This window comes from Kitasatospora sp. NPDC056446, from assembly GCF_042796115.1.
In the GTDB taxonomy this organism is placed as follows: domain Bacteria; phylum Actinomycetota; class Actinomycetes; order Streptomycetales; family Streptomycetaceae; genus Kitasatospora.
Genome location: NZ_JBHTRF010000004.1, coordinates 1 through 54,475, shown reverse-complemented (window position 1 = coordinate 54,475; position 54,475 = coordinate 1). Strand labels below are relative to the sequence as shown.

Genomic DNA, 54,475 nt, shown 5'->3' with positions numbered 1-54,475 from the left:
GGTCACCCGGGCCGCCGAGGTGATCGCCGAACTGGAGGATCCGATCTACCAAGCGCTGTCGGGGTTCTTCCACACTCACGTGCTCATGGCCGCCGGCAGCCCCGCCCAAGCCCTGGCGCGGGCTGGACAGGCCGCGGACGAGGTCGAGCGGCACCTGATGAGCCCAGCCGCACACGCGCTGTTGGGCGAGCTGCACCTGATCCAGGCAACCTGCCTGAGTCTGGATGTCCGCCGCTCGGGTGCCGAGCGAACCTGCGAGGTCAACCAGCACCTCGCTGAGGCCGCCAACCTGGCGTCTCGCACTGGTGAGACCAAGGCCTGGCATCTGAACTTCGGCCCCACCAACGTCGGTATCCACCAGGTCAGTTTGAATACCGACCTCGGCCTGCACGGAAAGGCCGTAGCGGCAGGGGCCGGCGTCCATCCGCAGACCCTGGCCGCCCCGGGCAGGGAGGCCGCCTTCCGCGCGGACCTGGGGCGGTCGCTGGCGCACCTACGCGGCCGGGACACCGAGGCGGTCGCCTCGCTGCTGGCGGCCGAACATGTCGCGCCCCAGCGCATTCACGCCAACGTGCTCGTCCGCGAGACCGTCTCCGGCCTGCTGGACCGTCAGTTGCCCTCGCACGCCGCCCGGGACCTCCGAGGGATGGCCCATCGCATGGGCCTGCAGCTCTGACCTGCACAATCGCCCGGTGGCTACCAACACGCCCTGACCACGACCCCGCCCGGACGCGCCGCGAGTTCCGCCCCGGTCTCCGCCTGACGTCTCACCAGGGGCTCTCCTACCGGGAGGGCTCCTGGCCGTTGCCGGGTCCGTAGTTCACAGCGGTGAACACCACAGCGTGCTGGCGTAGGTCTCCGCCCGGTCCAGCCAGCCATCGCGCCACGCGGCGTACGGGTCGCCGAGGACGAGCGGGTCGAGCACCGTCCTGCGGAAGCCGCACTCGGCGAGCAGGTGGACGGTCTGGTGCTGAAAGCGAGGTCGGCCGGTGGCGAGGCCGGCCGGCAGGATGACCGTCCCCGCGCCGGGGGACGGCAGGTCGGGCACCGTGAGGTGCCGCAGCCTCGGTATGCCCATGGCCGGCGGGTCAGGTGGTGAGGGGCCTGCCGAGGGCCAGGTCCGTGAACGCCTTGATGCCGTCGGCGCCGTGGCCCAGGCGCCGGAGGCGGTCGATCGCCAGCAGCAGAGCCTGGGCTGCGATGTCGGCCGCGTACGTCCCGGTGGGGCCGTCGGGCTGGCCGATGCCGTCGCAGATCCACTCGGAGAGCTTCTCCACTCCCAGGTCGTCGAGGAGGAGGCCGTGGGAGGCGTGGACCTCGCCGACGACGCCGAATACGGCCTCCAGCCTGGTGGAGGCCTCACGCTCGCAGCGCAGGCCGGGGGTCTGGGAGTAGACCTCGGGGACGTAGGTGCAGCCGGCCGGAGGAGCAGCCTTCAGCTGTTGCCAGACCTCGGCCGTCGCCGCGTCGGTGCCCAGCGAGGCCGTGAGGGTGAAGGTATGGACAGACAAGGTCGGTTCCTGGTGCGTCGAAGGCGGGAGGTGGTTACGGGTGGGTGGGAATCGCGAGGCGTTCGATGCGGGCTGCCAGACCGGGGTCGCTTTCGGTGCGGCCGAGCCGGCACATGGTGGTGGTGCGTACCGCGGTGGCCTTGACGCCGCGCATGCTCATGCACAGGTGCTCGCCGGTGGTGAAGACGGAGATGTCATCGGTGGCGGCGGCCTTGGCGAGGTCATGGGCGACGTCGTGCGTGATGCGTTCCTGGAGCTGGAGGGCGTGGGTGTGGGCCTCCAGGTGCCGTACGAGCTTGGACAGGCCGAGGACGGCGGTGCCCGGCACGTAGGCGATGGAGACGTCGAGGCGGAAGGGGAGCAGGTGGTGCTCGCAGACGCTCCACGCCTCGATGCCGGTCAGCAGGACGAAGTCGCCGTACCGGCCCTCCTGGGCGAAGCTGGTGTCGAGCCTGCCGGGGTCGTGGTCGAGGAACTCGCCCCACCAGTCGGCGAACCGGCGGGGTGTGTCTTGGAGGCCGTCGCGGTCGGGGTCTTCGCCGAGGGCGAGCAGCAGTTCGCGGGTCAGCTCCCGGACGCGCGGGCGGTCGACGGGGCGACGGTGCTGGGCCTGCACGGGTATGGACGTCATGGTCGTCCCTTGGGGGTGAGTTGACGGAGGGTGGGCCGCTGGAGTGCGGCAGCTCAGAGGTGGGTGGCGCCGGGCAGGCAGCCGAGGATCGGCACGGTGGTGAACGCCTCCGCGTACCGGGTGCCGATGCGGGCGCCCCAGAGCCGGCCGAGGCTCTCGGCCATGGGTCCGAAGTGCTGCTCGATCGGCTGGCTCATGTGCTCGCGCAGCGCGGCCAGCTTGGTGTCGAAGGTCGCGGTGGCGTCCACGATCACGTCGGCGCGCACCGGGCCGTCAAGGGTCAGCGAGTTGTAGGTGTCGCAGGTGTAGAAGCGGCTCGGCCGGCCGGTGGCGATCCGCGGCTCGGGGACGGCCGCGAGCACGCTGGCGGCGACTGCCCGATGCTCGGGGTGGACATCACCCAGCGGGTGGGTGATGACGGTCTCCGGCTGCGTCTCCAGCAGCAGATCCCGCACGGTGGCATGGTCGAGCCGGGGGACCTGGCGCAGTTCGGCGCGGAGGACGGCGGCGCCTTTGCGGGCCTCGGCGTCGCGGACGTCGTCGTGGTGCGGGACGACGATGGTGACGGCGGCGCTCCTGGCGTGGAGGGCGAGGGTGGCGCCGGCCCACAGTTCGGCGTCGTCGGGGTGCGCGAAGGCGGCCAGGATCGAGCCCGGGCCAGCACTGCTCACCACAGCCCGAGCTTCTCGACGACGTCGGCGGGCTTCGGCAGCTGGGGGCTGGCCTCGCCGCGGAGGGCGACGGGCACGTCCAGGTCGCGGCGCACCGTGATCGTCGCCTCCCACCGCAGTACGTCGGCCCAGGCGGTGGTGATCGCCGTGCCCTTGGAGCCGGTCAGCCGGCCGGAGCCAGGCAGGTCGGACAGCCGCATGCCGTCGCGTAGGAGGGCGGCGGCGACCTTCGGGCCGACGCCGCGGACGCCGGGGATGTTGTCGGACTTGTCGCCGGTCAGGGCGCGGAAGGCCGGCCACTGGGCGGGGGTGACGCCGTAGCGGGCGAGGACCTGGTCGGCGGTGATGATCCGCTGGGAGGACTTCCGGGAGCGGTTGAGGATGCGCACGCGGTCGTCGAGGAGCTGGTAGAAGTCCATGTCCCGCGACATCACCAGGACCGGTCGGGAGGCGGCAGCACGGGTGGCGAGGGTGGCGATGACGTCGTCGGCCTCGGCATCGCTGACCTCGACCCACCGGATTCCGTGCGCGTCCAGGCCGTCTTTCACCGGGGCGAGGAACCGCAGCGGCTTGAGCGCCTCAGGCGTCGCCTCCCGGTTCGCCTTGTACTCCTGGTCGGCGGCCACGCGTTCGGCCGTGCCGTGCTCGCCGTCGAAGACCACCAGGACCTCGGGCTGTGCGACGTCGAGGTCGTCGCGGACCGTGGCACGCAGCAGGGCGAAGAAGGCGAACAGGCCGGTCAGTTCGCGGGTCTTGTCACGGGAGAAGATCGGGGCGGGGAAGCCGAAGGTGCCGGCCCACAGAAGGTTGAACCCGTCGACAAGCAGCAACGGCGCAGGGGCTACAGGGTTTTCGGGCATCACGACACCGCCTCCAGAAAGAAGTCAGCGATTCGGCGCGGCTCGAACTCGGCCGCTCTCCGATACACGGTCTGTGTAGTCGCGGCGTACAGTATGTCATCTTCCAGCAGGGTTCGTGCCGCCTTGTGGAGGGCGGTCGGGCCGTCGGCGTGGTCGACGAGCAGGTGCTCGCCATCGCCGGTCGGGCTGATCAGGGCGGGCAGGTTGCCGACCCGGTAGGCGACGACCGGGGTGCCGACGCTCATCGCCTCCAGCGCCACCAGACCGAAGGTCTCCTTGTGGCTGGGCACGATGACCACCGCCGCGCCGGAGAGCCAGGGAAGCACCTCGTCCCAGGCCAGCGCCCCGCGCAGACGGACGTTCGGGGTTCGGGTTGCTGCTTTCCTACAGGCGTCGAGGAGTTCGGACTGGGATCCCGTACTGTCCTCGAACCCGGCTTCGGCGAGGGTTACTTCGAGGGACCGGTCCCAGCGGGAGATGGCCTCCAGCAGGTCGAGTACGCCCTTCTCCGGCCCGAGCCGTGAGAGGACGCGCACCGGGCCGTTGCGGCGGAGCTGTTCGCGGCGCTCCGGGGTTGGTGGGGCCACGGTGGGGTCGGGCATGAGTGCGTTGGGGACGATGCGGAGGTTGTGCGGGCCCCAGCCGGCCAGCTCGTCGCGCACGACGGCGGAGGGCACGAGGACGCGGGTGGCGCGGGCGAGGGCCGGCCCGGCGTCGAGGGTGTGCGGCTTGACGTGGGCGGCGAGCGCCCGGCGGACGTGGCCGGGGACGTCGCCGCGCAGGCGGCCGAGGCCCCACAGCGCGTCGGTGAACAGGACGGTGTCGATGCGGTGTTCGGTGATCAGGTCCCGGATCTGGTGGGTCAGCCTGGTGTCCTGGTAGGTGACGGCGCGGCGCAGAACGTCGTCGTCGCACGGGAACTGCACGTCGTCGAGGCGCAATCGGGCGATGGTGACGCCGGGGAGGCCGGGGCCTTCGGGCTGGGGTGCGGCGGTGCCGATGACGGGCCGGTGGCCGTTGTGGGCGAGGCCGAGGGCCAGTGCGGCCGTCGCGCGTTCGATGCCGGCCGGGGCGTCAGGGGTCCAGGAGACGAGGACCAGCAGGACGCCGCGGGAGGCGGGGCGGGTGATCACCGGGCGCTCACCCACTTCAGGGCGGGGACGGGCTGGGTCTGGCCGCTGTGCGGCGTCTCCCAGGGGAAGACGACCCAGTCGTCGACGCTCCAGGCCCACCGGTCGGGGGTCTGCGTGCACCCGCGGTTGCGGAAGAGTGCCGCCGTCATGATCTCGGCGGAGTAGTCGAGCCGGTCGTTCAGCGCATTGGTGACGGCGGTGAACGTCGCTCCGGTGCCGGCGATGTCGTCCACGAGGAGCACTGTCCCGGACAGGCGCCCGGGCAGGGAGTCGGCGAGCTGGACCTCGACGTCGCCAGTGGCCTGCTGGAACGGGGAGTCGCTCTTGTTGTGCCTGGCGGAGACGGTATGGAAGGGCACTTTGAGGTAGTCGGCCATGAGGCGGGCCGGTTTGATCCCGCCGGAGGCGATGCCGATCACACAGGTCACGTCCGGGTCGATCCCGACGACGGACTCGGCGATCAGGCGGGCCGCGTCGAAGCACTGGTAGTGCGTCGGCGCGAACGGGACGCGTTGGGCGAAGACCCGCCTTCCGGTGCGCGAGGAGCTGGTCACGAGGAACTCCCGGACGTGGGCAGGCGCAGGTCGGACGGGCCGGTGACGGGGACGAACGCGGAGATGCCGGTGGCACCCCGGGTGTTGCGCCAGGCGTAGCCGTCGGCGCGCAGGACGGTGAAGCCGCTCGCGCTGGTGCGGGTGCGCAGCCGGACCCGGATATCGGTGGGGACGGCGAGCGGGCCGACGATGTCCTGGGCCTGCTCGTCGGTGAGCATCTGTTCGGCGGCGAGGGCGGCGCCGGAGCCGATGGGGAGCATCTGGAGGAAGGTCACCCCGCCGGCACCGAGTTGGGCGGCGCGGTCCAGCAGTGTCTGGGCCTCGTGCTTGTTGGACTGCATGAGGACCATCTGGAGCTGTACGAACAGGCCTTCGTCGACGGCGGCGCGGATGCCCGCGACGGCGCGCCGGTAGCTGTCCTGGCCGCGCCAGTAGTCGTGGGTGGCCTCGGTGGCCCCGTCGAGGGAGACCCGGATCGCGTCGAGGGAGTCGGCGAGCTCCTCGGCACGGCGGGCGAGGTGCCAGCCGTTGGTGGTGCAGCTGACCACGCTGGTGCCCTGACGGCGGATCGCGCGGGCGAGTTCGGGCAGGTCGCGCAGCAGCAGCGGCTCGCCGCCGGAGATGTCCACGCCCAGGACCCCCGAGGCAGCGATGTGGCCGGCGAGGACGCGCCGCTCGGCCGCAGTGGACTCGCGCACGCTCTTGTCGTCGAGGCACTGCGGGCAGTCCAGGTTGCAGCGCACGATCGGGGACCAGCACATGCTCGGCGGGTATTCGAGCGCGAGGACGGCTGGGTCGGCCTCGGGCCAGGCGGCCACCTGCCGGTCGTCCAGGGCGACGCAGCCGACGGGCAGGGGCAGGGGCTGGGGCGGAAGGTGGTTGGTGCCCACTGCCGGGTCGTGCACGACGGTGGTGCCGTCGAATGTAGCGGCGGCGAAAGCGCGGATCATCGGGTGATCACCTCGGCGTCGGTCAGGTGCTTGTCGGCGGCGGCGACAAAGGCGTCGCCGCGGTCGGCGGGGGCAGGGAGGGACAGCAGGTGGCGGTAGTGGGCGAGCGTCGCGGGCCAGGAGGCGAGCTTGGCCTGCCACTGGGCGGCGGCGTCCGGCGGGTCGAGGTGGAAGCCCACAGCCTGACGTAGCGGGACCACGAGGCAGCCGGAGGCGATCAGGGCCGCGCCGAGGTGGGTGTCCTCCATGCCCCAGCCCAGCGCCCCGAACTCCTCGTCGAAGCCGCCGACGTCCACCAACTGCTCGCGCGGCACCGCCAGCAGCGCGGTGACGACCATCCGGGGCAGGTCCCAGTCGTAGTAGGACCGCCCGTACCCGAGCGTCTGGAAGTCGTTGGTGGCATCCAGCGGGCGCCCGTCCAGCACGTCGGTGAGCGTGAGGCCGGAGTACGGCAGGACCTTGCCCACCGGGGGTTTCCAGGTGACGCGGTGGTCGGCACCGAGGAGCGGGGGCGCCTTGGGCAGCAGCGGCTCACCGCAGGGCGACGCACGATAGGCGACGTTGTGCCGGAACCCGGCCAGCACGGTGTCAGCCGCGGCGCGCACGGCGACATCGGCGAACACGTGGGAGGGCAGCACCATGTCCGCGTCGACGAACAGGACGGTCGGCGCCTGGGCGAGGCGGGCACCGATATTGCGTGCCGCCGCCGAGCCGCGTCGCTCGGCCAGACGCACCACGGTGGTGACCACCGGGTGCCGGCGGGCGATCTCGAACGTCGCGTCCGTGGAGGCATCGTCCACGAGGATCACCTCCACGTCGGCCGCGTGCTGCTGCGCGCCGAGCGCGTTCAGCACCGTCGGCAGGGCGTAGGCGGTGTTGCGGGCCGGGATCATGACCGACAGGGCCCGGCCGGCGCCGCCGCCCGCGGGGGTGGGCTGGTGCCAGTTCAGACCGGTGCGCTCGGTGAACCCGGTGGTGAAGTGCCGGTGGGCGTTGGCCTGGGTCTTGAGCGCGTCCGTGAGGCTGATGTTCATCACGGCCACCTCCATTCGTCGAGCACGGCGGCGGCCTGAGGCCAGCCGCGGGGGTCGGGGATCCAGTGCAGGACCGGGCGCTCCGGCAGGGCCAGGAGGTCGGCGAGCAGGACCAGGTAGTCGGGTTCGAGGACCAGCAGCACCCGCTGCGGGACGCCATTGGCGGCGAAGTCGCGCCGCAGCTGCCCGTTCACGATCAGGCGCAGTCCTTCGGCCCGGCCGGAGTCGAGGCGCTGGTCATACGAGGTGATCAGGTCGTCCGTACGCACCAGGCCGAATGCCGCGGACAGGAAGCGGATCCGGCTGCGGGCGTGCGGGTGATCGGCGAAGCGCGCGTGCAGCTGAGGGGCGATGCCCCCGGTGTACCGCTCCAGGGCGGGCAGGAGGCCGACGTCCGGCGCCTTGCGTCGGGAACAGCCCGCGATCACGAGGTCGCCGATCATGCCGCCCTCACCACCCGGAAGCCGATGCCAGGCGAGCTGAGCTCGGCCGGCGCGGCGTTCAGGAACGTGCACCGGGCGTACAGCGGCAGGGAGTGATAGGAGCCACCGCGGATCACAAAACCGCTGCCGATCGTCCTCGAAGCAGTCCACTCCCAACAGTTGCCCGCCATGTCCCACAGCCCGGTCGGGGTCCGACCCCGAGGGTGGGAACTGACCGGGGTGAGCCGTCCGCAGAGGCCGCGCAGGTTCGCTCGTCCCTCGGCCGGCTCCTCGTCTCCCCACGGGTACCGTCGGCGCTCGGGCCCGCAGGCCGCCCACTCCCACTCCTTCGACAGCGGCAGCCGGCCGCCCAGGTCGGCGGCGATCCGGGCCGCCTGCGCGTGGGCGACCCCGACCAGCGGCCGGTGGTCCGGGGCGAGGCCGAGCTGGGCCGGAGTAACCGGCGTCGCCGTCCACTCCAGGTCGACCACCTTCACCGGCTTCTGCCGGTCGCCGAACAGGCAGACACCGCCCGGCACCGGCACCCAGGCGAGCCTGCGGCCGCCGAGGTTCATCGTCATCGCTGCCCCCTTCATCCGGCGATCAGGAACAGGTCTTCGGCGTTCACGCCGGCCCAGACCTTGGACTTGGCGAGGTTGGGACGCAGCCCACAGCGCGCCAGCGCCCCGGTGATGGCTTCGAGGGCCTCTCCGGCTTGCTCGGCGCTGCCGCAGAAGACGCAGTAGTTGTCCGCGAACCGCACCGTGCGCAGCCCCGCAAGCCTCGCGTCCGCCCGCGACAGCCGCAGGTTGATCAGCAGTGGCGCGAGCGCCGTGCCCGGGACGAGCGGACACGGCAACGACTCCAGCACCCGCTCGAACAGTCGCAGGAACGAGCCGTCCGCCACGTGCTCGGCCAGCCAGTCGGTGACCTCGGCCGCGGACGACCCCTCCGACACCCGCCGCACGTCCACGTCCGCCACCCACCGGAAGCCCTCCCGCAGGTGTCGGTCGGAGTCGCGCACAGCGGTGATCCGGTTCCGCCCGGCCCGGTAGCCCGAGACCCAGTCGGCGAACGCCCGCTGCTCCAACACCGGCTCGATCGCGGACCGCATCGCCCGCTGGACGATCCGGTCCGCCACCGTCGGGATCACCGAGGGCATCGCCTTGCCGGTGTAGGTGGTGATCGCCACCTCGCGCAGCGGACCGGGCCGCCAGGAACCCGTCCGAAGTTCCTCGGCCAGGGCTTCCAGCCGGCCGTCCATGCCCTGCCGGAACTGCGCCCAGCTCATCCCGTCGGCGCCCGGTGACCCCGAGCGGCGCATGCAGGCCCGCGCGGCGGCCTTCAGGTGACGCGCCTCGACGAGGAATGGCATCAGCGAATGTGCGCGCGCAGGAAGGGAGTTGGCTATAGTAGGTCGTGCCTGGACGGCATGCAGGATCCCGCTCCCCACTGCACCGCATACTTGGCCGCTACCCAACACGCGCGGCCTCGGGGAGCCGGAACGACCGCGCCGTCCAGGTGCTTCGGTGTTCTCACCGGCCACGTTCGGCCTCCCAGAGCAGCGTGTGCAGCCGCGGCGTCAGGTTCCAGCCCCGCCCCAGAACCTGGTCCGCCAGCTCCCGCATCGTGCGCAGGACCACCGCGCTGTTCTCCCCTTCCGGCATGACCCACACGTCGGGAAGCGAGAACTCCTCTACCAGGGAGGCGACTTCGTCGAGCTGGCCGGCCTCGTGCACGACGAACTTGAACCGGGCCTTCCCGCAGGTGGCCAACGCCTTCAGAGCCTTCGGGACGATCCGCCGGTCTCCGGGCGCGGCGAAGGCCTCCAGCTTCGGCGACACGTTGAACGCCGTGACCGACTCGACCAGGTCCGGCCGCGGGACGACGGTGCCGTTCGTCTCCACCTCCACCTGGCGGCCCGACAGCAACTGCATCAGGTCGACGAGCTGGGGCTGTTGGAGCAGCGGCTCACCTCCGGTGACCACCACCAGCCGTGGAGAGCGGGCCATCACCCACGTGGCCAGATCCTCGACGCCGTGCCGCGTGGACACCTCCTGCGGGTCGAACCGGGACCAGTCCCACGTCTCCGGGGTGTCGCACCCCGGACAGCGGAGGTTGCAGCGCGACAGCCGGACGAACAGCGACTGCTGCCCGACGCTCGGACCCTCGCCCTGGAACGTCGGCCCGAAGCACTCCGCCACCAGCAGACCCCTGCCGCCGGCGACCTCGCCCCCGGACAGGCTCATTGCCCCTCCAGTACGAACTCGGCCCAGCTGCTGGCCGTTTCCGACACCCGCACCGACGCCAGCCGGCCCGGCAGCGACGGTTCCATATGCCCCACGAACCAGGCGGCCAGCCAGGCGGCGAGGTTCTCCGACGTCGGGGAGACCGACAGGACATCGTTCAGCACCCGGTGGTCGAGCGTGCTGTCGATCAGTTTCTTCACTGGGGCGAGGTCGCCGAAGTCCGTGACGAACCCGGGCGGCACCAGGCGGTCGGCGGTGAGAACGAACTCCACCGCGTAGGAGTGGCCGTGCATCCGCGCGCACTGGTGCCCCTCCGGCAGGTGAGGCAGGAAGTGGGCCGCCTCGAACCGGAACGTCTTCCCGATCCGGTGCCGGCCGGGGACAGCGATCCCGTTCATCGAGCCGCCCTGGTGGACGCGACGGCGTAATCGGTCGGGTCCTCGACCTCGGCGAGCACGAACGCCTCGATCCGCTCGGTGCACGTCCCGCACGTCCCGCAGTGCAGCTCGCCCCCGCGGTAGCACGACCAGGTGTCCACGAACGGCACACCGACCTGCTCGGCGACCCTCACGATGTCCGCCTTCGTCTGGTCGATGAACGGCGCCAGCAACTGGAAGCCCTCGGCGATAAACCCCTCGTTGCCGACCCGTGCGACCTCGCCGAACACGTCGAAGAACTCGGCGCGGCAGTCCGGGTAGACGGTGTGGTCGCCGGAGTGGGCACCGAACGCCACCGCGTCCGCCCCCGTGGCGACTGCCACACCCACAGCGACCGAGAGCATGATCGCGTTCCGGTTCGGCACCACGGTGCTGCGCATGCTCTCGGCGGTGTAGTGGCCGCCGGGAACTTCGATGGACGGGTCCGTCAGTGCCGAGCCCGACAACAGGCGGCCGAGACCGCTCAGCTCCACCACCTCGTGGCGGGCGTTCAGGCGGCCGGCGGCCTGGCGGGCGAAGTCGAGCTCCTTCCGGTGCCGCTGCCCGTAGTCGAAGGAGAGCAGCGTGAGCCGGCTGCCGCGGTCGGCGAGCAAGTAGGCAACGGTGGTGCTGTCCAGCCCACCGGAGGCGATCACCACCGCGTGCTGCGTGGGGGCGTGTTCAGTCATCTCCATACGACTTCCTTGTAGTCCTCCGCTGTCGGAGGTCGGAGTGAGCCCGGTCACTGTGCGTCCCTGACGGGCCCGGCGGGCGGGCCGACAACTCACGGACGGACTCGGACCAGTCATGGTCATCGGTTTTCTTGCCTGGAAAGCTGTCGAGCCTGACGGGAGCGCCGCCCGAGCACGGCCGGACGGCGTGCCGACGCCCAGGTGCGTGCGGCTCCGCGGCAGTGCGTAGGGAGGACCCCGGTCCAAGGTGCGAAATCCTTGGGGGCTCATACGGAAGCACCTGCCAAGCCCGTTGGAACAGTGCAGACTTGTGGCAACGTTCGGCAGTGATGTTGAGAAAGCGCTGATGACCTGCGCGGTTGGTGCACCTGGAACTCTTGGGGAGAGTGCGATGGCACGATGGGGACGGCTCGCCGTGCAGCGCAGGGCCGCCGGCTACACCCAGGAGCAACTGGCGACGCTGATGGACGTCGACCGCACAACCGTCCACCGCTGGGAGAAGGGCACGGCGACGCCGCAACCGTGGCAGATGCCGAAGCTCGCGAGGCTGTTGAAGGTTTCTGCGACCGAGTTGCGCTCTTTGCTCCCCGGAGGATCGGGTGCGGTCGGTGCGCCGGTCGTCGTTCCGGAGAACGGCGACCGGCGAGCACAAGCGGTGCACCAGCGCGGCCGAGGCGAGCAGAGGATGACGTCGGTAGGGTCGCCTCTGGCACAGGTGAGCGGCCTGGTCGCCGACTGGCTGTCCATCAGCTCACCAACCGAAGCGACTGCGTTGGTACTGCCGGTGACCGGGGCCGACCTCGGCGCCGCCGAGGGAATGCTCGACCTGTTCCGTCAGCTCGATCACACACACGGGGCTCGGCAGTACCAGCGGCAGGTCAGCTCCTACATCGACAACGAACTCGAAGCACTTCTCCGCCGCCCGGTCGCGGACGAGTCGGTCGCTCGTCGGAGAGCAAGGGTCACAGCAGGATTCTGCGAGCTCGCCGGATACCAGGCCGTTGACACCGGAGACCACGACCAAGCCCAGGCGTACTACCGGCGCGCGCTTACCCTGACGGCCGTGACCAACGATCAGGCGTACAGCGCTTACCTCGTGGCGGTGAACCTCGGGCACCTCGCGCTGCACTGCGGAGAGCCGGAGACCGCCCTGCGCTGGGCAGCCTCGGCCCAGACGGCGGCTGGGACCGCCGCGAGCCCGGCAACCCGGGCCGCCATCACCGCCGTCGTGGCCCGCGCGAACGCCAGGATGCGCCGGGAGGCTGAGGCGACCGAGCTGATCGTCCAGGCCGAGAAGCTGCTCGACACCGTTGACCACCAGGACGAGCCCACCTGGATCCGCTACTTCAACCATGCCTACCTCGCGGACGAGGCGGCCCATTGCCTCCACGACCTCGGTCGCGCCCCGGCCGCGAGGAACCGACTCGCCGAGGCGCTCAGCGGAGTGGGGGAGGACAGGGTCCGCCGGCGGGCGATCGACGCCGCTCTGCTCGCCGCCACCTGGCTTCGCACCGGGGACCTGGACCGGGCGTGCGCGGCCGGCCGGGACGCCGTCGCCTACACAGCCAGGACGGGTTCAGGCCGGTGTGTCGAGCGGGTGGCCGGAGTCCTGGCCGACCTGCGGGTCCACGCCGACTACGCCCCGGCCCGGGAGCTTCGCGAGTTCGCCCGCGCCGTGCTGCCCGAGGCCGACGCCATGGCCGTCACGCTCTCGGGCAGCTCATGAGGCGCAGGTAGAAGTCGAGTTCGGCACGGAGGGCCTGTTCCCGGGCGGCGGGCGCCGACAGGTAGTGGTCGCCGTCCTCCACCAGCAGGCTGTCGTGGTCACCGCCGAGGGCGGCCAGGTTCTGGGCGAAGTGCATCGCCTCCTCGGCGGACGTGATCGTGTCGGCGGTGCCGTGGATCACCAGCACGGGACACCGGATCCGTTCCGGCGCCGCCGCGCCCGCAGGCCCCCTCAGCACGGCCGCATGGGGGCGCTGGAACTCCGGGACGGACAGCTCCCACCGAGCGGGGTCGATGATCGCTGAGGTGGCCGTCGCACCGGCGAACGGCCCGGGACGACTCGCCGCCTGGAGCGCGGTGTACCCGCCGGCGCTCGCGCCGCTGATGAACATCGCCCCGGGCAGTGCCACGCCGGTCGAGCGCAGGTGCTCGGCCACCGCGGTGCAGTCCTCGACGTCGTACTCGCCCCAATGGCCGTGCAGCACCTGCCGGAAGGCGCGGCCCCGGCCGGTGCTGCCCCGGTAGAGGACCTCGGCGACGGCGAAGCCGTGGCTGACGAAGAACTGGGTCGTCCAGTCCAGCCGCAGGGGCACATCGTCCGTCGGACCGGGGTGCGCTCGCACCAGAAGCGGCACGGGTGCCGTTGTTCCCGCAGGCCGGTGCAGCAGGAAGCGGACACGACCGTCCGAACCCTGTGCCGTGTCGACCGACGGCGGGAAAGGCGTCCAACGCGGAACGGCCCCTGACCGAGCGCCCGCCGGGACGGCCAGGGCGTCGGCTCGTACTGTGAGGTCGAGCGACCACAAGCCGGGGGCGGACGACGGGGTGGCGCCGATCACGGCGAGCCGGTCGTCGTCGACCGCGATGTACGGCTTCACCGAGGTGAGGTTCTGGCCGATCCGGCGCCGATTGCCGGTGGGATCGACGGCGACGAGTTCGGTGGTGAACCCGTTCAGTAGGGTCAGCACGACGGTGCCGTCGGGGGCGAATCCGTACGACTGGTAGCCCGCTTCCCAGGGCGCCGGCGCGCAGTCCGCATCGGTGGGCAGGACAGCCGTCACCATGTCGTCGCGAAGCCGGTAGAGGTTCCACCAACCCGTTCGGTCGGACATGAAGTACAGCAGTCCGTCCGGCCCCCAGGACGGCTGGACCACGGACTCCGAGGAGCTGCCCGCCATGACCCGACCCGCTCCGGGGCGGCCGGAACGGACGTCGGCCAGCAGAAGGCGGCAGCTGTCCCAAGGCATCTGGTCCCGGCCCCACTCCAGGTACGCCAGGGCGTCTTCTGCGAGTCGAGGACAGGAGAGGAACCCGGAGGAGTGAACCAGGACCTTGACGTCTCCGGCTGGCGACACAGCGACGATCTCGTCGGCGGCGCCGTCGCTACGAACCGCGAGTACATTGCCGTCCGGGCTCGGAGCGAGGTCCCCGTAGTGTTCCGAGCCGCGTACGGGCACGGTCCTGTCCGGTGCGCGGCCGAGCGGTTGGTGGAAGAGGGAGCCGTCGTCACTGACGAACCACAAGCCGTCCTGGACCACGGCGAAGCTGCCGCCACCGTAGGCGTGGAACTCACTCCCGACCGAGAAATCGGATGGCGTCACCGCGAAGGTCTTGCCGGCGCGCTCCGAACACATCACACGCCGGACCCCGCCGTGGTCGGGGTCGGACTGCAGCCACCACAGCGAGCCTGCCACGGCCTGGAGTTCGTCGTACGCGACGACTTTGCGCGCTACCCAAGCGGGTGCCAGCCCGCTGCCCTGAGAGCTCATGGAAGGGATCCTGCCGAATCACGCCGGTAAGTGCCACCGCCACAGGGTTGCCGATACACGACACCCAGGCGCCCGGTCCGAATTCGCCGGGGGCCGAGACGCATCCCGAAAACGTCAGCGCTGCCGCCCGCTTCCGTTCACAGGCGACAGCGCTGGACTTAGCGGCTCGCGGCTGTGGGGAGGCCGGGGCGGCGGCACCGAGCGGTGGCAGGTCACCGTCCTTATCCCGCGCGCGGCCGTGCCGGGTGAGCAGGTGCCGGGCCGGCGGGATGCGTTCGGGTGGCGGACAGCTCACGGCGGCGGTGTCGGGGGGAGGGAGTGGAGCCAGTGGCGGGCTTGGGGGGCGGTGTGGAGGTGGATGACGTGGGCGTGGGGGTGGGCGGCGAGGAAGGTGGCGGTTTCGGTGCGGCGGGTGGCGTGTTGGGTCCAGGCCCAGCGGATGGGGTGGTGGGGGTCGTGGAGGAGGGCGTGCCAGGTTTCGGTGTTGCCGTTCCAGAGGACGCGGCGGGTGGTCGCGCGCAGCAGTGAGCGGCGGATGACGCGGTGCATGACGGTGTGTCGGGGCAGGTCGAGCCAGACGAAGGTGTCGGCGCGGTTGCCCAGGACGTCGCCGACGATGTGGTGGTACTGGGCGTCGCAGATCCAGGCGGGGCCTTCGGTGAGTTCGCGGACGTCGTCCTCGAATTCGGGGCGTCTGGTCCAGTCGGGCCCGTGGTAGAGGGCGTCCATCTCGATGTGGCGGATGCCGAGCCGACGGGAGAGGGCCGCCGCGAGTGTCGTCTTGCCGGCTCCGGAGATGCCGGCGATCACGATCCGGCGCATGCGGCCGCCCGTTCCGGGGCGGGGGAGAGCGGGCGTAGGACGCGGCCGACGGCGGGGGCGGTCGCGGCGCAGCCGGCGGCCATGGTCAGCCACAGCACGCCGTTGCCGACCGTCATCAGCTTCGCCCCGATCAGCGGGGCCAGCGTGCCGGCCACTCCCCAGGCGGTCTGGAAGGCCGCGCTGTAGCGGCCCTTCAGTTCTTCCGGTGCGGCTTCGTGGGCCACGGCGGTCATCACCGGGGCGAACAGCGCGTCACCGGCGGTGCCGACGAAGGCGGCGCTCAGCACCACCGGGACCGCCCAGGTCGGGCCGAGCCGGCCGGCGGGCACCAGCAGGAGGAAGGCGGCGCCGAAGAGTAGGCAGGCGAGCCGCAGGCTGTGCGCGGGGGAGCGGCGTTCGCCGTAGCGGGCGGCGGACCGGCGGGAGAGCACCAGGGAGGCGCAGGTGGCGACGACGGCCGCTCCCGGCAGCCAGGTCGGCCCGTGCATGACGTCGAGCGCCACCAGGGGGAGCATCACCGTCAGGGTCTCGGAGATCACCGCGAACTGGATCTGGACCAGACAGAACAGCTGGTAGGGCCGGTCCCCGGCGAGCGTCCGCCGTCCGTCGGGGACCGGCCCGCTCGCGTCTTCCCCGACCGCGGGCTCCGCGCCGGGGAGGGCGGGCCGCCGTGCCGGGTGCAGGACGGCGAGGACGAGCGCGGCGGCCAGCAGGTAGGTGGCGGCGTTGGCGTACGCCAGCAGGTGCAGGCCGCTCGCGTGGCCGATCAGCAGGCCGCCGAGGCCGCCGCCGACGGCCCAGCCGCTGATCCGCAGCACGTTCTGCGTGCCGAGGACGCGGGTGAGCTCGCCCGCCGGGGTCAGGCGGGCGAGCATGGGGGTGTTCGCGGTCCAGAACAGCCGGTCGGAGGCGGAGTAGACGCAGGTGGCCGCCGCGACCTGCCAGGGCGAGGTGATCACCGGGTAGCTGACGAAGACCGCCGCCCGGGCCGCGTTGCCGAGCAGGACGAACCTCTCCGGCCCCCACCGGTCGACCAGGCCGCCGCCGAGCGGGCCGGCGGCCAGGCCGAGCAGGCCGCCCACGGTGAGGGCGGTGCCCGTGTCGCCGAGCGACAGGTGCTGGGCCCTGGTGAAGAAGATCAGGGCCACCGGGGTCCACAGCCCGTTGCCGATGTTGTCGATCGTCATCGCCAGCAGGTACAGGCGCTGTTCGCGGGTCATCCCCGGCCGGTGGAGGCCGCGGCCCGGGCGTACCGCCGTCGCATCCGACGTCATGCTGCGGGCTCCTGTCGTCTCACGGCCCGACCGTCGTGCCGTGGTGGTGCTCGGCGCGGAAGTGCGCCAGCAGTGCGTGCGGTGCCCGGCCGTCGAGGATGGTCGCGGCGGGGACGCCCGAGCGCACCGCCCGTACGCAGGCTTCCAGCTTGGGGGCCATGCCGTGGGACAGGCGCGGCAGGAACTCCTCGGCCTCGTCGGCGGTGAGCCGGGGGATCAGGCCGTCGGTGTCGGGCCAGTGCCGGTAGAGCCCGGGGACGTCCGTCACCAGGACGAGGGCCTCGGCGCGCAGGGCGGTGGCGAGCGCGGCCGCGGCCAGGTCGGCGTTGACGTTGTAGACCACCCCGTCGGCGCCGCGGGCGAGGCTGGACACGACCGGGATGCGGTGGTCGGCGAGGAGGGTGCGCAGGGCGCCGTCGTCCACCTCGGTGACCTCGCCGACCAGGCCGATGTCGACGGGTACGCCGTCGTCCAGCGCGGGCCGCCGGACGGCCGTCAGCGTGTTGGCGTCCTCGCCGGTCATCCCGACGGCGAGCGGGCCGTGCCGGTTGAGCAGGCCGACGAGGTCGCGCTGTACCTGGCCGGCCAGCACCATGCGCACCACCTGGATGGTCTGCGCGGTGGTGACCCGCAGCCCCCGGACGAACTCCGGCCGCAGCCCGAGCCGCTTCAGGTGGGCGTCGATCTGCGGGCCGCCGCCGTGGACGACGACGGGCCGGATCCCGGCCCGCCACAGGGCGACCAGGTCCTCCGCGAAGGACCGGCCGGCCTGTGGGTCCTCCAGGACCTTCCCGCCGGCCTTGACCAGTACCGTGCTGCCGCGCAGGCGGCCCAGCGGGTCGGCGGCCCCGACGGCGTCGGGCAACGGGGACGCGGCCCCGGCAGTGTCGGGCACCGGGGACGAGGCCCCCACCGGGCCGGGCGCCGGGGACGAGGGCGACACGGCGGCGGGCGGCGGCCCCTGCGGGCCGGGGCCGGTCCTCACGAGCCGGCCGCGGCGGTCCGGTGGTACAGGGTGCCCCCGCTCCAGACCCGGTCGACGGCCCCCCAGGCGAGCGCGGACGCCACGTCGGGGAAGAAGCCGCTGCCGTTGAGGTTGGCGCTGGTGTTGCAGAGCACCGGCACGCCGCTGAGCCGGTGGTATTCCGTCAGGATCCCGGCCAGGACGGGGTCGTCCTGTGCGGCGACGGTCTGGAGCCTCGCCGTGCCGTCGAGGTGGACGACCGCGGGGACGCGGGAGAGCCACTCGGGCCGCACCGCGTGGTCGAACAGCATGTGGGGGTCGGGGGTGCCGGGGTCGAAGATCGCCGGTGCCTCCTCCACCAGGCAGATCGGGGCGACCGGACGGTAGTGCTCGCGCCCCTTGATCCGGTTGAGCGCGTCCTTGGTCTCCGCCCGGGTCGCCGCGGCGAGGATGCTGCGGCCGCCCAGGGCCCGGGGCCCGAGTTCGGCGCGGCCGTCGAGCACGACCACCGGTTCGCCGGTGTCGTGCAGTACCCGGGCCAGTTCCTGCGGGGTGCAGGGCCGGGCCGTCCAGCCGTCGGGGAGGCCGGGGGCCAGGCCGCCGTCCGTGCCGTCGACAGGGAGCCCGGGGGCCGGGCCGAGGGCGGGGCCGAGCCTGGGGTGCCAGTCGATGGGCCGTATCCCGGTGTGCCGGATCATGCCGAGGGCGGCGGCGCCGATGGCGGATCCGGCGTCGTTGGGGAACGGCGGGACCCACATCGCGCCCACCAGCGGCAGTGCGCGCAGGGCGCTGTTCCACTTGATGTTCAGGGCGCAGCCGCCGGCGAAGCACAGGTTCCACGGACCGTCGCCCTTCCAGCGGCGGATCGTGGCGTCGAGCCGTTCGGCCAGGAGTTCCTGGAGGAACAGGTGCACGGAGGCCAGCACGTCCTCGTCGGGCAGGCCGAGGGGTTCCACCCGCTCGCGCACGGTGCGGTAGAACGCGTGCAGCGGCGGCATCGAGGGCTCGAAGAGGCTGCCGAACCCGCCGACGGCGCCTCGGTACCGCACGGCCTCGGCGGTGTCGCTCTCGAAGGACGCGTGGAAGGTCTCGCGGAGCACCGCCAGGACGGGCGGCCGGGGCTCGCCCAGGGCGATGTAGGCCATCAGTTTCCCCGCCACCGACAGGTCGTCGACGGTGTCGGACTGGTTCGCCCGGCGGAACGGGCCGAAGTGGTGGCCGGCCGTCGCGTAGGTGTGCCCGATCAGGGGGAACAGCGAGCCGCCGTTCTCCACCCCGGTGGCCGGGTCGACCCAGTAGAGCCGGGGGAACATGCCGCCGTCCCAGATCAGCACGAACGAGGGCTCGCCGTGCCGGGCGAAGGCGCTGGAGCAGTAGGTGCTGAGGACGTGGCCCGCCGCGTGCGTGTAGCTGGTGTAGGGGCGGGCCCGGCCGCCGACGGGGATGTCGCCGGTGACCGAGGGGCTGACCAGGTCCGGGGAGTGGACGGACTCGCGGTAGGGCCCGACGGCGAGTTCGACCGGTACGCCGCCCACGGAGGTCTCGACCGTCCCGGGCTTGTCGCCGTCCCAGCCGTCGACGACCCAGGCGTGGACGTCGGAGGGCCGGTAGCCGAAGGCGGCGAGGACGTCCGGGACGACGTCGAGGTCCGAAATGGTGCTGTAGCGCGGGTTGTTCGCCAGTTTCTCCATCTCGACGCTGAAGACCAGCCGGCCGTCCTCGACCAGGGCGACGGCTCCGTCGTGCGTCAGCTTGAGTCCGCATACGATCATGCTCTTGGGCTCCTCGCAGAGTTGTGGTGAACGCGGTGTCGGCCCGGGAAGGCACGCCGGGGCGGTGGCAGGGCCGGGACGGCTGTCAGGTCCGGCGCGGTGCGAAGCCGAGGCCGAACGGCTGGTCGGTGGGCATGATCTCGACCATGTTGACGTTGACGCGTGGCGGGCGCGACAGGCACCACACGACGGTCTCCGCGATGTCGTCCGCCGTCAGTGGGACGACCCCGTCGTAGAGCCGCTCCGCCCGCTGCTCGTCCCCGTCGTACCGGACCAGGGCGAACTCCGTCCTGGCCATCCCGGGGGCGATGCAGGTGACCCGGACGCCGGTGCCCGCGAGGTCGGTGCGCATGCTCAGGCTGAGCTGGTGGACGAACGCCTTGGTCGCGGCGTAGACGTTCCCGCCCGAGTAGGGGTAACGCGCAGCGATGGAACCGATGTTGACGATGTGTCCGCGCCCGCCGGCGATGAGCCGGGGGAGCAGCAGCGAGGTGGCGTTGAGCACCCCGGTGATGTTGGTGTCCACCATGTCCCGCCAGTGCCCGGGATCGGCGTCCTGGATCGGGCCGAACCCGCGTGACAGGCCGGCGTTGTTCACCAGCGCCACGATCGGCGGACAGTCGTCCGGGAGGCCGTCCAGGGCCTTCTCCAGCTCGTCCCGGTCCCGGACGTCCGCCGTGACCGGGAGGATGCGGCCGCGCTCCGCCGACGCGGACAGGGCGTCGAGGCGCCCGCCGCGCCGGGCCACGGCGACCACGGTGTGGCCCGCCTCGGCCAGCAGTTGGGCCGTGCGGTGGCCGAACCCCGATGAGGCCCCCGACACCATGACGGCGCCGTCTTCCAGAGTGTTCATGTCCCCTCCATCCCGCGAGCCGACCGACCTGTGGTGTGGTCCGCGGGCTACAGCGGGTCGTAGCTCATCAGGAGCATGTCGCGGGTGCCCGGGCCGGCGGCGGGGTCGGCGACGGATACGTCCCCCACCCCGTGCCGGATCCGGACGTCCTCGCCGTACAGGGAGTCGAGGTGCGCGGTGAAGAGCTTCTCGGTGATCGGTTCCCCCTCGGGGCTGTAGACGGAGGTGAGCCCTCCCGCGATGTTGCGGCGGTCCACCATGTGCAGGCTGATGAAGGTGCAGCCGTCCCGGTGCACGCCCTCGGGTGTCGGCCTGCCCGCCTGGTCCGCGCGGGCGACGATGCGCACGCAGTGCGCCTGCACGGCCCAGCGCCGCACCTGCGGCAGCGGCAGCCGGCCGACGTTGAAGGCGATGAGGGCGGACAGGAACGGGTTGAACCGGACCGTCGCGTCCAGCTCCTCGTACTTGCGCGTCCGGCCGCCGGCGAAGGGGTTGTTCTCGCGGGTCTGGAAGTAGCCGGGGTTCTCGGTCACGGCGAGCTCACCGGTGCCGGTGTCGTACGCGTACCGGGTGTGCCGCCGGTAGCGGTAGCTGCCGCCGTCCGGCAGGTACGGGTCGGGCGGCAGGTCGTCGTACGACGCGGCGAAGGCGGCGACGCCGTCGCGGGCCGTCCCGGTGAGGCGGAAGTCGGCGCCGTCGACGATGGAGAATCCCGTGCGCACGATGTCGCCGGTGACGTCCACCGAGGTGGCGATGGCGGGGTCGGACAGGATGTGCATGAGCTGCTCCGGGCAGGGACGGACGGATCAGAGACGGTTCGGGGCCTGGCGGTTCAGGGTCCGGCGGACCGGGGGCCTGGCGGTTCAGGGTCCGGCGGACCGGGGGCCGGGCGGCTCAGGGCCGGACGAAGTGGACCAGCAGCGCCAGCCGGTCCTCGGGGCAGTCCTCCGCCACCGGCGGCACCCCGTGCCACGAGTGGTCGGAGCGGACGAGCACCACCGAGGTGCCCAGGAGCGGCGGGACGCGCCGGGCGCAGTCGGCGAGGCGCGGTCCGCGCAGCACGTGCAGGTCGCCGTTCCACTCGGCCCGCCAGGCGCGGTTGAAGTAGAAGAGGTGGGTGACCGCCTTGTCGGGGCGGTCGGTGTGGGGCTCGATCCAGCAGGCCCGCGCGTAGCGGGTCATCCGGGCCTCGACGGCGCAGTCGTCGAGGCCCGTGCCGGTGAGCGCGGACAGCGCGGCCCGGTACTCCTCCGACAGGACGTCGCCGACCAGCCGCTGCCAGGTGTCGGATAGTTCGGCCACGCCCTGCGGGTCCGGTGTGCCGTCGGCGACCAGCGTCCGGTTGTGCATCAGGTACTTCTTGCCGCCTTCGGTGTCCGCGCGCCGCTCGTGGCGGGTGAACCCCGCCGCGGTGAACTCCTCGCGCAGGGCGCGGGCCGAGGCGTCGTCGGTGAAGGAGCGCGTCAGCACCGCGTGCTCGTACGGGTCGCGGAGCAGCTCGGCGCCGGCGAGTGCGGGGATGTCGATCACGGACATGGTCGGGTCCTCTCCTGGGGCACGCACTGGTCGAAGGGCCGCGCTCCGGCGGGTCGGGGTTCGAGGACCCGCGATCCGAAGACCCTCGGTTCGAAGACCCGCTCCCCGGCATCCCGCCTGGTCCCCGGCGACAGCCCGTGCCCTTCGAGGAAGGCGCCGACGGACCCGTGCTCCCGTTCGATGCCGTCGAGCAGGGCGCGCATGGTCACCGCCGGGCTGGCGGTGCGGGCCCGGAGCTCGTCGAGGGAGCCCTGGTAGGACCACTCCGGGCGGGGGTCCCCCGGCCGCAGCGCCCGGTAGGCCCGGCCGGTCAGCGCGTAGTCGTTGGTGACGTCCGCGAGCCGCACGCCCAGCCCCCGCAGGACCAGCGCGCAGACCACGCCGGTGCGGTCCTTGCCGACGGTGCAGCAGACGTAGACCGGCGCGGTGCCGGCCCGCGCCAGCAGCTCGACGACCTCCACGGCGACCGGCGCCGCGATCTCCAGCATGCTGCGGTAGTTGGCCAGGTAGGCGCTCTGGGCCGGGCGGGTGGTGCCCCGGATGCCGCTCATGTCCCCCCACACCGGGCGGCGCAGCACCCGGGCGCGGGTGTGGCCCGGCCCGTCCACCACCTCCCGCTCGGCCTGCTGACGCAGGTCGACCACGGTCCGCACGCCCAGCGCGTCCAGGGCCGGCGCCGTCCCGGGGGAGGGGGCTGGGCCGCGCAGCAGGACCCCTCGGCGCAGCCGGGTCCCGCGCGGCCCGGACAGGCCGCCGCTGTCGCGGACGTTGGGCAGCCCGGGCAGGGCGATCGTGCGGGTGCCGGCCGCGGACCCCGGCGGGCGTCCGGACAGCTCCCCGGCAGACGCCCCGGCCGGCTCCCCGATCGGCCCCGCAGCCGGCGCCCCGGCCGGCTCCCTGCTCGGTTCCCTGCTCGACGGGGCGCTCACTCGGCGAACCCTTCCCGCCAGGTCCGGAGCAGGTCGACGACCCGGTCCACGGTCGGCCCGTCGGCGACCGCGATGCGCAGGGCCGCGGGCAGCCCGGGCAGGCCCGACAGGTCGCGGATCACGATGCCGTGCTCGTGGAGGTGGCCGGTCGCCGACGCGGCCTGCCCGGGGCCGGGGACGTCCCAGGTGACGAAGTTCCCGCCGCCGGGCCGGGACCGCCACCCGGGCAGCGCCTCCTCGACCCGCTCGGCGAACCGGGCCCGCAGCCCGCGGACCTCCGCCCACACCTCCTCGAAGACCCCGTGCCGGCGCAGCGACCCCTGAAGCAGCGCCAGGGCGACGGCGGACACCGGCGCCTCCGGGTCCAGGTCGAACAGGTGCCGCGCGGTGGCGGGGTGGGCGACGAGCACGGCGATCCGCGCACCGGAGAGCCCGTAGCACTTGGAGAAGCTGTTCACCCGCACCACGTGCCGCAGGCCCGTGAGCCCGCGCACCAGCTCCTCACCGCCCTCGGTGAAGGCGAGGTAGGCGGTGTCCAGGACCAGCAGGCTGCCGTGCGCCCCGACCGCCTCCGCCAGCTCCGCGAGCTGCCGCGCCTCGTGCACCTGGCCGGTGAGGCTGTGCGGCTGCGTGACGACGACGAAGGCGGGCGGGCCCTGACGGAGCCTGGGCAGCAGGTCGCCGAGGACGAAGCGGCCGGTCGCCGGGTCGGCCGGCACCGGGTCCGGTTCGCAGCCGGCGATGCGGGCGAACTTCGACCAGCCGTCGTAGTTCGGGTGGTGCAGCACGATCCGGGTGACCGAGGGGAACGCCCGGGTCAGCAGGCCCAGGCCCGGATCGGAGCCCGCGGTGAGGACCAGGGAGTCGGGCGTCGTCCCCAGGCGCTCGGCGAGCATCGCGTAGGCGGGCCGGTAGTCCGGGTAGGTCAGGACGTCGACCGGGTCGAGCTGCCCGAGCGTCTGTGCGTGCACGGCGGCGGCCCGGGGGTGGAGCAGGCCGCAGCTCTTCAGGTTCACCTCGCCGGGGCGGCGGGTGCGCCGGTTGCGGAACAGCCCCGCGCTGGGGCGCAGGAACGGCGAGTCCAGGGTGCCCGGACCGCCGGGCAGGGTGTCGAGGGTCATGACGCCACCCGCACGGCCGCGCCGTCCTGTGCCCCGATGCCCTGTGCCCCGATGCCCTGTGCCCCAATGTCCTTGGCCGCGCCCTCCGGCGCGCGCTCCGGGACCTTCTCGAAGACGGCCGTCACGTCCGGCTGCCGCCCGAACACCACGTCGTACGCCTCGCGCAGCTCCTCGGCGTCGAGGTTGTGGGTCCCGGGCACGAACAGCTGGCGGTTGAACGCTGCCATCTCCTCGTCCGTCATGTCCGCACGGGTGGCCTCCCAGGGCGTGTACACGGTGGGCCGGGACCGGCCGCCGAGCTCCCGCACCTTGGCGACGGTGCGGCGGACCCCGGCGGTCGAGCTCCCGGGAAGGCCCACCATGACGAAGCAGTTGAGCTCGATCCCGGCGGCCGAGCACCAGGCCGACAGGTCGTCCAGGTCCTGTTCGGACTTGCGCTTCGACCGGGGCAGGGCGTCGTGCCCCTCCGGGTCGAGCGTCTCCAGGCCGACGCTGATCCGGATGCAGCCCGCCCGGCCCATCGTCGCGACCAGGTCCGCGTCCAGGTGGTGCAGCGTGGTGGCGCACTTCCACGGGTACGGCGAGCCGAGCCCGGTGAGCCGTTCGCACAGTTCCGTCGTCCAGCGGCGGTCCAGGGTGAACGTCGGGGCGTAGAAGGCGACGTACTCGAACGGCGCGGCGTCGAAGGACCGCTCGATGTACTCCAGCGTCCGCGCCACCGTCAGCCGGCGCTCCCGCTTGCCGAAGATGGGGTGGACCTCGCAGTACGAGCAGCCGATCGGGCAGCCCCGGGCCGCCGGGACGACCAGTTCGCGCCGCCGGGGGATGCCGCAGAACTTGTTGGCGTCGTCGTGGTACAGCTCGTCGTAGCGCTGGTACGGGATCTCGTGCGGCTCGGGCAGGTGCCACTGTTCCGAGGGCAGGACGGTGCCCGGGCGGGCGGGGGCCGCCCAGCCCTCCGGGCGGCGCAGGTGCACGCCGGGAGCCGTCTCGGCGAGGCCCCGGAAGACGTCCACGGCCGCGGCGACGCCCGCCTCGAAGTCCCCGTTCTCCACGACCGCGTCGAGCGCGAAGGTCCGGAAGTACGCGGGGTTGACGCCGCTGAGCCGGCCGAAGGTGACGATCCGGGCCCGGGGGCTGAGCGACCGGGCGTACGTCACGAACCGGCGCAGCCCGTCGACGCCGTCGAAGTCGTTCATGACGGCGATCACGTCGTACTGCTGCTGGAAGAGGTCGTTCCCGACGTCCTTCCAGGTGAGCCGCCGGACGCTGGCGTCGACCGCCGTGACGGTGGCGCCGGGCAGGACGGCCCTGAGGTGACCGGCGACCTGGTACAGCGCCAGGTGGTGCCCCGCGTTGAAGTAACTGAGCACCTGGGGCGGCCAGATGACCAGCACCCGTGTCGGGTCGTCGTGGCCGGGCCGTGGCGGCCCGGCGGTGTCGGCTCGTTCGGACATGGATCGCTCCTTCGTCAGTTGCCGGACGGTGCGGTGGAGCCGGTCGCCCGCGACATCGCCGCCGGCATCGCGCGGGGTGTGCGCGCGGTCGCCTTCCAGCGGTCGGGGACCGCGTTCCGCCGGTCCTCCCAGACGACGTTGTCGTCCCACCACTGCTCGACCTCGCGCATCTCGGCCGCGGTGTCCGGGCCGGAGAGGGAGAAGACGACCTCCGCGACGTACGGCCCGAGGGCGGTGGAGCCGTCGTAGGCGCGGCCCTCCTCGCCGGGGGCCGAGTAGCTGAGCGTCGCGGGCAGCGGGCAGTGCCGGGGCAGCCGGCGCAGGACGCCGCGGGCCGGGGGGAACCGGGCGTAGCCCTGGCGCTCCCCGGTGGGCGCGACGACGACCCGGTCGCCGAGCCCGGCCTGCCCGAGCAGGCTCGCGCCGTGCAGGTTCACGCCGAGCGTGGCCTCGTGGGTGTCGACCATGCGGGAGCCGCCGGCCCGGCAGGCCGCCTCGCACACCACCAGGCGGTCGTCCGGCGTGTGGAAGACCTCGACCTGGAAGGCGGTCAGCCCCGGGGTGGGCGGCAGGGCCGCCACGACGTCCGCCGCGGTGCGCCCGAGGCGCGCGGAGAGCGGGTGCGCGTCGGACATCATGCCGCTCATGCCCGGCGCGTCGAACGCCACCGAGAACCAGTCGGAGTAGGGGTGGCAGGACGGCTGGCCCAGGACGATCCGTCCGTCGTCCATCAGACCGTTCACCTGGTAGAAGTCGCCCTCGACCCAGGCCTCGGCGAGCTGCGGCGCGCCGGGCCGCCCCGGGTCCCAGCCGGCCGCGAAGCCGTCCAGCCCGGCGCGGTCCCAGAGCACCCGGGTGCCGTTCGAACCGCCGGCGTCCAGGCGCTTGACCACCACCGGGAAGCCGAACTCCTCCGCGAAGCCGGTGAGGTCGCGGACGCTCCGGAGCCTGCGCATCGGGGCCACCGGCACCCCGGCGGCGGCCAGCAGCGACTTCATCACGTACTTGTCGCGGTAGGCGGTGGCGGCCGGCACGTCCTGCCCCGGCAGCCCCAGCCGCTCGCGGAGCCGGGCGGCCCGCAGCACGTCACGTTCGCCCGTCGACAGGACGCGCCGCACCCCGAAGCGCTCCGCCAGCGCCGCCAACTCGTCCTCCACGGACGGGCCGTCGAAGGAGTCCAGCAGGTGCAGGTGCCGGAAGTCCCGCGCCCGGTCGGCGGCGTCCGCTCCGGCCAGGGCGCCCGGCGTGCTGACCACGACCAGGTCCTGTCCGGCGTCCGGGAACCACTCCGGCAGGCGGTGCAGGATGCTCTTGGTGTTCAGCAGCAGGTACGGCGGCCCGTCACTGGACGGCACATCGGCTCCTTCGGGTCATGGGGCGGAACTGCGGTCGCTCGGCGGCCAGTTGCCACTCGGCGAAAGCCCGTCACTCGGCGGACGTTCCGTCACTTGGTGGACGTTCCGTCACTTGGTGGACATCTCGGCGCGGTACCGGTCGACCCGCTCGAACCAGTACTCCACCTGCACCGTCAGCCGGGTGACGGGGTTCCCGGGCGCCACCCGCGAGACCGAGTGCCAGGACCGGTCGGTGGGCACGAAGGCGAGGAACTGGCCGGGCCTCGGCGGAAGGCTCAGCACCGGCTTGTCGGCGGACCGTCCGGTGGCCCTGACCTCGAACTCCCCGCCCCCCTCGGTCGGCCAGTCCTCGTTCAGGTAGAGCAGGGCCGTGATGGCCTTGTCCGTCTTGTCCTTGTGCGGGGAGAGGTAGTCGCCCTCGCGGTGCGTGTAGACCCCGATGTCCAGGTACAGGCCGTCGAGCTTCACCCCCGTGCCCGCCGACAGCCAGTCGGTGAACCGGCTGCCGGTCAGGTCCGCCAGGAGCGAGGACCAGGCGGGCGGCAACTCGTCGGCGACCGCGGTCCGCCGGCCGTTGAGCATCAGGTAGAACAGGTTCATCCGGTACTGCTTCTCGTGTTTCGGGTCGTTGCGCGAGATGGACGCGGCGCGCTCCAGCGGAACGGTGGAGTAGAGCCCGGCCACCTCCTCCCGGGGCAGCGTCTGCTGCGCCAGGTGGATCCGGTACGGGGATTCGATGCGCGCGAAGACGGATTCCGTGTCGAACAACGTAGACCCTCCTTGGTCTGCGGCCGCGACGTCGTGGCGGGCACCGGAACCACCGTCCGTCACGCCGTCGCCCCGGCCGAGGCGGTCCGTCGACCGTTGCCACGAGTCTGCGCCGGGCACCTTGCCGAGGCCTCGCCCGTCCGCTGCGGGCCACCTTGCCGATCCCTTGCAGCCGGGGCCGCCCCGGCTCACCGGTCGGGCCCGCCCCGGTTACCGGGTGGTGGCGTCCCGCCCGTGGCCGGCCGGGTCGTTGAAGGGCAGCCGCTCGCTGAGGTACGCGTACTCCCCGCGCAGGCTCACCTCCATCGCCAGGCGGCGCAGGGTCGCCGCCTCGTCCTGGAGGAGTCCGGCGGTGTGCTGGGACTGGGCGAGCAGACCCAGGTGCAGGGTGCGGCGCAGGGCGGTCCCGCTGTCGCGCAGGTCGGCGACGGCCGACTGGATCAGCGCGATGCCGTCGCCCGTGCCGGGTCCGTCGTGCCTGCCGTCCCCGGGGGCGGCGGAGTGCGCGCGGGCCCAGCCCTGGCACACCTGCAGCATGGCGGTCCAGTAGCGCAGCCCGTGCGCGGCGGCCGTCTCCAGGCCCAGGGCGGCGGACCGGGCGGCGGTCCCGGCGTCGCCGGACAGCGCGGCCAGCAGGGCGTGGAAGTAGCGGGCGAGCGCCCGGTCGGCGGGCCTGGCGGCGCCGTCGGTCAGGACGAGCAGGTCCTCGCACTGCTGCCGGGCCGCCGCGCGGGAGCCCAGGAGCCACAGGGTGAGCGCGCGGTAGCCGCGGCACGGCAGCCGGGGGTCGTGCAGCAGGACCGGGGCCAACGCGGCGCGCTCGTACGGGGGGAAGCGGTCGGCCACCTCACCGGCCCGGTCCAGGTGCGCCAGCGCCTCGGTGTACTGGCCCCGCACGTGCAGCAGGACGCCCATGCCGTACGAGGAGCAGAGCACCGCCATCGGGTCCCGGGTGGCCTCGGCGATCCTCCGCAGCTGCTTGGCGGAGCGCATGGACCTGCCGTAGCGGCCGGTCACCAGCTGCGCGCGGCACCGCTCCCACAGCAGGACGGACTCGTCGGCGGGGCCCGTGAGTGCGGGGCCGTCGGCGGGGCCCACGGAACCGCCCGCGTCGCTGCCCGTGAAGGTGTGCGGGACCGGGCCCCGGTGGGACGCGGTCTCGGCGCCGGAGTGCCCGTAGCCGCGGGTGGCCGCCAGGACCCGGGCCAGCCTGTGCCGTACGGACAGGGCGAGTTCCGCCGCGCCCGGATCGTCCGCCGACAGCCACGGCAGGAGGTGCAGGGCACGCCGGAGCCACATCTCGGACTCCTCGTACGCCAGCCGCAGACCGGCCTGCTCGCCCGCCCGGAGCAGGTGCGGCACGACCTGGCCGGCGGGCAGGACGGGGGAGGCCTCCCACGCGTGGTGGGCGATGCGGTCGGCCTCCCCGGCGGAGTCCTCGCGGCAGGCGCCCAGGACGTCGGCCGTCCTCGCGTGCAGCCGGACCCGCTCCTCGCAGCGCATCTGGCCCAGCAGCGCCTCCCGGACGATCGCGTGGGTGAAGGAGAACCGGCGGGGATCCCGGGGGTCCTTGCGCAGCAGGCCGGCCCGGACGGCCGGCTCTATCGCGTACGCCAGGCTCTGCCGCTCGTCCAGCACCTTCTTCAGCAGGCCGAGGTCAACCTCGGGGCCGAGCACGGCACAGCCGTGCAGCACCCGCAGGACCGGTTCCGGCAGGGCGGAGAACCCGCGCCGCAGCACGCCGTTCACGCCGGCCGGGATCTCGGCGAGGGCCGCCGGCGCGCCCTTGCGGTCGAGGAGCCGGCCGCCGTCGATCAGCAGGGAGAGCAACTGGCCCAGCAGGTACGGGTTTCCCCCGCTGCGCTCGTGCAGCGTGCGGACCACGTCGGAGCTCACCTCGGCACCGGCCTGGGCGGTGGCGAGCACCCCGACCGCCCGCTCCGACAGCCCCTCCAGGCGGACCGTACGGGTCCTGGGGCTGTCCAGGATCTCGCTGGTCGGCTCGTCGAACGGCGGCTCGATGCTGATGCCCGACTCCCGTACCGTCACCACGATGCCCAGCGGCCGGCCGTGCGTACGGGTGCTGAGCATCCTGAGCAGTTCCAGCGACGGGGGGTCGGCCCAGTGCAGGTCCTCCAGGGCCAGGAGCAGCGGGCGCCGCGCGACGACGGCGAGGATCGCCTCGCAGACGGCGTCGTGGGCGAGGAAGCGCGTCCGGGGCCCGGCGGTGCCGTCCGGGGCGGTGGCCGCGCCCTGGTCGTCGGGCCGTAGTGGTCCGAGCGGGTCGCCGAACCGCGTCCGCGCCGCCCGGAACTCCTCGGGACGCGCGGCCTCCAACTGGCGGAGCACCTGCAGCCACACCCAGTAGGACGGAACGCCCTCACCGCTCCAGCAGCCGGCGCGGACGACGTCCACCCCGGCGCCCTCCAGCCGGGCGGCGAGTTTCGCGAGCAGTTCGGTCTTGCCGATGCCGGCCTCTCCCCGGACCGCCGTCAGGTGCCCCCCGCCGGTCAGGGCGCAGTCCACGAAGGAGGCCAGCGCGACGAGTTCGCGCTCCCGGCCCTCGAAGGGGTGGTGGACCGGTGTGCCGAGGGCGGGCAGGCGGTGGGGCGGCGGGCGGTGCGGCGGTTGGTGCGGCGTTGTCGGGGCGGTCGGGGCGGTCGGCGCGGTCGGCCGTTCCGCCGGATCGGTGCGCGGCGGTGTGCCGGCCGCCTCCGTACGGGCCGCCTCCGTACGGCCGGTCGCCATGCGGCCCGCGGCCGGCGGAGCGGGGGCCTGGCGGAGGATGTCGACGTGGATGCCCTGGAGTTCGGCCCCGGGGTCGACGCCCAGTTCCTCGGCCAGGTAGGCGCGGGTGCGTTCGTACAGCCGGAGCGCCTCGGCCTGCCGCCCCGACCGGTACAGCCCGGCCATCAGCCGTCCGACCAACCGCTCCTGCGCGGGGTACCGGCGCGCGTCCCGTTCGAGGGCCGACACCACGAGGTCCGGCTCGCCGAGGGCCAGCCACGCCTCGGCCTGGATCTCCACGGCCTCCAGCCGTACGTTCTCGAGGCGGGCGCCCTCCTCGGCGAGCTGGGCGTAGGAGGTGAGTTCGAGGAAGGGGCTGCCGCGCCACAGCGCGAGTGCCTCGGCGAGGCGGTCGCGCGCCGGTTCGTAGCGGCGCGCGGCGGCGTGCCGCCGTCCGTCGGCGACCAGCCGTTCGAAGCGGTGGATGTCGATCAGCTCGGGGTCGAGCGTCAGGACGTAGCCGGGGGGACGGTGGCGGAGGAGGGAGGCGGCCTCGCCCGCTCCCGCCGCCGGGGCCGGTCCCGTTCCCGGGGCCAGGGCGCGGCGCAGGTGGGAGATGTACGTCTGCAGGGTGGCGGAGGGGTGCTGCGGCGGGCGTCCGCCCCACAGCTCCTCGATCAGCTCCTCGGCCGGGACCACCCGGCCGGGCCGGGCGAGCAGCAGCCCCAGGACCGCCCGGTGCCGGGGCGGACCGAGCGGCAGCTCGCGCCCCCCGCGCAGCGCCGTCATCGTGCCGAACGCCCGGAGCGAGAGCCCGTCGCCATCCGTGCCGTCCCGCGCCGTCCGTCCGTCGTACTGCTCGGGCACGGTCGCACCCCGGGGCGGCGCCGCTGCGGCCCTGCGCCGCACCAGGTCCTCCGGCAGGTACCCGTGGCCCCGCGCGGCGGCGCGGATCGCCTCGACGAGCCGGGCGGAGGTGGCCTGGTGACGCCGGATCACGGTGGTGGCACCGGTCTCCAGCACCAGGTCCGGCCGGTCCCCGTCGACCTCCCCGACGACCAGCACCAGCTGACGTCCGCCCCCGGCGGCCAGCTCGCGCAGCCGGGCCGCCGTCGGAGCGTCCAGGCGGTCGACGAGGGCGACGGCGATGGACTCGCCCTCCCCGGGCGGCCGACCCTCCGCCCGGACCACCGTCATGTCGTGCTGCCGGGCCAGGTGGCCGACCACACCCGCGCGGGACAGCGGGTCGCCCTCGTAGACGGCGACCGTGATGCCGGGTCTGGGGGTGGGCGTGGGTGTGGGTGCGGGGATCCCCGACAGGTGCCGGGTGGTCGGTGCCGGCCCCCGTCCGTCCTGGGGCACCTCGTCCCGGGACACCTCGTCATGCGGGGACAGGTCGTGCGGAGACAGGTCGTGCAGCGCCATGGTTATCCCTTGGTCATACCCGTCGTCAGGGCCGTTTCGCGAGAGCCTGACAACCCCTGCATGCCCATGACGCACCCCGGGGATGCGGACCGGTCCAAGTCGCGTGACCGGGCGGGAATCCGTCGGCCGCGGCGCCGCCCGCCGGGCGTCGGCGCACCCGCCGCCGAGGAGCCGGCCGGCGGAAGGTGCCGAGGTCGGGGCGGTCGCGGCGGGTCCGGAGGCCCACGCCGGGGACGGTCGGAGCCCGGTCCGGCGGCACCCGACTGGTGAACGCCGGCCGGGTGTCCGTTCGACCACGGAGGGATGGCGCCGGAGGCCGTGCGCCCCCGAGGGCGTACGGCGGGCGAACCGGCGGCCGCGCCGGGCGGCCGCCGGTTTCCGGGCCCGGTGCTTCCCGTTTCAGTGCTTCCCGGCGTCCTTGACCTTCTCGGCCGCCTGCTTGAGGTCGGCCTTCATCTGCTTGCCCCGGCCCTCGGCCTCGACGACCCGGTCGCCGGTGACCTTCCCGACGGCCTCCTTCGCCTTGCCCTGGGCCTTCTCCGCGACGTTGCGCATCTTGTTCTCGGTACCCACGGGGTGCACTCCTCTCGTGATTCCGTTCCGGGGCCGTGGCGGCCCCGGTGCCGCGTGTGCCCGGGACGGGCACTTCCACACCGGCCCTGCGGGACCGGCTCCCGACCGGTGCCGCTTCCTGCCCGGAGCCTCTGCCCGGAGCCCCCTGTGCGTCGCCCCTGCCGTCGGCGCGTGTAGCCGGGGCCGGGGCGGGCAGACGCGGACCATGGACCACCCGGAGGGAGTGTCGCGGCCGGCCGCAGGGGCGAGGCGGCTCGGTTTCACCGGCACGGAGGGCGCGGTCCGGCGCAGCCGTGAGTTCAGCCGGGAGGCGATGTGGTCCTGGCGGTGGCTGCCGACGGCCGACACCGAGCAGCGGGCCGTCTCCGAGGACGTCCTGCTGATGGTCGCGGAACTGGTCGGCAACGCCTGTCTGCACGCTCCCGGCGGCCCGCGCGAACTGCGGCTGGACTGGGACGGCTCCCGACTGCGGGTGGAGGTGCTGGACGACAGCCCGGTGTCGCCGAGGCTGCGGCGCGGTGCCGGGCCCGGTTCTCCGGCCGGGCCGGGGCCTCCGGGCGGGCACGGCCTGCGGGTGGTGGACCGGCTCGCCCGGGCGTGGGGCTGCGAACCGGAGGGCGGGGGCAAGCGGGTCTGGCTGGAGGTGCCCTCCCCGCTCCCGCCCGCCCGACACGCCCGCCGCCCGGCCTGACGCCACGGGCCCGCGACGCCAGGCCGGGCCGACGCCGCAGGCCCGTCCGGGCCGACGCCGCAGGCCCGTCCGGGCGGACACCGCAGGCCCGCCCGGGCGGCGATCTCCTTCGCCCGTTCCTCGCTCCCGCTCCGGTCGAGCACGCCCTCCCTGATGTTTTCGTACTGGCGTTCGCGTTTGGGGCTGGATCCTCGGGGCATAGCCGCGCCTCCTCTCGTGTGCCAAGTCGTCGCCCGCACGCGTTTACCCGAACAAAACCGAACAAACCACCCAATACGTGAATTCGGCGTCGTATGTCGGGTAGAACACCCGTGCAGTGGCCGGGCGCACCATCCGGCCCGTTCCCGCACCCCACACCGGGGGTGCCACCGGGACCTTCGCTTGCCGAAGCCGGGCACAGGTCCTGGGGGAAGAAGCCCCGCCGCGCGGGCACGACGAGCCCGCCGTGGCGCCGGGCGCTCACCCCGATGCCCAGGAGATTCACGTGTCCACTCCGCTGGAGACCGTTCAGCACGTCCGCACGGAGGCCGGGAAGCCGCCGTGCGGTCCACCCGACCTGCCGCCGAGGCCGACCCCGGCCGAACTGCGCACGATGGGGAAGCCGGAGGCCCGCGAGCTCAGCGACGCGCTGTTCGAGCGCCTGGCCGGGCTCGCCCGCGAGACGCACGCCTACAGCTACGTGCGCGGCACGATCATCGAACTCAACATGCCGCTGGTCCGCTTCATCGCGGCCCGGTTCCGGCACCGGGCCGAGGACATGGACGACATCGTCCAGGTCGGCACGGTCGGCCTGATCAAGGCCGTCGACGGCTACGACCCGTACCGCGGCGTCGAGTTCCTGACGTACGCCATCCCCACCATCACCGGCGAGATCAAGCGCTTCTTCCGGGACACCTCCTGGCCGGTGCGGGTCCCGCGCGGCATGCAGGAGCTGTACCTGAACGTCGCCCGGGGCTCCGACCGGCTGGAGCAGCGGCTCGGCCGCCTCCCCCGGCCCGAGGAGATCGCCGAGGACCTGCACCTCACCCTGGAGGAGGCGATCGAGGGACTGGTCGCCGGCCGGGTGTACCGTCCGAACTCGCTGGACGCGCTGCGCGACCAGGACACCGACGAGAGCGGCGGCGCACTGCTGGACCGCCTCGGCGGCCGCGACCCCGGCATCGAACTCGCCGACTTCCGCACCGCCGTACGCCCGCTGCTCGCCCGGCTGCCGCGCCGGGAGCAGACCGTGCTGAAGCTCCGCTTCTGGGACGGCTGGACGCAGTCCCAGATCGCCGAACGGGTCGGCGTCTCCCAGATGCACGTCTCCCGGCTGCTCACGGCCACCCTGGCCCGGCTGCGCGAGCAGCTGGACGACAGGGACGCCCCCGGGTGGCAGGAGGATCGCGCGGCCGGCTGCGGCCGCCGGGCCGGTCCCGGGGCGTTCGGGGCCGGTCCCGGGAAGGCGCGGGGCCGCGAGGGCAGGGGGCCGCGAGAGTGCGGGGCCGCGAGGGCGCGGGGCCGGTCGTAGGCTGAGCCCATGAACGACCGGCCGGCAGGCTCGGGGTGGACCTTCCTGACCAACCACGCTCGGGTACTGGTGCAGATCGCCAGGGACCCGGGCATCAGGGTGCGCGACATCGCCACCCGGTGCCTGCTCACCGAGCGGGCCGTGCAGCGGATCATCGTCGACCTCGAACAGGCCGGATACCTCACCCACGAACGCCGGGGCCGTGCCAACCACTACCAGGTGATCGCGGGCAAGCAGCTCCGCCACCCCGCCGACGCGGGCCCGACCCTGGCGGAGCTGCTGGCCGTCCTGCTGCGCTGACGGACCGAGGCTTGGGACGGGTCGTGACCGGTCACCGTCGGATCCGGGGCCGGGTGCGGGCGTTCGTCACCACCGGTACCACCGGCGGCGGCTGCCGCCCCCGCTCCCGGTGAAGACGAAGCCGAGGACCCACACCACCAGGACGGCGAGCGCGATCCACCACAGGATGTGGATGGCGAACCCGGCGCCGCCGAGGATGAGCGCGAGCAGGAGGACGAGGACGAGGAGAAGCATCGGAATCGGCCTTTCGTGCGGAACGGAACGTTCGAACCCCGCGTGTGCCCATCCGGTCCCGGTCCATGCACGGCCGTACGCCCCGGTCGACGGCCCCGCCCCGGGCGGCTGCGGTGAACGGGACCGGGACGGGTTCGGGGACGGTTCGGGGACTACCCGCCGGGCGACGGGGTAGCCGCCCGCACGTGCCCGCACCCGCGGGCGTACGGAGGGGCCGTACCAGGCCTCCCCGGGCTCCACCGGGCCGTGCGGACGATCAGCCCGCACCCACCCTGACCCGCTGCCGTGCCCCAGCCCCCGGCCCGGGCGGCTGCCCTGCCCGCTCCTCGCCCTACCGTGCCGGGGTGTGCTCTCCCCGGGGCGCTCCCACCGGTGTTCCCGTCTCCCCGTCCGCCGTGGGGCGCGGGGTGACCCGGGCGACGGCCTCGTGGACGGGGGTGGGCCCGGAGATGAGTTCGAGGACGCGTGGAGCGGAGGCGCGCGCGGTGACCAGGTCCGCGAGGACGGCGGCGACGTCCGTCCGGTCGATCTCGCCCGGGCCCGTGCGCTCGGCGAGGTGTACCAGGCCGGTGCCGGGCCCGTCCCGGAACCAGGCCGGGCGGACCACGGTGCAGTCCAGGGCCGCGCGGGACAGCAGGTCCTCGTCGGCCCGGCCCTTGGCCCGGAGGAAGGTCTCCACCAGCGGGTCGGACGGGTAGTCGATGGCCGGGTCCGCGCCCATCGCGGAGAGCATCACGAAGCGGCGCACCCCGGCGAGCCGGGCCGCCTCCGCGAGGGTGAGCGCCGCGTCGTGGTCGACCGGATTCGCCTGCCCGGGGGCGTCGCCGCGGCCCGCGCCGGCCGCGAAGAGCACCGCCCGCGCGCCGGTGAGCAGCCGCGCGAGCTGTTCGGCGCCGGCCGACGCGAGGTCCGCGACGGCCGGTACGGCGCCGGCGGCCCGTACGGTGGCGGCCTGTTCGGGGCGCCGGACGATCCCGGACACGCGCACCCCCCGGGCCGCCAGGAGACGTGACGTCAGAAGCGCGACCCTGCCGCGGCCGCCCGCGATGACTACCGACATGCCGGACACGATAGGGGCTGGGCGCCCGCCCGCCGGGCAGCGCCGCACCGCCCGAGCCGGACGTCTGCCCAGTGCGGACGGTGCGGGTAGTGCGGGCGGTGCGGTCCGTCGGGCCCGCCGCGTTCGTCGGGTTCAGAGCCGGGTGGCCAGCCAGCCGGCCACGGCCGCCATGGTGATGAGCCCGGCGTTGAGGCCGATCCGGCGGTCATCGCCCGTCAGGTGGACGGCGATCGCACCGGCTTGCAGGACGACGAGGCCGATGGCGGCGGCCGTCGCCAGCGAGGGCGCGATGCCCGTCAGCGGCGGCAGGACCAGGCCGGCCGCGCCCAGTACCTCGACCGTCCCCAGCACCCTGACGGCGGGCAGGGGCACGCGGTCGACCCAGGCCATCATCGGTCGCAGCCGGTCGCGGTCGCGGACCACTTTCAGCGTGCCCGCGTAGAGGTAGAAGAGCGCGAGCAGTCCCGCGACGATCCAGTAGGCGGTGTTCATGGCTCCTGTTCAGGTTCCCGTTCATGGGCCACCGGTTCCCGGGGACCCGTTGACGTCTTCAGGCGAGGTCGGCAGCCGGCTCGGCAGCCGGTCCGTCGGCGGGCTCGGTCGCGTAGCGGATCATCGCGTCGGCGTTGACCTGGGGCGTCAGCGGCCGGCCGTCGGCGAGCACCTCCTGGAGGTCCCGGAAGTACTGCACGTACAGGTCCGGCGTGAAGGTGCTGAGCATGACGGCGGGCCGGTCGGTCGGGTTGGCGAAGGTGTGCGGGGTGCCGGGCGGGACCATCACGAACGTGCCCGTGGTGGCGTCGTGGTCCTCGTCCCCGACGGTGAACCGCACGGTGCCGGAGAGGACGTAGAAGCCCTCGTCGTGTCGGGCGTGGCGGTGCTGCGGCGGCCCCTGGGTGTGCGGGGCGAGGACGGACTCGGCGATCGCGAGGCGGTGCCCGGTGCGGCTGCCGTCCTCCAGGACGCGCATCCGGGTGGTGCCCAGAACGATCGTCTCGCCCTCGCCGGGCCCCACCACCGACACGGCGGGGGCGGCCTGCGACTCGCTGGTCTTCGCTTCTTCGGTCATGCCCCCAAGTGCACCGCCGGGGTCCCGCGGCTGTCCAAGACCTGTCCCACGGCGCCGATACCGTGCGGGTATCGTGGCAGCGTGGAGCTACGGACCCTGCGCTATTTCGTGGCCGTCGCCGAGGAACTCCACTTCGGCCGGGCCGCCACCCGACTGCACATGACCCAGCCGCCGCTGAGCCGGGCGGTCAAGCAGCTGGAAGCCGACGTCGGGGCCCCGCTGTTCGCCCGCTCGCCGACCGGCGTCACACTGACCCCCGTGGGCACGGTGCTGCTCGACGAGGCACGGTCCCTGCTCGACCACGCCGACCGCGTCCGGGAGCGCGTGAGCACGGCGGCCGGCGTCGCGACCATCACCGTCGGCATCCTGGGCGACGGCACCGACCCGGGGGTGTCCCGGCTGGCCGCCGCCTACCGCCGGCGCCACCCCGGCATCGACATCCGCATCCGCGACACCGACCTGACCGACCCGACCTGCGGGCTGCGCGCCGGACTGGTCGACGTCGCCCTGACCCGGGCGCCGTTCGACGAGACCGCCCTGACGGTGCGGGCGCTGCGGACCGACCCGGTCGGCGTCGTGCTGCGCGCCGACGATCCGCTGGCCCGCCGCGACCGGCTGCGGCTGGCCGAACTCGGCGACCGCCGCTGGTTCCAGTTCCCGCAGGGCACCGACCCCGTCTGGCAGTCCTACTGGAACGGCGGCCGGCCGCGCGAGGGCCCGGTGGTGCGCGCCGTCCAGGAATGCCTCCAGGCCGTGCTGTGGAACGGCACGGTCGGCCTGGCCCCGCTCGGGCACGACCTGCCCGCGGAGTTGGCCGTGGTGCCGCTGACCGACATGGCGCCGAGCCGCGTGGTGGCGGTGTGGAACGAGGGCGACACCAACCCGTTGATCCGGTCCTTCGTCGAGATCGCGACAGCCGCGTACCGGCACTGACCACGGGCGCCGGCACCAGGCGCCCTGGTACCGGAACCCGTCGTCCGGTCAGCTGGGGGAGAGCAGGCAGAACTCGTTGCCCTCCGGGTCGGCCAGGATCGTCCAGGAGATCGTGGACTGGTCGACACCGGGGTCGGTGGCGCCCAGGGCGCGCAGCCGGGCCTCCTCCGCAGCCGGGTCGTCACCGCGGTAGGGCCTGACGTCGAGGTGGACGCGGTTCCACCCGACCTTGGCGTCGGGATTGCGGAGGAACTCCAGGTACGGCCCGACGCCTTGGGCGGATCGCATGGTCGCGTGGTCGTCGGCGACCTCGTGCACCGTCCAGTCCATCGCCCCGCCCCAGAACCGGGCCATCTCCCGGGGATCGGCGCAGTCGACCACCACGGCGGCGATCGGCCCGGTGTCCCCGTAGACCGGCCGGGGGTCCAGCACGCAGAACTCGTTGCCCTCCGGGTCGGCCATCACCGTCCAGGGGACGTCGCCCTGCCCCACGTCGGCGAGCGTCGCGCCGAGGTCCTTCAACCGCGCCACCAACTCCGCCTGGTGGGCGGCCGAGGTGGTCGCCAGATCGAGGTGCACCCGGTTCTTCACCGTCTTGGGCTCCGGGCGGGCGACGAGGTCGATGCAGACGGCCGCAGGGTCGGGGTAGTCGAAGCCCACGGGTTCGAGGTTGGTCACACCGGGCCCCTCGCTGTCCACCCCCCACCCGAGCGCCTCCGCCCAGAACCGCCCGAGCGCGGAGTCGTCCCGGGCCTTCATGTTGATCTGCACAAGTCGTGTTGTCATGGCCCAGATCCTAGAAGCCGCCCCCGGCAGACGGAGGCCGGGGCCGGGGGCCTCCTCGCGTTCTCGCAGTCACTCGACCGGAGGCGCTATCTGAAGGCGCATTCCCTCGTAGACCTGTTCTGCGCGCTGATCACCGCCCCTGCGGGGGTGCTCGACTGGCGCAGTGAGTACCGGAACCTGACGTACGAACCCGTGGACTGCCCCGAGCCGGTCCGGGCCGCGCTGCTGGGGTTCCTCGATGAGTTCGGGCTGTGCTTCGGGGCATTCGACTTCGCCGTGGCCCCCGGGGGTGAATGGTGGTTCCTGGAGTGCAACCCGAACGGTCAATGGGCGTGGCTGGAGCACGCGGCGAGCCTGCCGATCACGTCCGCCATCGCCGATCTTCTGGAGAACGGAGTGACCGAGTGAACGAGTCCGAGGGGCTGCGGGCGGTGCTGGCCGCGCAGCTCAAGCAGGCCGGGGTGATCCTGGCCGACGAGTGGGAAGCGGCGGTGCTGGCCGTCCCGCGTGAGGCGTTCCTGCGGGACGGCTGGTTCGAGTACGACGGCGACGGGTGGTATCGGCCCGTGTCGCTGGAGAGGTCGCCCGAGTTGATCGGCCGCGTGTACGAGGACGACACGTTGGTGACGCAGCTCGCCGGCAGTGTGGTGCCCCGACAGGTCGAGGGCCGGTTGGCGCAGGTGCCCACGTCGTCCTCGACGCTGCCCGGCCTGGTGGTCCGGATGCTCGAGGACCTGCGGGTGCGGTCCGGCATGTCCGTACTGGAGGTGGGTACCGGCACCGGCTACTCGACTGCTCTGCTGACGCATGTCCTCGGGGACGACCGGGTGACGTCGATCGAGGTGGACGCGGACGTGTCGGCTCGGGCGTCCGTGGCGCTCGGCGGACTCGGCTACCGGCCCGAGCTGGTGACCGGTGACGGGCTCGCCGGTCACCCCAAGGGGGCGCCGTACGACCGGATCATCGCCACGTGCGGGGTCCGGACCGTGCCCGCCGAGTGGATCGCGCAGACCCGGCCGGGCGGCGAGATCCTGGTGACCGTGGGCGGCTGGATGAACGCTTCCGAGCTGGTGCGGCTCACGGTGGCCGAGGACGGCACGGCCGCCGGCCCGGTGCTCGGCGGTGGTGTGTCGTTCATGCTCGCCCGCCCGCACATGCCCCCGCCGCTCGGCATGCTGCCCGCGCTCGACCGGGGCGAGGCCCGGCCGGCGGGCATCGGCGCTGACGTGCTCGACGGGTGGGCGGCCCGGTTCGTGGCGCAGTTCGCCGCGCCCACGGCGCAGTACTTCGCCATGCCCCGGAACGGGCGTACCGAGCACGTGCTGGTGGACGTGGACGGCGGCTCATGGGCCGTGGTGTTCGAGGACGGGGGCCGCTGGCTGGTCCGGCAGGGCGGGCCGGTCCGGCTCTGGGACTCCGTGGCCGAGCTGATCACCCGGTGGCGCGCCGCGGGTGAGCCCACGGGCGAGCGGCTGCGGATGGTCGTCGGCGCCGAGGGCCGGCGGATCGAGTGGGACTGATCCCCATCCCCCATCCGAGCGCCACCGCCGGGGGAGCCTGCGGCTAGGCGCTCGGTGGCTCCTGCCGGCTGTCGTAGTGCTCCTGGGCGGCGAGGAGTTCGTCTCCGTGCCGGCCGAACCACTGGATGAGTTCGGTCAGCGGCCCGGCCAGGCCGACACCGAGGTCCGTCAGGGTGTAGGTGACCTGGGGCGGGATGGTGGGCGCGACATGGCGGTCGACGAGTCCGGCCCGGGCCAGTGCCTTGAGGTTCTGCGACAGCATCTTCTGGCTGATGCCACCGACTCGTTGGTGCAGCTGGGCGAAGCGGTGCGGGCCGGCGACGAGGGCCGAGATGATCAGTGTCGCCCAGCGGCTTGTCGTCTGGTCCATGATCGGCCTGAGCGCGCACTTGTTGTCGAAGGTGTCGTGGGCCAGGAGTCGGGCGGCCGTCGCGACCTGGTGAGTTTCCATCACGTCATGAGCTTACAAAAAAGTAGGTACTTCCTGACAGTAACCGGCTTTCCTACGGTGACTTCCGCAGGCACCAACGTTTCGAGGAGTCACTGTGATCAGCAGCAACGCACGTACGGCGATCGTCACGGGCGCGTCGAAGGGCCTCGGCGCGGGGATCGCCAAGGCGCTGGCCGGGACCGGCGCGGCCGTCGTCGTGAACTACCGGGAGGACGCGAAGGGCGCCGAACGGGTCGTCGCGGGCATCACCGCCGAGGGCGGCCGGGCGGTCGCGGTCCGGGCGGACGTGGCCCGCGGCGACGACGTGCGCCGGCTGTTCGATCGCGCCCGCGAGGAGTACGGGCGGCCGGTCGACGTGCTCGTCAACAACGCGGCCGTCGCCGCCTTCGCGCCGCTGTCGGACATCACTGAGGAGGAGTTCCAGCGCGAGATGACCACGAACCTGCTGGGCACGATCCTCACGACGCAGGCCCTGGCCGCACAGGACGACATCGGCGCCGCCTCGATCGTCAACGTCTCGACGGCTGGCACGCTCACCCACCCGCCGTACGCCTCGCTCTATGTCGCCTCCAAGAGTGCCGTCAACGCGTTCACCATCGTGGCGGCCAAGGAACTGGGCCCGCGCGGCATCCGGGTCAACGCGATCATGCCCGGACCGTCGGACACCGAGGGCACCAGGGCCATGGGATTCCCCGGCTCGGCCCAGGAAGCACAGGCGATCGCCGGCACCCCGCTGGGCCGCACGGGCACCCCGGACGACTACGGCCCGCTGGCGGTCTTCCTGGCCTCCGACGACGCGCGCTGGATCACCGGGGACGTCATCCTCGCCTCCGGCGGCATGCGCTGACGACCCGGCTGTCCTGTCGCGGGGTCCTGGTGAGCCGGTCGGCGTGTACGGCCCAGGTGGTGCCGTCCGTTCCTGCGCCGCGTAGGCCGTCGAGGACGCCGGGGCCGGCCAGGGCGGGGAGGCGGGGGTCGGCGAGGGAGGCGAATGCGATGGTGCGGGCCGGGTCGAAGGCGGTGGAGCGGTGGAGGCGGCGGGCGAGGAGGGCGAAGCCGAGGACGTCGGCCGCGATCACCCAGGCGTCGGGGGTCTGGGCGGTCAGCCGGCGTGCGGGGCGCAGCCAGGAGGCCGCGTGCTCCGGCCAGTCCACCTGCGAGAGGACCGTGCCGCCGCGCGCCTGCCATGCCCCGGCGAACGCGCGGGCGGCGGCGCGGGAGGCGTCGTCGCGGCCGTGGCCGATCGCCACCGTGGCGGTCGGGGGCTCGGAGGCGGTCAACAGGGCCAGGACGGTGGCGAGTTCGGCGGCGGTGTGCGGCCGTGGCGCGGGCAGCGCGTCGGGTCGGGCGTCGGGTCGGGCGGCCGTCGGTGCGACGGCGGTCGGGGTGGTGTCGGCCATGGGTGCTTCCTCGCTGCCGTCGCTCCGGGGAGCGTCCCCGGTCGGTCGTCCTGTCGGGAGGGGTCCTGTGCGTGCCGCTCCCACTGACCACCCTGCGGCTTCCGGGCCCGCTCGGCTGGCGCTATTCGGACGCCGCGCCGGGTGTGGGCGTCCCGGTTTGTTCGAATGCGGTGGGTGGGTAGTCGCGGGACGGACTACCGGGACCGTCGCCCGGGATCCGGGGAGGGCGGGCTCGCCCGCCGGCCCCAGGGCCTTTGACGAACAGCGAGGACAGCTTGTGGACCTGACCGGCCGCCCCTTGCTCCGGCACCCCCGACCGCCCGGCGTCGACACCCTGCGCCACACCGCGCGGCGCGGCCTGGACGCGATCCCCGATCCGCGCCACCGGGCGATGATCGCGAGCGTCCTGGCCTCCGGCCTGGTCGAGCAGATGATCGCCCGCACCGACTCCTTCGCCGCGCCGCCCGCCGACCTCGCCCGGGCCGCCGCCGATGCCGACCTGCTCACCGTCGAACTGGCGGCCTTCGGCGTCGACCTCCCGGCTGCCACGGTCCGCAACATCACGCAGATGCGCGCCCTGATGGTGCCGATCGCCGACGACGCACTGGCCCTCGCCGTCGACCGCATCTGGGTGTTCTCCACCAACGCCGACGACGTGTGCTGCCACGATCCGGGCGAGGCGGCGGCCATGCTGCGTGACGGCCTGCTGCCCGAGGCGCTTCCGGCCTCGCCGAACACCCGTTACATCCGGCACATGTTCCACGAGATCGCGCCGTTCTGCGAGCCGACCTTCCTCGCCGTCTTCAAGTCCTTCTTCCACAACGCGCTCACGGGTGTGCTCATGGAGGCGGAGTTCGATCCGGAGGCGTCCGACGGGGTGGACAGCGACTACGTCCGCGTCTTCAACGGGTTCTCCCAATTCTGGTTCGCCACCCTGCAGTTCGCCGACCCCTGCCTGGCCGCCCACCGCGACCGGGCGTTCTGGGCGGCGGCGATGAGCTCGTGCGTCGCGTTCCTCAACGACGTCAACGACGTGCTGTCCTGCTACAAGGAGGCCGTGCACGGCGCGGACTTCGCCGTCAGCCGGGTGTACCGGCAGGCGGTGCGCGAGGACGTCCCCTACCTCACCGCCTACCGCCGCACCCTCGACGGCGGCCTGGCCGCCTACCGCCGGATCACGGGCCTCGCCACCGAGGAGCAACGCCCGTACCTGGAGCGGTACATGACCGGCTACGCCTACTGGCACCTGCACTGCCGCCGCTACCGCTGGCAGGACGTCTACCCCGACCTCCTGCCGCTCGACGGTGCGTGACCCCGCCCGGCGGCCGTTCGAGCGCCGTCGTCGCGGTCAGCCGGTGGCGGCGGCCCGCTCGAAGGTCACCCGCTGCTCGGCCTCCGGAGTGCCCTGGCCCCCTCCCGCGACGCTGCTGAAGTGGACGAAGACGTCGGCGGTCGAGTCGTCCGGGGTGATGAAGCCGAAGCCCTTCTCGGAGTTGAACCACTTCACCGTGCCCACGGCCCGGCCCCGTGGCCCGGGCGTGGAGGCGGCGCTCACGGCGGGGAAGGTGAAGGTCGCCTGGGCCCCGGGCGCGGAGCAGCTGAGGGGCAGCGTGCCGGTTGCCAGGACGGGGCCCCGGAACGGGGCGCTCTCGTCGGCGGTGATGGTGCCGGTGCCGGCGGCCGGGCAGGTGAACCCGCCGGTGACCGCCAGGGTCCCGCTCTGGTCCGGGGTCGCGCTGTCGAGGGTCACCTCGCCCACCTGGTTGTCGAGCAGCATGATCCGGTCGTAGCCCAGGGAGGTGCCGAACGCGCCGTTCAGGGTGACGGTCACCGTGACGTCCTCGCCCCAGTCGCCGCCCGAGCCCAGGAGCCCGTTGTCGACCCGGCCGCTGACCGGCCGGCCGGTGGGACCGCCCAGGCAGGTCACCGGGACGATCTCCGATCCGGAGCCGCCGGCGGTGTCCGTGACGGTGACCGTGACGGACGCGACCAGCATCGATTCCTCGCAGGAGTAGCTGCCGGCCCAGGACAGGACGCTGCCGGACGTGCTCGCGCCGGCGATCTCCACCCCGTCACTCGCCGGTTCGGCCGCGAAAGCGGGACCGGCCAGGGCCACGACCAAGGCGACCGCCCCGAGAGGCACCGCCGCGCGCCGCACCAGTGGACGCCGACGTGCCGTACGCCGACGTGCGGGGTGCCGACGTGCCGTACGCCGGGTCGTGCAATCCGAGGCAGCCATTCCCGTATCCGTTCCGTAGGCCCGATCGTGGGGCCATCGTCACAACCGGGAACCGGCGACGCATGTCCGGCGGGGCGAATGGGCACTCCGGCCCTTTGCGACGGTGGGCCGGTGCGGGGACGCCGCCGCTCACGAGGCGTCGTGGAAGACCAGGCCGAGGGCGTGCCGGCGGCCGGAGCGGACGGTGCTCACGCCGTGCCGCATCGGCGCGGCCGACCAGCCCCGCCTGCCGGCCACGGGCCGCTCGCGGGTGGTGAAGACCAGGCCGTGGCCCTGCGGGAGGGTGGTGGACGAGCCGCGTGACTGCGCGCGGGGGCGCTGCTCGGTCATCAGGAACTCGCCGCCGGTGAAGTCGGTGCCGGGCACGTCGAGGCCGATGACGACCTGGAGGGGGAAGACCAGGTCGCCGAACAGGTCGCGGTGCAGGGCGTTCCAGTCGCCGGGGCCGTAGCGCAGCAGGATCTGCGCGGACCGGCTCTGTCCCGCGGCCCGGCACATCTCCAGCCACTCGTCCAGGTCGTCGGGCCACGGCGCCGGGGCCCGGAGCTTCGCGGCCCAGGCGCGGGCGACGGGCAGCAGCCGGGGGTAGCACGCTTCTCGCAGCTCCCGTACCAGGGTGGGGAGTTCGTGTGTGAAGTAGCGGTACTGGCCGGAGCCGAAGCGGTGGCGGGCCATGTCGACGGTCGTGCGGAAGCGGTCGGGATCGTCGTAGAGGGCGGTGACCGCCCGGCACTCGGCGGGGGTGAGGAGGGGGCCGGTGAGGGCGTGGCCGTGCGCGTCGAGTTCGTCGGCCAGGGCTGCCCAGTCGGTGCCGTCGAGCCGGTCGGCGGCCGTCGGTGCGGCGGAACGTCGGACGACGGCGCTGCGGGCGGCCGCGGTCGGGGTGGTGTCGGCCATGGGTGCTTCCTCGCTGCCGTCGTCGGTCGGGTGCCCTGTTCGAAGGGGCCTGTCCGTGCTGCCCCCCCGGATGACCACCTTGCGACGTCCGGGCCCGCTCGGCTGGCGGTATTCGGACGCGGCGACGCCGGAGGCTCCCGCGGCGGTCGGCCGGGGAGCCTCGTCGGGCGTCGGGCGCGGGCCGCCCCGTCAGCGCTCGGCGGCGGGGACGGCGGCAGGGGCGGGCGCAGGCGCGGGGATGATGCCCAGCCCGTCGGCGCCGACCCGGACGGCGGACTCGTCGAGGGCGGCGGAGTCGCTGACGGGAACGGGGAGGCCGTCGAGGTCGAGGACGGGGACGGCCTCCTTGTACCAGGACTCGATGACGGCGTTGCCCCAGAAGTCGCGGCGGCGGTCGTCGTTGACGTTCCACCGGAAGGTCTCGTGGTCGGGGTCGCCGGTGTAGTAGTCGGAGGTGTAGACCTCGACGCGGTGGCCCCCGCCCTTGGACCCCCCCGCCCGCCTCGCTCTTCGCGGCAGCCACCTGCGTCCCCTCGCCTTTCCTCGCCGTGACCGGCGTCCCCGTTCCGCGCCCTGTCAGGACGCCTGCCGCCCGCACCGTCACCGGGCGCGCTCGGCCTGGTCGCCACCGCCCTCGCCAAGGCGTCCGGCGCCGGCCCGGTCACCGTGATCGGCGCGCCCGCCGCCCGGCTCGAACTCGCCCGCGGCTACGGCGCCGACCTGGTGCTCGGCCTGGACGGCACCGCCGCCGAGCGCCGCGACGCCGTCCTCGCCGCCACCGGCGGGCGCGGCGCCGACCTCGTCCTCGACCTGGCCGGCGCCCCCGGCGTCGGCGCCGAGGCCGTCGACCTCGCCGCCTGGGGCGGACGCTTCGTCGTCGTCGGCTCCACCGGCCCGGCCGCCGACCCGCTGCCGCTCGGCACCGTCATGGGCAAGGAGCTCACCGTCCTCGGCTCCCTCAACGGCGACATCGGCGACTACCACCGCTCGATCGGCTTCCTCACCGCCTTCGCCGACCGCTTCGACTGGGACGCCATGTTCGGCGAGCCGGTCGGCCTCTCCGGGGCGAGCGACGCCCTCGCCTCGATGGCCCGCCTGGAACAGACCAAGGCCGTCGTCCACCCCTGGCTGCCCTGACCGGTCGCCCCAGACCGCCCGGCACCGGGGCTCCCTGTGTCCCACCCCCGGTGCCGGGTGCCCGCCCCCTGTCCAGCCCTTCCGAGGAGACCGATGTCCGACTCCGCCCTGCCCGTCGTTCCCCGCCGCCGCCTCGGCACGGCCGGCCCCGAGGCCTCCGTCCTGTCCCTCGGCTCCTGGCACACCTGGGACCGGATGGACTTCGCCGACGCCGTCGCCCTGGTCCGCCGGGCCGCTGACCTCGGGGTGAACCTGTACGACGTCGCCGTGTACGGCATCCCCGGGCAGCCGCCGGTCTTCACCGACGTGCTGTTCTCCGCGATCGTCCGCGCGGCGGGCCTGCGCCGGGCCGACTACCTGCTGTCCGCCAAGCTGTGGCTGGAGCCCTGGCCGGAGCTGTCGCTGCGCGACCAGCTCACCCACGCCCTGCTGCGGGCCGGCGTCGACCACGCGGACGTCGCCGTGCTCGGCGACATCCGCCGCCCCGGCCTCGACCTGGAGGCCCTCGCGCGGGAGCTCGCCGCGCTGGAGGCCGAGGGGCTGATCGGCTGCTGGGGCGTCAACAACTGGTCCGCGACCGCGATCCGCACCGTCGCCGGGCACGCCCGCGCCGCCGGGTCGCCCGGCCCCCAGCTCGCCCAGCTGAAGTACAGCCCGTGCCGCCGCGCCATCCCCGACGGGGAGCCGTTCGTCGCCCTGTTCGCCGAGGGCCTCGCCATGCAGGCCTCCGACGTCCTGGAGGGCGGCATCCTGGCGGGCAAGCTGCGCCCGCAGCGCGAGATCGGCCGCGACCCGGGCGGCATCCGGGAGCGGATCGTCGACGCCGCCGGCCCGCTGGGCGTCCTCGCCGCCGAACTGGGCACCACCGCGGCCCGGCTGTGCATCGCCTTCGCGCTCAGCCACCCGGCCACCGCCACGGTGCTCGTCGGCGCGACCCGGATGTCCCAACTGCTCGACAACGCGGCCGCGTCGGAGCTCCTCGACCGGGTCGGCCCGGAGCGGCTGCGGGAACTCGTCGAACCCCTGTGGGCCGACCGGGGCGTGGTCGACCCCGAAGGCCCGTGACCGGCGGTCCGGCCGCCGCGCCGGGCCGGCGCGCCGGCGCGCCCGCGCGGATCCCCCTCGCCCGACACCCGCTCGCCCGCTCGCTCGCTCGTACGCCCGCTCGTTCCCACCAAGGAGGCCCGTTGTCCCGGCCCGCTGACCTGATCCTCGTGGACGGCGAGGTGCTCACCGTCGACGCCGCGTCCACCACCGCCGAGGCCGTCGCCGTCACCGGCGGCACCATCACCGCCGTCGGCAGCAGCGCGCGGATCCGGGCCCACGCCGGGCCCGGCACCCGCACCGTCGACCTGCGCGGGCGCACCGTGCTCCCCGGCATCAACGACTCCCACCTGCACGCCTACGGCTGGGGGTCGAACCGGCCGCCGCTGGGACTGGACGTCGGGCACCCGGCGGTGCGCTCGATCGCGGACATCGCCGCCGCCGTCCGGGCCGCGGCCGAGCGCGCCGAGCCGGGGGAGTGGATCGTCGGCCGGGGCTGGGACGTCGGCTACCTGGCCGAGTGCCTCGACGGCAGCCGCACGCTGCCCGACCGCGCCGACCTGGACGCCGCCGCGCCTGATCACCCGGTCTGCCTCACCGACTTCTCCGACCACATGGCCTGGGTCAACTCGGCGGCCCTGCGCGCCGCCGGGATCGGCCGGGGCTCCACCGCCCCGCCCGGCGGCACCATCGACACCGACGCCACGGGCCTGCCCACCGGCATCCTGCGGGAGGCGGCGCAGCGCGCCGTGCAGGGCCGCGTCCCGCGCCCGGACGAGCGCCGCCGCCGGGCCGCCATCACCGAGGCGGTCCGCGCGCTGCACGCGCTCGGCATCACCAGTTACACCGAGCCGGGCCTCGGGCCCGGCGGCGAGGGCATCATGGCGGGCGCGCTCGGCACGGCCGCACTGCCCAGCTACCTGGCGCTCGCCCGGGAGGGCGCGCTGGACGCCCGGGTGAGCGTGCTGCTGCTGCCCGCCCCGATGGGCGGCGGGGCGGCCGACGTCGAGGCGGGACTGGCCGAACTCGCGGACCTGGCGCGGGAGATCGCCGAGCATGCCGACCCGCGCCGGCTCGCGGTGCTCGGGGTGAAGCTGTTCGCCGACGGTGTCCCGCCCAACCGGACGGCGTGGATGCACCACGAGTACCCGGGCGGCGGGCACGGCGGCCTGTGCGTGCACGGCTCGGGGCCGGGCCCGCAGGCGGCGGAACTGGCCGCGATGGTGCTGGCCGCGCACCGGGCGGGCCACCAGATCGGCGTCCACGTCACCGGCGACGCCGCGATCGACGCGGTCACCGACGCGCTGGCCGCCGCCCACCGGGCGCACCCGCGGCCCGACGCCCGGCACTACCTGATCCACGGCGACTTCGCGACGCCCGGGGCGCTGGCCACCCTCGCCGCGCACGGCTGGGGCGTCAACATGAACCCGGCGATCAAGTGGACGATCTCCGATCTGATGGACCGGGTGGTCGGCCCCGACCGGTCGGCCCGGATGTGGCCGGCCCGTTCCGCGCTGGACGCCGGGGTGCGGCTGTGCGCCAGCTCGGACGCCCCGATCACCGAACCGGACTGGCGCCAGGGCGTCGCCTCGATGCTGCTGCGCGAGTCCAAGGCGAGCGGGCGCCCCAGCGGCCCGGCGGAGCGGGTGGACCTGCGCACCGCGCTGCGGGCCTACACCGCCGAACCGGCCCACCAGGACTTCGCGGGCGACTGGAAGGGCAGCGTGGAGGTCGGCAAGGTCGCGGACCTGTGCGTGCTGGGCGGCCGGCTGACCGCGACCTCGCCGCACGACCTGCCGGCCGTCCCGGTGGACCTCACGGTCTTCGACGGCCGGATCGTGCACGGTGCGGCCTGACGGCCCGTCGTGCCGCCGCACCGGCGGCCCGTCACGGCGGCGGCCCGGCCGCTCACAGCAGGTAGGCGTACTCGGCCGACTCCCAGTCCGTGACGTGCCGGTGGAACCGGGCGAGCTCGTCGCGCTTGTAGCCGAGGAAGGCGGCGGTGAACTCCTTGCCGAGCAGCCCGGTGAGCGCCTCGTCGGCCTCCAGGGCGTCCAGGGCGGCGCCGAGGCCGGTCGGCAGCACGGGGGCCTTGCCGGGGTCGTAGCCGTAGCCCTCCAGCGGGGCGGGCGGCTCCTGGGCCGCGCGGATGCCGAGCAGGGCGGCGGCGAGGGTGCCGGCGACCAGCAGGTAGGGGTTGGCGCCGGCGTCGCCGAGGCGCAGCTCCATGCGGGCGCCGGGGCCGCGCTCCGGGGGGATGCGGAGCATGGCGCTGCGGTTGTCCAGGCCCCAGTCGATCAGCCACGGGGCGAGGGTGTCCGGGCCGAACCGCTTGTAGGAGTTGACGGTGGGGTTGGCCAGGGCGGCCAGCGCGGGGGCGTGCGCCAGGATGCCCGCGACGGCGTGCCGGGCGGTGGCGGACAGTCCGTACGGTCCGGCGGGGTCGTCGAAGACGTTGCGCCCGTCGGGCCCTTCGGCGGACAGGTGCAGGTGGAAGCCGGAGCCGCCCTCGTCGTTGAAGGGCTTGGCCATGAAGGTGGCCGACTTCCCCTCGGCGCGGGCGAGTTCCTTGACGGCGGCCTTGAAGAGGAAGGCCCGGTCGGCGGCGTCCAGGGCGGGGGAGTGGGTCAGGTTGATCTCGAACTGCCCGCTGGAGAACTCGTGGTTGCCGGCGCTGACGCCGAGCCCGAGGTCGCGCAACTGCCGCATGGTGCGCAGCAGGTGGCGGTCGGGGTCGCCGCGCAGCCCGGCCGTGTAGACGTTGCCGGGCGCCTCGGCGTAGCGCAGCCAGGCGCCGGGCCGGGCGGGGTCGGGCTCGCACAGGAAGTACTCCAGTTCCGGTCCGACGACCGGGTGCAGGCCCTGTTCGGCGCAGTGCGCCAGGACGCCGCGCAGCAGGTCGCGCGGGGACTCGGGGGCGGGCGCCCCGGTGGCCGGGTCGGTGACGTCGGCCAGGCACCAGGCGACGCCGGGTTCCCAGGGCAGCGGGACGGCGGTGGCGAGGTCGGCGCGGACCAGGACGTCGGGCAGTCCGTCGTCGAGCCCGCCGGCCATCGGGACCACGCCGCCGTGGGGGGTGGTGTGGTAGACGGCCCGGCAGAAGGCGAGGCCGTGGCCGGCGGCGGTCGGCAGGTGGTCGAGCAGGACGTCACGGGCCCGGTCGGCGCCGGTCAGGTCGGGGAAGACGACGCGGACCACGTCGACGCCCTGGGCGGCGAGTCGGTCGGCGTGCTGCTGGACGTCCGGAGGGGGCTGAGCGCTCACCGGGTCTCCTCGGCGGGTGGGGGAGCCTTTTCGTTTGATTTCAAACGTTAGGCAACGCGCGGCCCTCACGCAAGGGATCGGCGCACAATCCCCCTTTCTGAAGTGGGGTGTTGACCGCCCGGCGGGTCGGCCCTAACTTGTTTGAAGTCAAATGACATCACCGGGCCGCACCCGCCCGACCCCCGAGCACCCCGCACCAAGGAGGCACCGTGGCCATGCCGCGCGGCTGGTTCCACCCCCGGACGGCGACCGGCGCGTCCTCGCTGATCCCGGCACCGCCCTGGCACTACTCGGGCGACCTGCTCACCGTCGAGTACCGCACCGACCCCGCCCGGGTCCGCGAACTGCTCCCGGCCCCCCTGGACCTCGCCCCCGAGGACCCCGGAGCCGTGGCACTGATCTGGGCCGACTGGCAGTCCTGCGCCACCACCGGCGAGGAACTGCTCGACCCGGTGCGCTCCCAGTACAAGGAGGCGTTCGCGGTCGTCCGCTGCGCCTACCAGGGACGGACCTACTCCCGCTGCGTCTACATCTGGGTGGACAAGGACTTCGCCCTCGCCCGCGGACTCCACCAGGGCTACCCCAAGAAGCTCGGCTCGATCCACCAGACCCGCCCCCACCCCTACGGCCCCGCGCCCCGGATCGAGGCGGGCGCGGTCTTCGGCGCGACCCTCGCCGCCGCCGACCGCCGGCTCGCCCAGGCCGTCGTCACCCTGCGCGAACCGTCCGGGACCAACGGCTTCGTCAACGGCCACCCGATGGCCCACCACCGCCTGCTCCCGTCCATCGAGAAGGACGGCGGACTCGCCCTGGACGAACTGGTCGAGTCCGGCGCCTCCTGGTCCGAGGCCGGACAGGCCTGGCGCGGCGACGCCGACCTGGAGCTCTTCGAAGCCCCCACCGAGGAACTCGCCCGGCTGGAGATCCGCGAACCGATCGCCGCCTACTACCGGCAGCTCGGCGTCACCTGGGACGGCGGCCGGCTGCTCGCCTCCGGGACCACGGCCCCGTAGGCCCGGCCCGCCACTACCCGCCTACTCGCCGGCGCATGCCACCGCACGCCGGTACCCGCCACCGCCCGCCGTCACCCGCCGTCACGCCACCGCACGCCGTCACGCCGTCACGCCGTCACCCGCCACCGCAGGCCACCGCACGCCACCGACTTGGAGAGCGCCATGCCCGACCACAGCACCGTCGCCGGGGTCCCGGTCGACACCCGGCACTGGATCGGCGGCCGACGCGTCGCCTCCGCCGCCACCTTCACCGACCACTCGCCGATCGACGGGCGGGCGCTGGCCGAGATCGCCCGGGGCGGGCAGGCCGAGGCCGACGCGGCGGTGGCCGCCGCCACCGCCGCGTTCCCCGCCTGGGCCGCCACCCCGCGCACCGACCGCGCCGACCTGCTGCACGCGATCGCCGACGGCGTCGAGGCGCGCCTGGAGGAGCTGGCCGCCGTCGAGACCGCCGACAACGGCGCCCTGCTGCGCTCGCACCGGCGCGGCGTGATGCCCCGGGTCGCGCACAACTTCCGCTTCTTCGCGGACTGGCTGCGCACCCTCGGCCACCCCGACTTCGACACCCGGGGCCACCGCAACCGGGTCAGCTGGGACCCGGCCGGCCCCTGCGTGCTGATCACCCCCTGGAACGCCCCGCTGATGCTGGCCAGCTGGAAGCTCGCCCCGGCCCTGGCCGCCGGCAACACCGTCGTCCTCAAGCCCGCCGAGTGGTCGCCGCTGACCGCCTCCCTGCTGGCCGACATCGCCGCCGACGCCGGGCTGCCGCCCGGGGTGCTCAACGTCGTGCAGGGCCTCGGCGCGGAGGCCGGCAGCGCCCTGGTCGCCCACCCGGACGTGCGCCGGATCAGCTTCACCGGCTCGGTGCCCACCGCCCGCCGGATCGCCGCGGCCGCCGCCGACCGGCTCACCCCGCTCAGCCTGGAACTCGGCGGCAAGTCCCCGCTGCTGGTGTTCGCCGACGCCGACCTCGACCTGGCCGTGGACCTCGCCGTCGGGCAGTACGACAACGCCGGGCAGGTCTGCCTGGCCGCCACCCGGCTGCTGGTCGAGTCCTCCGTCGCCGAGGAGTTCACCCGCCGCTTCGCCGAGCGCGCCGCCGCCCTCGTCCAGGGCGACCCCCGGGAGGAGGCCACCGACATCGGACCGACCATCCACGAACGGCAGCTGGAGAAGATCGACGGCTTCGTGCGGCGCGCCCTCGACGCCGGGGCCACCGCCGTGCTCGGCGGCCACCGCGGGGACGGGCAGTACTACGCGCCGACCCTGCTCACCGGCGTCGCCCAGGACTCGGAGATCGTCCAGGAGGAGGTCTTCGGACCGGTCCTCACCCTCCAGACCTTCACCACCGAGGACGAGGCCGTCGCCCTCGCCAACGGCACCCGGTTCGGCCTGGCCGCCACCCTCGCCACCGGCGACCCGGAGCGCGCCGAGCGGGTCACCGGGCGGCTGAGCGCCGGCACGGTCTGGGTGAACTGCTTCTTCGTCCGCGACCTGCGGGCCCCGTTCGGCGGCTCCCGGCAGTCCGGCGTCGGACGCGAGGGCGGCACCTGGAGCTTCGACTTCTACTGCGACGTCAAGAACACCGTCACCGCGCCGAAGGGGTGGCACGACCATGGGTGAGATCACCGGCGCCGGACTGCTCGCCCACGTCCCGACCGTCGTGCTGCCCGAGGCCACCCGCCGCGAACTCAACGGGGGTGAGGACTTCACCCTGGTCACCGGGCTGCGCCGGCTGCGCCGCGAGGTCTTCGAGCGGGACGACTACGACACCGTGGTGGTGCTCGACTCGCACTGGGCCACCACCGTCGAGTTCGTGATCGCCGCCCAGCACCGCCGCTCCGGGCTGTTCACCTCCGACGAACTGCCGCGCGGCATGCGGCAGATGCCCTACGACTACCCCGGCGACCCCGAACTCGCCCACAACATCGCCAAGTTCGCCGACCGGCACGGCACCTGGATCACTCCGATCGACGACCCCTGCCTGCCCGTCCACTACGCCACCCTCAACCTGTGGACCCACCTCGGCCGGGGCCTGCCCGGCAAGCGCTGGGTGTCCGTCGGCGTCTGCCAGACCGGCGACCAGGAGGACCACCTGCGGCTCGGCCGCGCGCTCGCCGACGGCATCGCCGACACCCCCGGCCGGCGGGTCCTGCTGATCGCCTCCGGCGCGCTCTCGCACACCTTCTGGCCGCTGCGCGAACTGCGCGACCACGAGGCCGGCGACCCCGTCCACATCTTCACCCAGGAGGCCCGGGCCGCCGACGAACAGCGGATCGCCTGGTTCCGGGAGGGCCGCCACGACCTGGTCCTCGACACCATGCCGGAGTTCCGGCGCTTCAAGCCCGAAGCCCGGTTCGGCCACTACCTGATGATGGCCGGCGCCCTCGGCGAGATCGCCTGCACCGCGGCCGGCCGCCAGTACGGCGAGTACGAGAACTCGGTGGGCACCGGACAGGCCCTGCTCTGGTTCGACCGCCCGGCCGGCGGCTGGACCGCCCCGCGCCCGGCCCCCCGCGCCGTCCCGCGCCCCGCAGCCCCGCGTCCGGCCGGGCGGCACGATCCGCACCACCACGTCGACCCGCACCTCCACGTCGACCCGCACGCCGGCTGACGCACCCGCCCCCACCCCACCGTCTGGAGAATCTCAATGATCGTGTCAAGCCGTCTGCGTGTCCGGCGGGGCGGAGGTGAAGAGCCTCTTGTCACGCAGCATCGCCCAGAGCACGTCGAC

Annotated in this window: 56 protein-coding genes (1 of these 56 cut by a window edge); 16 read left to right on the top strand and 40 right to left on the bottom strand. The window is 73.7% G+C overall.

Annotated elements, in window-relative coordinates:
• Nucleotides 1-676: the 3' portion of a helix-turn-helix domain-containing protein gene (locus ACFQ6N_RS04000; protein WP_380646691.1), read on the top strand. 563 nt of this gene lie to the left of the window's left edge; the window shows 676 of its 1,239 coding nt (coding positions 564-1,239); its start codon lies beyond the left edge, outside the window; the stop codon is at nucleotides 674-676.
• A 144-nt stretch (nucleotides 677-820) separates the two neighbouring features.
• On the opposite strand, the gene ACFQ6N_RS03995 is transcribed toward ACFQ6N_RS04000, so the two are convergent.
• The 15 genes from ACFQ6N_RS03995 to queC all read right to left on the bottom strand — a co-directional run bounded on the left by ACFQ6N_RS03995 (nucleotide 821) and on the right by queC (nucleotide 11,126).
• Nucleotides 821-1,078: a hypothetical protein gene (locus ACFQ6N_RS03995; RefSeq protein WP_380646690.1), complete on the bottom strand. Its 258-nt coding sequence runs from the start codon at nucleotides 1,076-1,078 to the stop codon at nucleotides 821-823.
• Nucleotides 1,079-1,088: 10 nt separating this feature from the next.
• Nucleotides 1,089-1,511, bottom strand: a complete 423-nt coding sequence (locus ACFQ6N_RS03990) for an amidase (protein WP_380646689.1) — start codon at nucleotides 1,509-1,511, stop codon at nucleotides 1,089-1,091.
• 34 nt (nucleotides 1,512-1,545) lie between these two features.
• Nucleotides 1,546-2,142 (bottom strand): GTP cyclohydrolase I, encoded by a 597-nt coding sequence (gene folE / locus ACFQ6N_RS03985; protein ID WP_380646688.1) that lies wholly within the window; start codon nucleotides 2,140-2,142, stop codon nucleotides 1,546-1,548.
• 53 nt (nucleotides 2,143-2,195) lie between these two features.
• Nucleotides 2,196-2,813, bottom strand: a complete 618-nt coding sequence (locus ACFQ6N_RS03980; RefSeq protein WP_380646686.1) for a PIG-L deacetylase family protein — start codon at nucleotides 2,811-2,813, stop codon at nucleotides 2,196-2,198.
• Nucleotides 2,810-3,643: a 5'-3' exonuclease H3TH domain-containing protein gene (locus tag ACFQ6N_RS03975; RefSeq protein WP_380646684.1), complete on the bottom strand. Its 834-nt coding sequence runs from the start codon at nucleotides 3,641-3,643 to the stop codon at nucleotides 2,810-2,812. The genes ACFQ6N_RS03980 and ACFQ6N_RS03975 overlap by 4 nt, the downstream gene beginning before the upstream one ends.
• Nucleotides 3,644-3,672: 29 nt before the next feature.
• A complete protein-coding gene (locus tag ACFQ6N_RS03970) occupies nucleotides 3,673-4,806 on the bottom strand; it encodes a glycosyltransferase family 4 protein (protein WP_380646683.1) in 1,134 nt (377 codons plus the stop codon).
• Nucleotides 4,803-5,360, bottom strand: coding sequence for a phosphoribosyltransferase (locus tag ACFQ6N_RS03965; protein WP_380646682.1), 558 nt, complete (start codon nucleotides 5,358-5,360; stop codon nucleotides 4,803-4,805). Before ACFQ6N_RS03965 ends, ACFQ6N_RS03970 begins: the two co-directional genes overlap by 4 nt.
• On the bottom strand, nucleotides 5,357-6,310 hold the full coding sequence (locus ACFQ6N_RS03960; RefSeq protein ID WP_380646680.1) for a radical SAM protein: 954 nt from the start codon (nucleotides 6,308-6,310) through the stop codon (nucleotides 5,357-5,359). The genes ACFQ6N_RS03965 and ACFQ6N_RS03960 overlap by 4 nt, the downstream gene beginning before the upstream one ends.
• Entirely contained in the window at nucleotides 6,307-7,344 is a 1,038-nt protein-coding gene (locus ACFQ6N_RS03955; RefSeq protein WP_380646679.1) for a glycosyltransferase family 2 protein, read from the bottom strand. Before ACFQ6N_RS03955 ends, ACFQ6N_RS03960 begins: the two co-directional genes overlap by 4 nt.
• On the bottom strand, nucleotides 7,344-7,787 hold the full coding sequence (locus tag ACFQ6N_RS03950) for a hypothetical protein (protein WP_380646678.1): 444 nt from the start codon (nucleotides 7,785-7,787) through the stop codon (nucleotides 7,344-7,346). Before ACFQ6N_RS03950 ends, ACFQ6N_RS03955 begins: the two co-directional genes overlap by 1 nt.
• A complete protein-coding gene (locus ACFQ6N_RS03945) occupies nucleotides 7,784-8,347 on the bottom strand; it encodes a formylglycine-generating enzyme family protein (protein ID WP_380646676.1) in 564 nt (187 codons plus the stop codon). The genes ACFQ6N_RS03950 and ACFQ6N_RS03945 overlap by 4 nt, the downstream gene beginning before the upstream one ends.
• 11 nt (nucleotides 8,348-8,358) lie before the next feature.
• Nucleotides 8,359-9,141: a reverse transcriptase domain-containing protein gene (locus ACFQ6N_RS03940; RefSeq protein ID WP_380646675.1), complete on the bottom strand. Its 783-nt coding sequence runs from the start codon at nucleotides 9,139-9,141 to the stop codon at nucleotides 8,359-8,361.
• A gap of 160 nt (nucleotides 9,142-9,301) precedes the next feature.
• Nucleotides 9,302-10,015: a 7-carboxy-7-deazaguanine synthase QueE gene (locus ACFQ6N_RS03935; RefSeq protein WP_380646674.1), complete on the bottom strand. Its 714-nt coding sequence runs from the start codon at nucleotides 10,013-10,015 to the stop codon at nucleotides 9,302-9,304.
• Nucleotides 10,012-10,413 (bottom strand): 6-pyruvoyl tetrahydropterin synthase family protein, encoded by a 402-nt coding sequence (locus ACFQ6N_RS03930; protein WP_380646673.1) that lies wholly within the window; start codon nucleotides 10,411-10,413, stop codon nucleotides 10,012-10,014. The genes ACFQ6N_RS03935 and ACFQ6N_RS03930 overlap by 4 nt, the downstream gene beginning before the upstream one ends.
• Nucleotides 10,410-11,126, bottom strand: coding sequence for a 7-cyano-7-deazaguanine synthase QueC (gene queC / locus ACFQ6N_RS03925; RefSeq protein ID WP_380646672.1), 717 nt, complete (start codon nucleotides 11,124-11,126; stop codon nucleotides 10,410-10,412). Before queC ends, ACFQ6N_RS03930 begins: the two co-directional genes overlap by 4 nt.
• Before the next feature lie 388 nt (nucleotides 11,127-11,514).
• Here queC and ACFQ6N_RS03920 point away from each other — a divergent pair, with 388 nt between their 5' ends.
• A complete protein-coding gene (locus tag ACFQ6N_RS03920; RefSeq protein WP_380646671.1) occupies nucleotides 11,515-12,849 on the top strand; it encodes a helix-turn-helix domain-containing protein in 1,335 nt (444 codons plus the stop codon).
• Here the strand turns inward: ACFQ6N_RS03920 and ACFQ6N_RS03915 are convergent.
• The 15 genes from ACFQ6N_RS03915 to ACFQ6N_RS03845 all read right to left on the bottom strand — a co-directional run bounded on the left by ACFQ6N_RS03915 (nucleotide 12,827) and on the right by ACFQ6N_RS03845 (nucleotide 32,193).
• Nucleotides 12,827-14,617 (bottom strand): prolyl oligopeptidase family serine peptidase, encoded by a 1,791-nt coding sequence (locus tag ACFQ6N_RS03915; RefSeq protein ID WP_380646670.1) that lies wholly within the window; start codon nucleotides 14,615-14,617, stop codon nucleotides 12,827-12,829. The two genes, ACFQ6N_RS03920 and ACFQ6N_RS03915, sit on opposite strands and share 23 nt — an antisense overlap.
• 291 nt (nucleotides 14,618-14,908) lie before the next feature.
• A complete protein-coding gene (locus ACFQ6N_RS03910) occupies nucleotides 14,909-15,439 on the bottom strand; it encodes an adenylate kinase (RefSeq protein WP_380646669.1) in 531 nt (176 codons plus the stop codon).
• Nucleotides 15,424-16,713 (bottom strand): MFS transporter, encoded by a 1,290-nt coding sequence (locus ACFQ6N_RS03905; RefSeq protein WP_380646668.1) that lies wholly within the window; start codon nucleotides 16,711-16,713, stop codon nucleotides 15,424-15,426. Before ACFQ6N_RS03905 ends, ACFQ6N_RS03910 begins: the two co-directional genes overlap by 16 nt.
• Nucleotides 16,714-16,732: 19 nt before the next feature.
• Complete coding sequence (gene argB / locus ACFQ6N_RS03900; RefSeq protein ID WP_380646666.1) at nucleotides 16,733-17,608, bottom strand: acetylglutamate kinase; 876 nt, start codon at nucleotides 17,606-17,608, stop codon at nucleotides 16,733-16,735.
• A gap of 86 nt (nucleotides 17,609-17,694) precedes the next feature.
• A complete protein-coding gene (locus ACFQ6N_RS03895; RefSeq protein WP_380646665.1) occupies nucleotides 17,695-19,449 on the bottom strand; it encodes a carbamoyltransferase N-terminal domain-containing protein in 1,755 nt (584 codons plus the stop codon).
• A gap of 85 nt (nucleotides 19,450-19,534) precedes the next feature.
• On the bottom strand, nucleotides 19,535-20,302 hold the full coding sequence (locus ACFQ6N_RS03890) for an SDR family NAD(P)-dependent oxidoreductase (RefSeq protein ID WP_380646664.1): 768 nt from the start codon (nucleotides 20,300-20,302) through the stop codon (nucleotides 19,535-19,537).
• Nucleotides 20,303-20,349: 47 nt separating this feature from the next.
• Entirely contained in the window at nucleotides 20,350-21,081 is a 732-nt protein-coding gene (locus ACFQ6N_RS03885) for a 2OG-Fe dioxygenase family protein (protein ID WP_380646663.1), read from the bottom strand.
• Nucleotides 21,082-21,196: 115 nt separating this feature from the next.
• Complete coding sequence (locus tag ACFQ6N_RS03880) at nucleotides 21,197-21,838, bottom strand: 2OG-Fe(II) oxygenase (RefSeq protein ID WP_380646662.1); 642 nt, start codon at nucleotides 21,836-21,838, stop codon at nucleotides 21,197-21,199.
• Nucleotides 21,829-22,767, bottom strand: coding sequence for a tyrosine-protein phosphatase (locus ACFQ6N_RS03875; protein WP_380646661.1), 939 nt, complete (start codon nucleotides 22,765-22,767; stop codon nucleotides 21,829-21,831). Before ACFQ6N_RS03875 ends, ACFQ6N_RS03880 begins: the two co-directional genes overlap by 10 nt.
• Complete coding sequence (locus tag ACFQ6N_RS03870; RefSeq protein WP_380646659.1) at nucleotides 22,764-23,888, bottom strand: aminotransferase class I/II-fold pyridoxal phosphate-dependent enzyme; 1,125 nt, start codon at nucleotides 23,886-23,888, stop codon at nucleotides 22,764-22,766. Before ACFQ6N_RS03870 ends, ACFQ6N_RS03875 begins: the two co-directional genes overlap by 4 nt.
• The gene (locus ACFQ6N_RS03865) at nucleotides 23,885-25,345 is read right to left on the bottom strand and encodes a B12-binding domain-containing radical SAM protein (RefSeq protein WP_380646658.1); all 1,461 of its coding nucleotides are present in this window, start codon (nucleotides 25,343-25,345) and stop codon (nucleotides 23,885-23,887) included. Before ACFQ6N_RS03865 ends, ACFQ6N_RS03870 begins: the two co-directional genes overlap by 4 nt.
• A gap of 14 nt (nucleotides 25,346-25,359) precedes the next feature.
• Nucleotides 25,360-26,700, bottom strand: coding sequence for an acetyl-CoA carboxylase biotin carboxylase subunit family protein (locus ACFQ6N_RS03860; protein ID WP_380646657.1), 1,341 nt, complete (start codon nucleotides 26,698-26,700; stop codon nucleotides 25,360-25,362).
• Nucleotides 26,701-26,808: 108 nt separating this feature from the next.
• A complete protein-coding gene (locus ACFQ6N_RS03855) occupies nucleotides 26,809-27,468 on the bottom strand; it encodes a 2OG-Fe(II) oxygenase (protein ID WP_380646656.1) in 660 nt (219 codons plus the stop codon).
• A 210-nt stretch (nucleotides 27,469-27,678) separates the two neighbouring features.
• Complete coding sequence (locus ACFQ6N_RS03850) at nucleotides 27,679-31,620, bottom strand: BTAD domain-containing putative transcriptional regulator (protein ID WP_380646655.1); 3,942 nt, start codon at nucleotides 31,618-31,620, stop codon at nucleotides 27,679-27,681.
• Nucleotides 31,621-32,019: 399 nt separating this feature from the next.
• Complete coding sequence (locus ACFQ6N_RS03845; protein WP_380646654.1) at nucleotides 32,020-32,193, bottom strand: CsbD family protein; 174 nt, start codon at nucleotides 32,191-32,193, stop codon at nucleotides 32,020-32,022.
• A gap of 205 nt (nucleotides 32,194-32,398) precedes the next feature.
• Here ACFQ6N_RS03845 and ACFQ6N_RS03840 point away from each other — a divergent pair, with 205 nt between their 5' ends.
• The 3 genes from ACFQ6N_RS03840 to ACFQ6N_RS03830 all read left to right on the top strand — a co-directional run bounded on the left by ACFQ6N_RS03840 (nucleotide 32,399) and on the right by ACFQ6N_RS03830 (nucleotide 34,694).
• Entirely contained in the window at nucleotides 32,399-32,884 is a 486-nt protein-coding gene (locus tag ACFQ6N_RS03840) for an ATP-binding protein (protein ID WP_380646652.1), read from the top strand.
• A gap of 484 nt (nucleotides 32,885-33,368) precedes the next feature.
• Nucleotides 33,369-34,394, top strand: a complete 1,026-nt coding sequence (locus ACFQ6N_RS03835; RefSeq protein WP_380646651.1) for a SigB/SigF/SigG family RNA polymerase sigma factor — start codon at nucleotides 33,369-33,371, stop codon at nucleotides 34,392-34,394.
• Between the two features lie 9 nt (nucleotides 34,395-34,403).
• Nucleotides 34,404-34,694, top strand: coding sequence for a helix-turn-helix transcriptional regulator (locus ACFQ6N_RS03830; protein WP_380646650.1), 291 nt, complete (start codon nucleotides 34,404-34,406; stop codon nucleotides 34,692-34,694).
• 66 nt (nucleotides 34,695-34,760) lie between these two features.
• On the opposite strand, the gene ACFQ6N_RS03825 is transcribed toward ACFQ6N_RS03830, so the two are convergent.
• The 4 genes from ACFQ6N_RS03825 to ACFQ6N_RS03810 all read right to left on the bottom strand — a co-directional run bounded on the left by ACFQ6N_RS03825 (nucleotide 34,761) and on the right by ACFQ6N_RS03810 (nucleotide 37,057).
• Complete coding sequence (locus ACFQ6N_RS03825; RefSeq protein ID WP_380646649.1) at nucleotides 34,761-34,928, bottom strand: hydrophobic protein; 168 nt, start codon at nucleotides 34,926-34,928, stop codon at nucleotides 34,761-34,763.
• A 331-nt stretch (nucleotides 34,929-35,259) separates the two neighbouring features.
• Nucleotides 35,260-35,988 carry an NAD(P)H-binding protein gene (locus ACFQ6N_RS03820; RefSeq protein WP_380646648.1) on the bottom strand — a complete coding sequence of 243 codons (729 nt, stop codon included), beginning with the start codon at nucleotides 35,986-35,988 and terminating at the stop codon, nucleotides 35,260-35,262.
• Nucleotides 35,989-36,120: 132 nt separating this feature from the next.
• Nucleotides 36,121-36,480 (bottom strand): DoxX family protein, encoded by a 360-nt coding sequence (locus ACFQ6N_RS03815; RefSeq protein ID WP_380646647.1) that lies wholly within the window; start codon nucleotides 36,478-36,480, stop codon nucleotides 36,121-36,123.
• A 58-nt stretch (nucleotides 36,481-36,538) separates the two neighbouring features.
• Nucleotides 36,539-37,057 (bottom strand): cupin domain-containing protein, encoded by a 519-nt coding sequence (locus ACFQ6N_RS03810; protein ID WP_380646646.1) that lies wholly within the window; start codon nucleotides 37,055-37,057, stop codon nucleotides 36,539-36,541.
• 81 nt (nucleotides 37,058-37,138) lie between these two features.
• Between ACFQ6N_RS03810 and ACFQ6N_RS03805 the strand changes: the two genes are divergently transcribed.
• On the top strand, nucleotides 37,139-37,990 hold the full coding sequence (locus ACFQ6N_RS03805) for a LysR family transcriptional regulator (protein ID WP_380646644.1): 852 nt from the start codon (nucleotides 37,139-37,141) through the stop codon (nucleotides 37,988-37,990).
• A 48-nt stretch (nucleotides 37,991-38,038) separates the two neighbouring features.
• Here ACFQ6N_RS03805 and ACFQ6N_RS03800 read toward each other — a convergent pair whose 3' ends face one another.
• Nucleotides 38,039-38,776: a VOC family protein gene (locus ACFQ6N_RS03800; RefSeq protein WP_380646643.1), complete on the bottom strand. Its 738-nt coding sequence runs from the start codon at nucleotides 38,774-38,776 to the stop codon at nucleotides 38,039-38,041.
• Between the two features lie 147 nt (nucleotides 38,777-38,923).
• On the opposite strand from ACFQ6N_RS03800, the gene ACFQ6N_RS03795 reads away from it, so the two are divergent.
• Nucleotides 38,924-39,184, top strand: coding sequence for a hypothetical protein (locus ACFQ6N_RS03795; protein ID WP_380646642.1), 261 nt, complete (start codon nucleotides 38,924-38,926; stop codon nucleotides 39,182-39,184).
• Nucleotides 39,181-40,296: an ATP-grasp peptide maturase system methyltransferase gene (gene tgmC, locus ACFQ6N_RS03790; protein ID WP_380646641.1), complete on the top strand. Its 1,116-nt coding sequence runs from the start codon at nucleotides 39,181-39,183 to the stop codon at nucleotides 40,294-40,296. The genes ACFQ6N_RS03795 and tgmC overlap by 4 nt, the downstream gene beginning before the upstream one ends.
• 43 nt (nucleotides 40,297-40,339) lie before the next feature.
• Here tgmC and ACFQ6N_RS03785 read toward each other — a convergent pair whose 3' ends face one another.
• Nucleotides 40,340-40,747, bottom strand: coding sequence for a winged helix-turn-helix transcriptional regulator (locus ACFQ6N_RS03785; protein WP_380646640.1), 408 nt, complete (start codon nucleotides 40,745-40,747; stop codon nucleotides 40,340-40,342).
• Between the two features lie 94 nt (nucleotides 40,748-40,841).
• On the opposite strand from ACFQ6N_RS03785, the gene ACFQ6N_RS03780 reads away from it, so the two are divergent.
• Nucleotides 40,842-41,594 (top strand): SDR family NAD(P)-dependent oxidoreductase, encoded by a 753-nt coding sequence (locus ACFQ6N_RS03780; protein ID WP_380646639.1) that lies wholly within the window; start codon nucleotides 40,842-40,844, stop codon nucleotides 41,592-41,594.
• Here the strand turns inward: ACFQ6N_RS03780 and ACFQ6N_RS03775 are convergent.
• Nucleotides 41,566-42,147 (bottom strand): hypothetical protein, encoded by a 582-nt coding sequence (locus ACFQ6N_RS03775; protein WP_380646638.1) that lies wholly within the window; start codon nucleotides 42,145-42,147, stop codon nucleotides 41,566-41,568. The genes ACFQ6N_RS03780 and ACFQ6N_RS03775 overlap by 29 nt on opposite strands.
• Before the next feature lie 277 nt (nucleotides 42,148-42,424).
• Between ACFQ6N_RS03775 and ACFQ6N_RS03770 the strand changes: the two genes are divergently transcribed.
• Complete coding sequence (locus ACFQ6N_RS03770) at nucleotides 42,425-43,459, top strand: hypothetical protein (RefSeq protein ID WP_380646637.1); 1,035 nt, start codon at nucleotides 42,425-42,427, stop codon at nucleotides 43,457-43,459.
• Nucleotides 43,460-43,495: 36 nt separating this feature from the next.
• Here ACFQ6N_RS03770 and ACFQ6N_RS03765 read toward each other — a convergent pair whose 3' ends face one another.
• Both ACFQ6N_RS03765 and ACFQ6N_RS03760 read right to left on the bottom strand, forming a co-directional pair.
• Nucleotides 43,496-43,702: a cold-shock protein gene (locus ACFQ6N_RS03765; RefSeq protein ID WP_380646875.1), complete on the bottom strand. Its 207-nt coding sequence runs from the start codon at nucleotides 43,700-43,702 to the stop codon at nucleotides 43,496-43,498.
• An 813-nt stretch (nucleotides 43,703-44,515) separates the two neighbouring features.
• Nucleotides 44,516-45,283, bottom strand: coding sequence for a 2OG-Fe(II) oxygenase (locus tag ACFQ6N_RS03760; RefSeq protein WP_380646636.1), 768 nt, complete (start codon nucleotides 45,281-45,283; stop codon nucleotides 44,516-44,518).
• A gap of 573 nt (nucleotides 45,284-45,856) precedes the next feature.
• Here ACFQ6N_RS03760 and ACFQ6N_RS03755 point away from each other — a divergent pair.
• The 3 genes from ACFQ6N_RS03755 (at nucleotide 45,857) to ACFQ6N_RS03745 (ending at nucleotide 49,320) form a co-directional block, all read left to right on the top strand.
• The gene (locus tag ACFQ6N_RS03755; protein WP_380646874.1) at nucleotides 45,857-46,420 is read left to right on the top strand and encodes a zinc-binding dehydrogenase; all 564 of its coding nucleotides are present in this window, start codon (nucleotides 45,857-45,859) and stop codon (nucleotides 46,418-46,420) included.
• Between the two features lie 93 nt (nucleotides 46,421-46,513).
• Nucleotides 46,514-47,485 (top strand): aldo/keto reductase, encoded by a 972-nt coding sequence (locus ACFQ6N_RS03750; RefSeq protein ID WP_380646635.1) that lies wholly within the window; start codon nucleotides 46,514-46,516, stop codon nucleotides 47,483-47,485.
• A gap of 122 nt (nucleotides 47,486-47,607) precedes the next feature.
• The gene (locus ACFQ6N_RS03745) at nucleotides 47,608-49,320 is read left to right on the top strand and encodes an amidohydrolase (RefSeq protein ID WP_380646634.1); all 1,713 of its coding nucleotides are present in this window, start codon (nucleotides 47,608-47,610) and stop codon (nucleotides 49,318-49,320) included.
• A 52-nt stretch (nucleotides 49,321-49,372) separates the two neighbouring features.
• Here the strand turns inward: ACFQ6N_RS03745 and ACFQ6N_RS03740 are convergent, their stop codons facing one another.
• Nucleotides 49,373-50,728, bottom strand: a complete 1,356-nt coding sequence (locus ACFQ6N_RS03740; RefSeq protein ID WP_380646633.1) for a glutamine synthetase family protein — start codon at nucleotides 50,726-50,728, stop codon at nucleotides 49,373-49,375.
• Between the two features lie 215 nt (nucleotides 50,729-50,943).
• On the opposite strand from ACFQ6N_RS03740, the gene ACFQ6N_RS03735 reads away from it, so the two are divergent.
• The 3 genes from ACFQ6N_RS03735 (at nucleotide 50,944) to ACFQ6N_RS03725 (ending at nucleotide 54,355) form a co-directional block, all read left to right on the top strand.
• Complete coding sequence (locus tag ACFQ6N_RS03735) at nucleotides 50,944-51,741, top strand: acetoacetate decarboxylase family protein (protein WP_380646872.1); 798 nt, start codon at nucleotides 50,944-50,946, stop codon at nucleotides 51,739-51,741.
• A 162-nt stretch (nucleotides 51,742-51,903) separates the two neighbouring features.
• Nucleotides 51,904-53,364: an aldehyde dehydrogenase gene (locus ACFQ6N_RS03730; RefSeq protein ID WP_380646632.1), complete on the top strand. Its 1,461-nt coding sequence runs from the start codon at nucleotides 51,904-51,906 to the stop codon at nucleotides 53,362-53,364.
• Nucleotides 53,357-54,355 (top strand): 3,4-dihydroxyphenylacetate 2,3-dioxygenase, encoded by a 999-nt coding sequence (locus ACFQ6N_RS03725; protein WP_380646630.1) that lies wholly within the window; start codon nucleotides 53,357-53,359, stop codon nucleotides 54,353-54,355. The genes ACFQ6N_RS03730 and ACFQ6N_RS03725 overlap by 8 nt, the downstream gene beginning before the upstream one ends.
• Nucleotides 54,356-54,475 lie beyond the last annotated feature (120 nt).

Excerpts from the sequence above, each read along its gene's own strand:
- ACFQ6N_RS03905 (WP_380646668.1), bottom strand. The coding sequence starts at position 16,713 with ATGACGTCGGATGCGACGGCGGTACGCCCGGGCCGCGGCCTCCACCGG.
- ACFQ6N_RS03800 (WP_380646643.1), bottom strand. The coding sequence starts at position 38,776 with ATGACAACACGACTTGTGCAGATCAACATGAAGGCCCGGGACGACTCC.
- ACFQ6N_RS03890 (WP_380646664.1), bottom strand. The coding sequence starts at position 20,302 with ATGAACACTCTGGAAGACGGCGCCGTCATGGTGTCGGGGGCCTCATCG.
- ACFQ6N_RS03945 (WP_380646676.1), bottom strand. The coding sequence starts at position 8,347 with ATGACGATGAACCTCGGCGGCCGCAGGCTCGCCTGGGTGCCGGTGCCG.
- folE (WP_380646688.1), bottom strand. The coding sequence starts at position 2,142 with ATGACGTCCATACCCGTGCAGGCCCAGCACCGTCGCCCCGTCGACCGC.
- ACFQ6N_RS03920 (WP_380646671.1), top strand. The coding sequence starts at position 11,515 with ATGGCACGATGGGGACGGCTCGCCGTGCAGCGCAGGGCCGCCGGCTAC.
- ACFQ6N_RS03865 (WP_380646658.1), bottom strand. The coding sequence starts at position 25,345 with ATGTCCGAACGAGCCGACACCGCCGGGCCGCCACGGCCCGGCCACGAC.
- ACFQ6N_RS03995 (WP_380646690.1), bottom strand. The coding sequence starts at position 1,078 with ATGGGCATACCGAGGCTGCGGCACCTCACGGTGCCCGACCTGCCGTCC.
- ACFQ6N_RS03775 (WP_380646638.1), bottom strand. The coding sequence starts at position 42,147 with ATGGCCGACACCACCCCGACCGCCGTCGCACCGACGGCCGCCCGACCC.
- ACFQ6N_RS03810 (WP_380646646.1), bottom strand. The coding sequence starts at position 37,057 with ATGACCGAAGAAGCGAAGACCAGCGAGTCGCAGGCCGCCCCCGCCGTG.
- ACFQ6N_RS03785 (WP_380646640.1), bottom strand. The coding sequence starts at position 40,747 with ATGGAAACTCACCAGGTCGCGACGGCCGCCCGACTCCTGGCCCACGAC.
- ACFQ6N_RS03960 (WP_380646680.1), bottom strand. The coding sequence starts at position 6,310 with ATGATCCGCGCTTTCGCCGCCGCTACATTCGACGGCACCACCGTCGTG.
- ACFQ6N_RS03735 (WP_380646872.1), top strand. The coding sequence starts at position 50,944 with ATGCCGCGCGGCTGGTTCCACCCCCGGACGGCGACCGGCGCGTCCTCG.
- ACFQ6N_RS03850 (WP_380646655.1), bottom strand. The coding sequence starts at position 31,620 with ATGGCGCTGCACGACCTGTCTCCGCACGACCTGTCCCCGCATGACGAG.
- ACFQ6N_RS03910 (WP_380646669.1), bottom strand. The coding sequence starts at position 15,439 with ATGCGCCGGATCGTGATCGCCGGCATCTCCGGAGCCGGCAAGACGACA.
- ACFQ6N_RS03760 (WP_380646636.1), bottom strand. The coding sequence starts at position 45,283 with ATGGCCGACACCACCCCGACCGCGGCCGCCCGCAGCGCCGTCGTCCGA.
- queC (WP_380646672.1), bottom strand. The coding sequence starts at position 11,126 with ATGGAGATGACTGAACACGCCCCCACGCAGCACGCGGTGGTGATCGCC.
- ACFQ6N_RS03840 (WP_380646652.1), top strand. The coding sequence starts at position 32,399 with ATGGACCACCCGGAGGGAGTGTCGCGGCCGGCCGCAGGGGCGAGGCGG.
- ACFQ6N_RS03730 (WP_380646632.1), top strand. The coding sequence starts at position 51,904 with ATGCCCGACCACAGCACCGTCGCCGGGGTCCCGGTCGACACCCGGCAC.
- ACFQ6N_RS03820 (WP_380646648.1), bottom strand. The coding sequence starts at position 35,988 with ATGTCGGTAGTCATCGCGGGCGGCCGCGGCAGGGTCGCGCTTCTGACG.
- ACFQ6N_RS03830 (WP_380646650.1), top strand. The coding sequence starts at position 34,404 with ATGAACGACCGGCCGGCAGGCTCGGGGTGGACCTTCCTGACCAACCAC.
- ACFQ6N_RS03955 (WP_380646679.1), bottom strand. The coding sequence starts at position 7,344 with ATGAACATCAGCCTCACGGACGCGCTCAAGACCCAGGCCAACGCCCAC.
- ACFQ6N_RS03725 (WP_380646630.1), top strand. The coding sequence starts at position 53,357 with ATGGGTGAGATCACCGGCGCCGGACTGCTCGCCCACGTCCCGACCGTC.
- ACFQ6N_RS03825 (WP_380646649.1), bottom strand. The coding sequence starts at position 34,928 with ATGCTTCTCCTCGTCCTCGTCCTCCTGCTCGCGCTCATCCTCGGCGGC.
- ACFQ6N_RS03870 (WP_380646659.1), bottom strand. The coding sequence starts at position 23,888 with ATGACCCTCGACACCCTGCCCGGCGGTCCGGGCACCCTGGACTCGCCG.
- ACFQ6N_RS03950 (WP_380646678.1), bottom strand. The coding sequence starts at position 7,787 with ATGATCGGCGACCTCGTGATCGCGGGCTGTTCCCGACGCAAGGCGCCG.
- ACFQ6N_RS03895 (WP_380646665.1), bottom strand. The coding sequence starts at position 19,449 with ATGATCGTATGCGGACTCAAGCTGACGCACGACGGAGCCGTCGCCCTG.
- ACFQ6N_RS03885 (WP_380646663.1), bottom strand. The coding sequence starts at position 21,081 with ATGCACATCCTGTCCGACCCCGCCATCGCCACCTCGGTGGACGTCACC.
- ACFQ6N_RS03750 (WP_380646635.1), top strand. The coding sequence starts at position 46,514 with ATGTCCGACTCCGCCCTGCCCGTCGTTCCCCGCCGCCGCCTCGGCACG.
- ACFQ6N_RS03935 (WP_380646674.1), bottom strand. The coding sequence starts at position 10,015 with ATGAGCCTGTCCGGGGGCGAGGTCGCCGGCGGCAGGGGTCTGCTGGTG.
- ACFQ6N_RS03940 (WP_380646675.1), bottom strand. The coding sequence starts at position 9,141 with ATGCCATTCCTCGTCGAGGCGCGTCACCTGAAGGCCGCCGCGCGGGCC.
- ACFQ6N_RS03880 (WP_380646662.1), bottom strand. The coding sequence starts at position 21,838 with ATGTCCGTGATCGACATCCCCGCACTCGCCGGCGCCGAGCTGCTCCGC.
- ACFQ6N_RS03815 (WP_380646647.1), bottom strand. The coding sequence starts at position 36,480 with ATGAACACCGCCTACTGGATCGTCGCGGGACTGCTCGCGCTCTTCTAC.
- ACFQ6N_RS03930 (WP_380646673.1), bottom strand. The coding sequence starts at position 10,413 with ATGAACGGGATCGCTGTCCCCGGCCGGCACCGGATCGGGAAGACGTTC.
- ACFQ6N_RS03915 (WP_380646670.1), bottom strand. The coding sequence starts at position 14,617 with ATGAGCTCTCAGGGCAGCGGGCTGGCACCCGCTTGGGTAGCGCGCAAA.